Source organism: Luteibacter sp. ME-Dv--P-043b (genome assembly GCF_030209605.1).
GTDB lineage: Bacteria > Pseudomonadota > Gammaproteobacteria > Xanthomonadales > Rhodanobacteraceae > Luteibacter.
Genome location: NZ_JARVRT010000007.1, coordinates 115,344 through 173,014 on the forward strand (window position 1 = coordinate 115,344; position 57,671 = coordinate 173,014).

50 protein-coding genes (2 of these 50 cut by a window edge) are annotated in these 57,671 nt (G+C 64.2%); 20 read left to right on the forward strand and 30 right to left on the reverse strand.

Annotated features, from left to right (window positions below; translation table 11 throughout):
- Positions 1-11: the 5' end (the start) of a hypothetical protein gene (locus QRN34_RS04515; protein ID WP_285402363.1), read on the reverse strand. Its footprint begins 376 nt before the window's first position; 11 of the gene's 387 nt are visible here — the first part of the coding sequence; the start codon lies at positions 9-11; its stop codon lies off the left edge, out of view.
- The gene (locus QRN34_RS04520) at positions 8-4,687 is read right to left on the reverse strand and encodes an RHS repeat-associated core domain-containing protein (RefSeq protein ID WP_285402365.1); all 4,680 of its coding nucleotides are present in this window, start codon (positions 4,685-4,687) and stop codon (positions 8-10) included. Before QRN34_RS04520 ends, QRN34_RS04515 begins: the two co-directional genes overlap by 4 nt.
- A 522-nt stretch (positions 4,688-5,209) precedes the next feature.
- Here QRN34_RS04520 and QRN34_RS04525 point away from each other — a divergent pair.
- Together QRN34_RS04525 and QRN34_RS04530 are read left to right on the forward strand one after the other, a co-directional pair.
- On the forward strand, positions 5,210-6,085 hold the full coding sequence (locus QRN34_RS04525) for a DUF4189 domain-containing protein (RefSeq protein WP_285402367.1): 876 nt from the start codon (positions 5,210-5,212) through the stop codon (positions 6,083-6,085).
- A gap of 41 nt (positions 6,086-6,126) precedes the next feature.
- Complete coding sequence (locus QRN34_RS04530) at positions 6,127-7,431, forward strand: peptidoglycan-binding protein (RefSeq protein WP_285402368.1); 1,305 nt, start codon at positions 6,127-6,129, stop codon at positions 7,429-7,431.
- Positions 7,432-8,569: 1,138 nt separating this feature from the next.
- Here the strand turns inward: QRN34_RS04530 and QRN34_RS04535 are convergent.
- The 4 genes from QRN34_RS04535 to QRN34_RS04550 form a co-directional block, all read right to left on the reverse strand.
- Positions 8,570-8,905 carry a hypothetical protein gene (locus tag QRN34_RS04535; RefSeq protein ID WP_285402370.1) on the reverse strand — a complete coding sequence of 112 codons (336 nt, stop codon included), beginning with the start codon at positions 8,903-8,905 and terminating at the stop codon, positions 8,570-8,572.
- A gap of 354 nt (positions 8,906-9,259) precedes the next feature.
- Entirely contained in the window at positions 9,260-9,733 is a 474-nt protein-coding gene (locus tag QRN34_RS04540; RefSeq protein WP_285402372.1) for a hypothetical protein, read from the reverse strand.
- On the reverse strand, positions 9,727-11,943 hold the full coding sequence (locus QRN34_RS04545) for an RHS repeat-associated core domain-containing protein (RefSeq protein WP_285402374.1): 2,217 nt from the start codon (positions 11,941-11,943) through the stop codon (positions 9,727-9,729). Before QRN34_RS04545 ends, QRN34_RS04540 begins: the two co-directional genes overlap by 7 nt.
- A gap of 863 nt (positions 11,944-12,806) precedes the next feature.
- Complete coding sequence (locus tag QRN34_RS04550) at positions 12,807-13,154, reverse strand: metalloregulator ArsR/SmtB family transcription factor (protein ID WP_285402571.1); 348 nt, start codon at positions 13,152-13,154, stop codon at positions 12,807-12,809.
- Positions 13,155-13,253: 99 nt separating this feature from the next.
- Here QRN34_RS04550 and arsH point away from each other — a divergent pair, with 99 nt between their 5' ends.
- The 5 genes from arsH (at position 13,254) to QRN34_RS04575 (ending at position 17,039) form a co-directional block, all read left to right on the forward strand.
- A complete protein-coding gene (gene arsH / locus QRN34_RS04555; RefSeq protein WP_285402376.1) occupies positions 13,254-13,988 on the forward strand; it encodes an arsenical resistance protein ArsH in 735 nt (244 codons plus the stop codon).
- 2 nt (positions 13,989-13,990) lie between these two features.
- The gene (gene arsC / locus QRN34_RS04560; protein ID WP_285402377.1) at positions 13,991-14,392 is read left to right on the forward strand and encodes an arsenate reductase (glutaredoxin); all 402 of its coding nucleotides are present in this window, start codon (positions 13,991-13,993) and stop codon (positions 14,390-14,392) included.
- Positions 14,393-14,757: 365 nt separating this feature from the next.
- Positions 14,758-15,513, forward strand: coding sequence for an NAD(P)-dependent oxidoreductase (locus QRN34_RS04565; RefSeq protein WP_285402379.1), 756 nt, complete (start codon positions 14,758-14,760; stop codon positions 15,511-15,513).
- A 155-nt stretch (positions 15,514-15,668) separates the two neighbouring features.
- Positions 15,669-16,355 carry a hypothetical protein gene (locus QRN34_RS04570; protein ID WP_285402381.1) on the forward strand — a complete coding sequence of 229 codons (687 nt, stop codon included), beginning with the start codon at positions 15,669-15,671 and terminating at the stop codon, positions 16,353-16,355.
- 96 nt (positions 16,356-16,451) lie between these two features.
- Positions 16,452-17,039 (forward strand): hypothetical protein, encoded by a 588-nt coding sequence (locus QRN34_RS04575; protein WP_285402383.1) that lies wholly within the window; start codon positions 16,452-16,454, stop codon positions 17,037-17,039.
- A 104-nt stretch (positions 17,040-17,143) separates the two neighbouring features.
- On the opposite strand, the gene QRN34_RS04580 is transcribed toward QRN34_RS04575, so the two are convergent.
- Positions 17,144-17,842 carry a DUF2306 domain-containing protein gene (locus tag QRN34_RS04580; protein WP_285402385.1) on the reverse strand — a complete coding sequence of 233 codons (699 nt, stop codon included), beginning with the start codon at positions 17,840-17,842 and terminating at the stop codon, positions 17,144-17,146.
- A gap of 122 nt (positions 17,843-17,964) precedes the next feature.
- Between QRN34_RS04580 and QRN34_RS04585 the strand changes: the two genes are divergently transcribed.
- The 4 genes from QRN34_RS04585 to QRN34_RS04600 all read left to right on the forward strand — a co-directional run bounded on the left by QRN34_RS04585 (position 17,965) and on the right by QRN34_RS04600 (position 21,042).
- Complete coding sequence (locus QRN34_RS04585) at positions 17,965-18,885, forward strand: AraC family transcriptional regulator (RefSeq protein ID WP_285402408.1); 921 nt, start codon at positions 17,965-17,967, stop codon at positions 18,883-18,885.
- A 143-nt stretch (positions 18,886-19,028) separates the two neighbouring features.
- A complete protein-coding gene (locus tag QRN34_RS04590) occupies positions 19,029-19,352 on the forward strand; it encodes a hypothetical protein (RefSeq protein ID WP_285402410.1) in 324 nt (107 codons plus the stop codon).
- The gene (locus tag QRN34_RS04595) at positions 19,328-19,702 is read left to right on the forward strand and encodes a hypothetical protein (RefSeq protein ID WP_345782890.1); all 375 of its coding nucleotides are present in this window, start codon (positions 19,328-19,330) and stop codon (positions 19,700-19,702) included. The genes QRN34_RS04590 and QRN34_RS04595 overlap by 25 nt, the downstream gene beginning before the upstream one ends.
- Positions 19,703-20,151: 449 nt before the next feature.
- A complete protein-coding gene (locus QRN34_RS04600) occupies positions 20,152-21,042 on the forward strand; it encodes an MASE1 domain-containing protein (RefSeq protein ID WP_285402414.1) in 891 nt (296 codons plus the stop codon).
- Positions 21,043-21,075: 33 nt separating this feature from the next.
- Here the strand turns inward: QRN34_RS04600 and QRN34_RS04605 are convergent, their stop codons facing one another.
- A complete protein-coding gene (locus tag QRN34_RS04605; protein WP_285402416.1) occupies positions 21,076-21,519 on the reverse strand; it encodes a hypothetical protein in 444 nt (147 codons plus the stop codon).
- Positions 21,520-21,617: 98 nt separating this feature from the next.
- Here QRN34_RS04605 and QRN34_RS04610 point away from each other — a divergent pair, with 98 nt between their 5' ends.
- Together QRN34_RS04610 and QRN34_RS04615 are read left to right on the forward strand one after the other, a co-directional pair.
- Positions 21,618-21,878, forward strand: a complete 261-nt coding sequence (locus QRN34_RS04610; protein ID WP_285402418.1) for a hypothetical protein — start codon at positions 21,618-21,620, stop codon at positions 21,876-21,878.
- A 399-nt stretch (positions 21,879-22,277) separates the two neighbouring features.
- The gene (locus QRN34_RS04615) at positions 22,278-23,948 is read left to right on the forward strand and encodes a beta-lactamase family protein (RefSeq protein WP_285402419.1); all 1,671 of its coding nucleotides are present in this window, start codon (positions 22,278-22,280) and stop codon (positions 23,946-23,948) included.
- A gap of 426 nt (positions 23,949-24,374) precedes the next feature.
- Here QRN34_RS04615 and QRN34_RS04620 read toward each other — a convergent pair whose 3' ends face one another.
- Positions 24,375-24,581, reverse strand: coding sequence for a hypothetical protein (locus tag QRN34_RS04620; protein ID WP_285402421.1), 207 nt, complete (start codon positions 24,579-24,581; stop codon positions 24,375-24,377).
- Between the two features lie 57 nt (positions 24,582-24,638).
- On the opposite strand from QRN34_RS04620, the gene QRN34_RS04625 reads away from it, so the two are divergent.
- The 4 genes from QRN34_RS04625 to QRN34_RS04640 all read left to right on the forward strand — a co-directional run bounded on the left by QRN34_RS04625 (position 24,639) and on the right by QRN34_RS04640 (position 26,213).
- Positions 24,639-24,863, forward strand: coding sequence for a hypothetical protein (locus QRN34_RS04625; protein WP_285402423.1), 225 nt, complete (start codon positions 24,639-24,641; stop codon positions 24,861-24,863).
- Between the two features lie 107 nt (positions 24,864-24,970).
- Positions 24,971-25,315: a hypothetical protein gene (locus QRN34_RS04630; RefSeq protein ID WP_285402425.1), complete on the forward strand. Its 345-nt coding sequence runs from the start codon at positions 24,971-24,973 to the stop codon at positions 25,313-25,315.
- 104 nt (positions 25,316-25,419) lie between these two features.
- Positions 25,420-25,800 carry a hypothetical protein gene (locus QRN34_RS04635; protein ID WP_285402427.1) on the forward strand — a complete coding sequence of 127 codons (381 nt, stop codon included), beginning with the start codon at positions 25,420-25,422 and terminating at the stop codon, positions 25,798-25,800.
- Between the two features lie 125 nt (positions 25,801-25,925).
- Complete coding sequence (locus QRN34_RS04640; protein WP_285402429.1) at positions 25,926-26,213, forward strand: hypothetical protein; 288 nt, start codon at positions 25,926-25,928, stop codon at positions 26,211-26,213.
- Positions 26,214-26,255: 42 nt separating this feature from the next.
- Here QRN34_RS04640 and QRN34_RS04645 read toward each other — a convergent pair whose 3' ends face one another.
- From QRN34_RS04645 to QRN34_RS04660, 4 genes are all read right to left on the reverse strand, one after another.
- A complete protein-coding gene (locus tag QRN34_RS04645) occupies positions 26,256-27,053 on the reverse strand; it encodes a hypothetical protein (RefSeq protein WP_285402431.1) in 798 nt (265 codons plus the stop codon).
- Between the two features lie 76 nt (positions 27,054-27,129).
- Complete coding sequence (locus QRN34_RS04650; protein WP_285402433.1) at positions 27,130-28,797, reverse strand: methyl-accepting chemotaxis protein; 1,668 nt, start codon at positions 28,795-28,797, stop codon at positions 27,130-27,132.
- Positions 28,798-28,932: 135 nt separating this feature from the next.
- A complete protein-coding gene (locus QRN34_RS04655) occupies positions 28,933-29,955 on the reverse strand; it encodes an alginate lyase family protein (protein WP_285402435.1) in 1,023 nt (340 codons plus the stop codon).
- Between the two features lie 169 nt (positions 29,956-30,124).
- Positions 30,125-31,825 carry a methyl-accepting chemotaxis protein gene (locus tag QRN34_RS04660; protein WP_285402437.1) on the reverse strand — a complete coding sequence of 567 codons (1,701 nt, stop codon included), beginning with the start codon at positions 31,823-31,825 and terminating at the stop codon, positions 30,125-30,127.
- 366 nt (positions 31,826-32,191) lie between these two features.
- On the opposite strand from QRN34_RS04660, the gene QRN34_RS04665 reads away from it, so the two are divergent.
- A complete protein-coding gene (locus tag QRN34_RS04665) occupies positions 32,192-33,394 on the forward strand; it encodes an MFS transporter (RefSeq protein ID WP_285402439.1) in 1,203 nt (400 codons plus the stop codon).
- Between the two features lie 2 nt (positions 33,395-33,396).
- On the opposite strand, the gene QRN34_RS04670 is transcribed toward QRN34_RS04665, so the two are convergent.
- The 11 genes from QRN34_RS04670 to QRN34_RS04720 all read right to left on the reverse strand — a co-directional run bounded on the left by QRN34_RS04670 (position 33,397) and on the right by QRN34_RS04720 (position 47,438).
- Complete coding sequence (locus QRN34_RS04670; protein ID WP_285402441.1) at positions 33,397-34,998, reverse strand: carboxylesterase family protein; 1,602 nt, start codon at positions 34,996-34,998, stop codon at positions 33,397-33,399.
- A gap of 34 nt (positions 34,999-35,032) precedes the next feature.
- Positions 35,033-36,088: a cytochrome P450 gene (locus tag QRN34_RS04675; protein ID WP_285402443.1), complete on the reverse strand. Its 1,056-nt coding sequence runs from the start codon at positions 36,086-36,088 to the stop codon at positions 35,033-35,035.
- A 114-nt stretch (positions 36,089-36,202) separates the two neighbouring features.
- Positions 36,203-36,331, reverse strand: coding sequence for a tryptorubin family RiPP precursor (locus QRN34_RS04680; protein WP_285402445.1), 129 nt, complete (start codon positions 36,329-36,331; stop codon positions 36,203-36,205).
- A gap of 146 nt (positions 36,332-36,477) precedes the next feature.
- Positions 36,478-36,912 (reverse strand): pyridoxamine 5'-phosphate oxidase family protein, encoded by a 435-nt coding sequence (locus QRN34_RS04685; protein ID WP_036142283.1) that lies wholly within the window; start codon positions 36,910-36,912, stop codon positions 36,478-36,480.
- A gap of 68 nt (positions 36,913-36,980) precedes the next feature.
- Complete coding sequence (locus tag QRN34_RS04690; RefSeq protein ID WP_285402447.1) at positions 36,981-37,859, reverse strand: hypothetical protein; 879 nt, start codon at positions 37,857-37,859, stop codon at positions 36,981-36,983.
- Entirely contained in the window at positions 37,856-39,244 is a 1,389-nt protein-coding gene (locus tag QRN34_RS04695; protein ID WP_285402448.1) for a M48 family metallopeptidase, read from the reverse strand. The genes QRN34_RS04690 and QRN34_RS04695 overlap by 4 nt, the downstream gene beginning before the upstream one ends.
- A 2-nt stretch (positions 39,245-39,246) precedes the next feature.
- The gene (locus tag QRN34_RS04700; protein WP_285402450.1) at positions 39,247-40,098 is read right to left on the reverse strand and encodes a hypothetical protein; all 852 of its coding nucleotides are present in this window, start codon (positions 40,096-40,098) and stop codon (positions 39,247-39,249) included.
- Positions 40,099-40,213: 115 nt separating this feature from the next.
- Positions 40,214-41,785, reverse strand: coding sequence for a methyl-accepting chemotaxis protein (locus QRN34_RS04705; RefSeq protein ID WP_285402452.1), 1,572 nt, complete (start codon positions 41,783-41,785; stop codon positions 40,214-40,216).
- A gap of 128 nt (positions 41,786-41,913) precedes the next feature.
- A complete protein-coding gene (locus tag QRN34_RS04710) occupies positions 41,914-43,962 on the reverse strand; it encodes an ATP-binding protein (protein WP_285402454.1) in 2,049 nt (682 codons plus the stop codon).
- A complete protein-coding gene (locus QRN34_RS04715) occupies positions 43,949-45,445 on the reverse strand; it encodes an ATPase domain-containing protein (protein ID WP_285402456.1) in 1,497 nt (498 codons plus the stop codon). Before QRN34_RS04715 ends, QRN34_RS04710 begins: the two co-directional genes overlap by 14 nt.
- A gap of 163 nt (positions 45,446-45,608) precedes the next feature.
- Positions 45,609-47,438, reverse strand: a complete 1,830-nt coding sequence (locus tag QRN34_RS04720) for a sensor domain-containing phosphodiesterase (RefSeq protein ID WP_285402458.1) — start codon at positions 47,436-47,438, stop codon at positions 45,609-45,611.
- A gap of 313 nt (positions 47,439-47,751) precedes the next feature.
- Between QRN34_RS04720 and QRN34_RS04725 the strand changes: the two genes are divergently transcribed.
- Complete coding sequence (locus QRN34_RS04725; RefSeq protein ID WP_285402460.1) at positions 47,752-48,126, forward strand: response regulator; 375 nt, start codon at positions 47,752-47,754, stop codon at positions 48,124-48,126.
- 473 nt (positions 48,127-48,599) lie between these two features.
- Here QRN34_RS04725 and QRN34_RS04730 read toward each other — a convergent pair whose 3' ends face one another.
- Positions 48,600-50,681 carry a catalase gene (locus tag QRN34_RS04730; protein ID WP_285402462.1) on the reverse strand — a complete coding sequence of 694 codons (2,082 nt, stop codon included), beginning with the start codon at positions 50,679-50,681 and terminating at the stop codon, positions 48,600-48,602.
- A gap of 109 nt (positions 50,682-50,790) precedes the next feature.
- On the opposite strand from QRN34_RS04730, the gene QRN34_RS04735 reads away from it, so the two are divergent.
- Positions 50,791-51,051: a DUF3253 domain-containing protein gene (locus tag QRN34_RS04735; RefSeq protein ID WP_285402464.1), complete on the forward strand. Its 261-nt coding sequence runs from the start codon at positions 50,791-50,793 to the stop codon at positions 51,049-51,051.
- Positions 51,052-51,098: 47 nt separating this feature from the next.
- Here QRN34_RS04735 and QRN34_RS04740 read toward each other — a convergent pair whose 3' ends face one another.
- The 5 genes from QRN34_RS04740 to QRN34_RS04760 form a co-directional block, all read right to left on the reverse strand.
- Complete coding sequence (locus QRN34_RS04740; protein WP_285402465.1) at positions 51,099-52,994, reverse strand: hypothetical protein; 1,896 nt, start codon at positions 52,992-52,994, stop codon at positions 51,099-51,101.
- A gap of 419 nt (positions 52,995-53,413) precedes the next feature.
- The gene (locus QRN34_RS04745) at positions 53,414-55,360 is read right to left on the reverse strand and encodes a CocE/NonD family hydrolase (protein ID WP_285402467.1); all 1,947 of its coding nucleotides are present in this window, start codon (positions 55,358-55,360) and stop codon (positions 53,414-53,416) included.
- Between the two features lie 27 nt (positions 55,361-55,387).
- Positions 55,388-56,170, reverse strand: a complete 783-nt coding sequence (locus tag QRN34_RS04750) for a hypothetical protein (RefSeq protein ID WP_285402469.1) — start codon at positions 56,168-56,170, stop codon at positions 55,388-55,390.
- The gene (locus tag QRN34_RS04755) at positions 56,167-56,892 is read right to left on the reverse strand and encodes a DUF3299 domain-containing protein (protein WP_285402471.1); all 726 of its coding nucleotides are present in this window, start codon (positions 56,890-56,892) and stop codon (positions 56,167-56,169) included. Before QRN34_RS04755 ends, QRN34_RS04750 begins: the two co-directional genes overlap by 4 nt.
- On the reverse strand, positions 56,889-57,671 hold the 3' portion of the coding sequence (locus QRN34_RS04760) for an ABC transporter permease (protein ID WP_285402473.1). 474 nt of this gene lie beyond the right edge of the window; 783 of the gene's 1,257 nt are visible here — the last part of the coding sequence; the start codon falls outside the window, past its right edge; its stop codon occupies positions 56,889-56,891. Before QRN34_RS04760 ends, QRN34_RS04755 begins: the two co-directional genes overlap by 4 nt.

A 57,671-nucleotide genomic window follows, 5' to 3' on the forward strand; every position in this document is an offset into this window, starting at 1 on the left:
GTAAACGTCATGGCGAGTTCTCAGGAATTGCGTAAATGAAGCCTTCAAGAATGATAGTCGCATCGTAGAAGCCTATTCCTACGGTAGCAACGCCAATTACCGCTGCGCCGGCCCTTACCGCTGGAGCGTTTGCACCGGGCACGCCAAAGCCACGGGGTACGCTGGTCAGCGGATTTTTCGATCCGAGGAGTGCAGGCCGCCCTCCTGTCGCCGGTGCCAGAGATTTAGGCCAAAGGCCTCCGACCAGACCGGCCGCGTACGGCCCCACATCAATAACATGGTCGGCGGTCCAGTCAATGTATCGGTCGCGATAACGGCCCCAGTACCCATCGTCGCACGAGCCGCCCGCCAAGGGCGATCCTGGATTCCAAAAGGCAGGGTTGTACATGACAACAGAGTCATCCATGCCCAGCGGATCGGTGTGGGTAAGCGGTCGCCCATTGGTGTAGAGGTAAGTCGAATTACCGCCTTCCAGCCCAATCGGGTCACTCTGCATGTACCGGCCAGTTGCCGCATCAAAGCTGCGGTTGATGTTGTATTTCAGTCCCGCCTCGCCATCCGCGTACTGGCCTGGCAGGCGCAGGTTGAGCACGTAGCCGGTGGTCGACGTTGCACGGTTCTCACCGAACGGATTGAGCGCATACGGCCAGGTCCAGACCACAGCACCAGCTGCCGACGTCACCGCACGCGGTGAGCCGAGCCCGTCGGCGGTGATAAAACCCAGCGTGGAGCCATCGGCGACCGCAAGCGGCAGGCCATCCACCGCGATGTAGTCGCGCCGGGTCGACCCCGAAGCCTCGGACACCAGTTGACTGCCGTTGTCATAGACAAACCGCGTCGTGGTGGTGCCCACCGTCTTGGCGACCCGCTCGTCGAGGGCGTTGTAGGCATAGGTGCCTGCGGTCGCGCCGGCCACTTGGACGCTCGTCATCCGCCCCCGGCCGTTATAGACATAGCTGGTCGTTGTGCCGGCGGACACATTCCCCGTGGTGCTTCCGTTGGCGTCGTAAGTGCGCGACGCCGTCCCCATGCTGGTGAGCCAATGGGTCCCGGTCTTGTACTTGTACGCACCGGTGTAAGACCCCGGCGCCGTCTTGCTCAAACGGTCACCCGTCTGGTTGTAGGTGTACGCCTCGATGACTTTCCCCGACCCGTCCTTGACCGTGGTCAGACGGTTGAGCGCGTCGTACACATAGCTTGCGGTTCCGCCACCGGATTCCGAGACCCCGGTCACATTGCCGACGGCGTCCAGCACGAAATGCAGTTCGAGAGCCGGGGCGACAAGGTCTGTCACCCGATAGTTGGCGTCATAAGTCCGGACCACCGACTGGTTGTTGCCAAGAACGTACTGCTGCACCGGACCGAAGGGCAGCCACTTGATGCTGGAAGCGACGGTCAGTGCGGACCCGCCGGGCGTCGGGGTATAGGTCACGCCGGTGACCTGCCCCAGACTGTCCCGCTCATAGGCCACGACGGCGCCACCAGGGCGTGTCTCGCTCAGGATGCGGTCAGCCTTGGAGTAGACGTAGTGGATGGTGTCGGTCACCGTCCCCTGCGTCTGGCGCTTGTCGGTCACGTTGCCCCGTCCGTCATAGCAATACGACGTTGTCACCCCCGTTTCGACCACGCGCGTCACGCGTCCGATGGGGGCCGAGGCAGTGCACCCCGTAATCGAGTTGGCCTCGTCGTAGTGATAGGCGACGTTGAGCGTAGTGTCCGTATAGGAGGCCGACGTCACACGCCCGAGCGCGTCATGGGTGTAGGTGGTCACCACGCCCTTCGCGTCCGTCTTCGTCACGCGGTTGCCCGCCGCATCGACTGTGAAGGCCGTCGCGCCCGTGTCGGGACTGTTGGTCCCGAGGAGATCACCGAGGCCATTGTGGTCGTAGAGGGTGTTGAGACCCGCCGGGTCGCTGATGCCTGCAACGTTGTCGAGCGCATCGAACGCGGTGGCCAGCTCGGTGTTGGCTGTTGCCGTGGAGGTCCCATTGAAGTCACCAACGGAACTGACCAGGCGATTGAGGCCATCGTAGCTGTTCCGGGTAGCCGTGCCCCGCGCGTCCTTGGCGCCAAGGAAGTTGCCATCGGCGTCGTAGCTGCCGGTCGCTGTCGCATCGAAGACCACGTGACCCAGGCCGTCCGTCACCGAGACCAGCTGGCCCAGCGCGTTGTAGGCCCGCGATATGGACCGGCGAAGCGTGTTCGACGAATCGAAGGTTTCTTCCTTGATGGCATTGCCCGCCGCGTCGAGTGTGTATTGGATGAAACTGCGGTCCGTCCGCGAGACGTTCGTGAGGCGGTTGGCGAGGTCGTACTGGAGGTTCAGCGTGACGCCATCGGGGTCGGTGACCTGCTGGAGCAGCCGGCGATAGCCGTAGGTCAGGGTGGTCGTTGCATCCCCCGATGACGAGGTGCCATCCGCACTGGCCCGTACGATTCTCGACGCCAGCTGTCCACCCGCGTTGTAGGCAAGGTCCGTGATGACCCCATTGGCGTCCTTGATGCGCGTCGGCCGTCCACCGCCGTTGTAGGTCACATACGTCGTGACGTGGCCTGCCTCGTCCGTGATGGTCGAGATATCCCCCATCTTGTGACACGGACCGCCGTAGACGGTGCAGCCGCTCTCGTCGGTGGTCATGTAATAGGCGAAGCGGCGCACATCGGTGACGTCCGTGCGTGGTCCGTCGATGGTCAATGCAAGGCCGACCAGCGGGCAGGTGGTCGTATTCACCGCATCACACCACGTGTGCAGTATCTGGCGAATGCCTTTCGGGGCGTGGGCCTGACTGCCACAGGTGTAGTTCGCGGTCACGGACGGGTCAATCACGCACTCGGCGGTGACCTGACCCCGGGCGTTGTAGGCCCAGGCATTCTTGACCGCCACATTGCCCTTGGCATTGGAGACGGCACGCGTCAGCGGCAGGCGCAACGTCGTGTCCCAGGTCGTGCTCGTGTTGCGCTGGGCATCCGTGCCGACGGCCTCACTGGTGTCGACCAGCAGCCCATTGGCGTCATAGGTCATCTGGGTCGTGTTGCCCCGGAAATCGGTCATCGACGCTGGGAATCCAAGGCTGTCGTAGGTGCGCGACTTCCAGCGCTGGCCGCAGTCCGGGCCGCACGGCGTATCAAGGCTTGTAACGCGGCCGACGCCGGCCACCGTCGATACCCCAAGGGTCACCGTGTTGCCCAGCGGATAGGTGATGGTCGGTGCAGCGCCGTCGTTATAAGTGACCTTTGTCGTGCCGACGTTGCCTGTAAACGACGAGCTTGTCGCACGCCCCTGACTGTCGTAGGTCACGCTCTCGTAATTGCCGATGGCGTCATAGATGCTGGTCACAAGGCCAGCCGGCGCGCCATCCCCAACGCTGCCGTCTTCGTTGTAGCTGTAGTACTTGACGTTCTGGCTGCCATAGGCGGCGTACAGACGCGCGGATGAATCGTTGTAATCAAAGCTCGCGGTGGTTCCATCCGGGAACTTCAAGGAGCTCAGGCGGTAGTCGGAATCGTAGCCGAAGGTAATGGCCCGTCCCTTCGAATCGGTGACGGAGGTCAGCAACACCCCGGAGACGGTGGGGGTCGAAGAAGTGGTGTAGGCAAGGGTGATGCCCTGCCCGTCCTGGCCGGCCACCGATAACAGGATGCCGCGCGTATCGTAGGTTTCCGTCTGGCGAACGCCACCGACGAAGAAGGTGTAACCCGTCACGGCGCCACTGGCGTCCTTGACCACGGTAAAGCGGTCGCCCGGCGTCGTGCCGGTCCACGTGTCACCGCTTGGCTGGAAGGTCTCTTGCTTGCCGTCCGGGCGCAGCGCGGTCACCGATGTGGCCGGCGACCCGTTGATGATGAGCGAGCGGTCGAACGAATGGCGCCAATGGAACCCCATGTGGGCGGGTGCCATGGTCTGGCTGCTGTTGTAAAACCGGCGGAACGTCAGGTAGTCACCGCCGTCATAGTCGTCTTCCTGCAGGAAGAAGTTGCCCGTCGACGCGTCAATCGGGTCACCCACGTGTGCGGCGCCAAGCTTTTCGGCACAAGACGAGCCGTCCGCATTGCCAGACGCGCCACCACCACTGCCCGTCCCGTTCTTTGTGCTTCCCATGCCACCGTCACAGGGCGCGCCGCTGCCAAGGCCTGCAGCGCCCTGACCGCCATAGCGGCTGATGGTCATGCTGCCGCCCTGGCAGGTTGGTGACGTCCACGGGCCGGCGAAGGTCGACCCGTCTGCCGAGAGCGTCATGGTCAGGGTGATGTGGCAGGGCGAACTGCTCGGGTCGCCCTGCTCGAGAATGGCTTGGTCGGCAATCGTCATCGTGCTGCCGGACACAGTCCCGGACACTGACGTCTTGAACCATTTCTGGCCACTTCCGCCGGGAACGGTCAGGCGCGTGCCGGTGACGTTCCCGCTGGCGTCCTGCGTGAGCGTGACCTCTTCGGTCCAGGCATCTGCCACCGAATCGTAGGGCGACTGCAGGTTACCGTGCCAGACGCCGGTGACGTCGGTTGCAGGTGCCGCTGCTGGCTGCGCAACGCGCGCCGTGGCAGACGCAGCAACGACACTCTTGATCTGTCCAGGTCGCCCCATCTGGGCTGCTGCGTTCTGCCAGGGCGCCATGGCGATGCCAACGGCAACAAGCACGGCAAACGCTTTCGCGAAAAGCCCATTCCCAAACTCATGCCGAGTGAGCATGGCCGCATCCCTACGCTTGAAAGGTGCGCGAAGGGTACCGGCTTTGAGATAGCAAATGTTCGTCGGCGAAGTTGTAGGGGTTTTCCTACAAACCTCGAAAACGACAATGCGTAAGCCCTACCGCTTGTCCGTGCGTCAAGTACGTTTTTTAGTTTGTGCAACCATTTACCGTCGAACTGCGACCCCGCCTGTGGATTTGTTCGCCGCACCGTGCCGGGTCGTCAGCCGCTGCGCGTCGTGAATTCTGTGAAGCTGGTCACAAAAGTGGCATGCGTCTGGAAACCGAGTATGTGTAATGGAACGTGTTGGGAAATCAACGCCCTGGCGTCAGGCAGTTTGGTTGAGCACCAGGCGGTCCGGACGATAACCGGAGCCTCCTCGCTGCGCCAGACAACCTCGTAACTTTTTGCGACCTGGAACTCTTTCTGGCAGTGGCGCAATGAGCACACCCTGGCTACCTTCACGCAGTTCCATCGCGCTTTGCAGGGTTTATCCTCCCCTCTTTCCCACCTGGAGTTGGCAATGGCAAGGATTTCCCGATTGGCAGCGTTGGCACTGATGGTCACGACCGCACCGGCGTTTGCCACTTCACCATCGAAAGCCCCTCCGTCGGCCCCGGTCGAGGTCACTGCAGCAGCACCCGCTGGCACCACGTTGCTGTCATTTGCCAGCAGCGGTGACCAGCCAAACGCCGATGCAGTGGCCGTCTTCGAGACCACACCGGACAAAGACGATGTCCGACACCGGACACTGGTGATGTTCGGCAAGAAAGGCGGCAAGTTCGTCCCGGACTTTTCCAGTGACAAAATTATCGCCTGCTCAAAATGCAGCCAGTTCCACGATGACCCGTTCTACCCCGCGCACGTCAAGGTGTCCCCCGGGCACGTCCTCATCGAGCAGTTCGATGCTGGTGAGAAGTCGTCCCAGACCCTTCTGGACCTTGTACGCAAAAGCGACGGTTGGCACGTGGCGAGCGCAACACGGGAGACCTTCGTGGCCGGCGAGGGAGAGGGCCGGAACGAGAAGTTGGTGCTGCCCCCTTCAGGCCTGGCCAAGGACCTGGATGCAAAGTGGAGTGTGCCGGTGTTCCTCAACACCATCCTTATCAACCACAGCAAGGGAAACAAGTTCTCCTTCGAGCATGGAAACGCCTCGACTGACGCCATGTGGAAGAGCGAGTCCGGTGACTGCAATCCCAAAGACTGCACCGTCCTGGTTCAAGCACAGGACGGCTGCATTGCCCTGGTGCGGGATGCATCCTCGCGCCCGTTCGGTGCAGCTACGCCCGACCCGAAAGACGAGGACGCTGCAACGGCCAAGGCGATGAGCGCTTGCAATGCCGCTGGCGGAAAGGCGTGCGAGAAGGTACGGACGGATTGTTCGACCGGTATTCGTTGAACAACCCTTGATGGCCGACCGGCCTATGAAGCGGAGAGAATATGGACGTTATTTCGGACAAGAAAGTAAACCGCCTGGTCGTCAGCCATGGCGCCACCCGGATTTACGAGCTCGAAGACAAGACCTGGTTATCAGCCGAGCAAGGAACGGTGTCCTGGCGCAATAACAACCCCGGAAACCTGAAGCTCGAATTTGCTGGCAGTGAGGAAAACTCACACGCCCACCGTACCAAGGAGGAAGCGCTCGAGACAGCCAAACATGCCTACAAGGGTGTCGTGGACCTCGACCAGCACGGGAACGTCGTCTTCGAGAACTACGATGCCGGTCGTGCGGCGCAGATGGCGCATATCCTGAAAGCCCACTCCGGACACACCGTTGAGGAAATGATTCGGGGCTACTCGACACAGGATTACAGCGGACCGGTTCACTACGACGCACAGGCAAAGGACATCCACAAGGTCGCCGCCTCTGAAGGCCAGGACCTGCATGGCAAGAAGATTAAGGACATGACCGAGAAGGAACTCGGGGCACTTGTCGATGGCATCTCCCATTTCGAAGGCTGGAAAGCCGGCTCCGTCACACCAACGCCCGTGATGACAGACGAACAGGTGGCCGCACTCAAGACCTCGCTTCCATCGGCCCACCACGAATCACCCACACACGCGCCTGGTCATGCCGCAGCATCCCATACCCTCAGACAGGGCGGGCACGGCGCTGCCGTTGGCGCGCTCCAGACCGACCTTGCAGCCCTTGGCTTTACCGCAAACGACGGCAGCACGATTCACCCGGACAAGCACTTCGGTGCAAAGACCAAGGAAGCCGTCGAGGCCTTCCAGACGGCGCACCATCTAAACCCGGATGGCGTGGTCGGTTCGACGACCATGGCGGCCATTGCCGAGGCCAAGGCGCACGCCCAGGCAGCACCTCCCGTCCCGAGCCTTCTCGATGCCCGCCATCCCGCCAACGGGATGTATGAGCAGGCGCATGCCTGCGTCGCCGGCATTGACGAGAGCCAGGGTCGCGCGCCCGGTCCGCACACGCAGAACTTCGCCGGCCACCTCACAACCTCCGCCTTGGCGTCGGGCATGCAGCGCATCGACCATGTCGTCTTGAATGACGATGCAAGCAGGGCATGGGCTGTCCAGGGACAACTCAACTCACCCTTCAAACAGCTGGCCGAGGTCAATGTGATGCAGGCCATCCAGACCCCGCTTTCGCAGAGCAGTCAGGAGGCGGCCTCGCATGTGCAAAACAATGCGCAACAGCAGGCGCAGGCCCAGCAAAAGCAGCATAGCCAGCAGCAGGACCAGGCGCAGCAGGCGGCCGGCCCGTCGATGGTCAGGTGACAGCGTGGGTGGGGCCGGTGTTGCTGGCTCCGCCCTCCTTGGCAACCCTCGGCGAGTTCAACGGCGATGCCGCTGCACGCACCCATACTGACCAGGTCCAGCGGTCATCGCGTCACTTGAGACTGCACTGGGCGTGGGCCGTCAGGCGACGCTGGTTTCTTCCTTAGTCTTGGCTTTTTCCTTACCGGGCTCGGGCGGAGGAAAGTGATACCAGGCCTCGTGGGGTGAGGAACGCTTGCAAGACAGACACTTCGTCTTCGACCAAAAGTGACCACATCCCGGGCAGCACCCAGCCGTCCAGAACGTGTTCCAGACGGTGAGGCATCCCGACCCTGGCTCACCCGGCGCGCACAGCCAACGACTTTCGGCCTTTGGCTCCCACTCGCAAAGTGGGCAATGGATGTGTGCTGCCTTGGTCATCCCCTACTCTCCTTCTATCAAATGGGGACCATGTCAGTGATGGGGCGCATTTGAGACGCTCCGAGCGTAGATCGACCTGCGGTAGCCTGGCCCCTTACCCGCCCTGCACGCTCGCGGGCGGACGAGGATGCCCTGAATTGGTGAGCCCCCCCCCCGACATGGAATCGTCGACGGTCGGGATGCTCTTTTTCGTCATGCCTGGGACTTCGAGAAAGTCCGCCCGTCATCATCGGCGGCAGCCGACTCACGACTGAGTTAATCATCACGGTAGGTCCCGCTGGGCGTGTCCTACCGCGAACGGGGGGACGACTCGATATTGACGCCGCCGGCTTTCACCACCTGCAAGGTGACGTCACTTGCTGGGCTGTACTCCAGGTGCAGCGTGGTGCTGTTCACCCATGTGACCGTGACCGGTCCTCCAACCAACTCACTCACGTCACTATGAGAGAGGCCAAGGATATCGCCCCCCGCATCACCGCCTCGCTGGCTGAGCTTGACCTCGGTGTAAAGGGCCGCATTGCCAGGGCCGCTTTGCTGGGTTGTCGCCGCATTTACCTGATAATGGCCGTCAGGCGACTTAACGTGTGCTTGCCATATCACCGCTCGGTCGCTCTCGCAACCGCACAGTGCCAAGAGATTCGCCGCCAGAAGCGTGGCGACCGAGACACGGCAGCTCCTGAAGGCACCCCGCCAGAACAGTCTGACAGTCCACGACGAGTCACTGGCCTGCGTTTGTCGCTGCACCTTGCGGATGCCCGGGGGCACCGTTCGGGCAGGGATTTCCGGAAAGCTTGCTGTAGGTGGCATTGCGCTGCGTACGAGTGGACGTGAAGGTCAGATTGCCCTCACTGTCTGGCTTGAGGATGAATCCAATCGGGCCTTTACCGGGCAAAATGAGGCGGGTAAAGATTTCACCGTCGAATACGTGCGCCTTGCCCCGGATGTCCACGCGACAATCGGTGCCCTGCATGATGTACGTGCCGTCCGCTTCAATGCCGAACGTATCGGGCGGCAACGGGTCCTCGTTTTTTGAGACCTTCCAGTAGCCGACCATCCAGGGCAAGACTCCTGATGCTGGAGCGCTTGTCCTCATAGAGGCGACGCTTTGCAACGAAACAAGAAGGGAGATGAATCCTACAAGAGCAATGCGTTGTGGAAACCCTTTCAAACGTCACTCCGGTTCTGAGCCTTAGGCACTAACTCCTTAATATAACTATTCGCGCAAATCGCAGATTAGCCACTATCGCCGAACTTTTACGGCAAGTGCTGACCAGCCCCTCCAAAAGAGCGCAATCGACACCCGGCGTGCATCTGTAGACAAGCGAAGTAGAGCAGAGCGCGACGACGCGAAGCCATAACACCGCTCATAAACACGGTTGACGCTTCTGGCCATTTATCTGCTTTTCTATTACCTCTCGCACCAAGCAACGTGATTGGGGTTCTTGGCCCAAATCACACCCATGTAAAACGAGTCATCGCTGGTACTGTCTCGCCCATCAATCACAGTAGCAATGCCATCCTTGCAGAGCTTCACGTAAACCACCTTTCCGTCTCTCTGCTTGTTGTCGCGTATCAACCATCGTTCGGCTACAAATCCGTCTGTCAGTTTTTTAAACGCTGCTTCTCTCGACTGAACCGCTAGGCGGCCATCTACGCCGGCCGCTTCCCCGCGATGGTAGTACGAGCGACCACCCAACGGGGTACCATCAACAATCGTTTGCGCGGAATCGTAAATCGACTCGAGCTGCGACCTCGCCGGTTCTCCCGGCAAAGGTTTTTCTCCAGCCCGCTCCATCTTCACGCCGATGATACCCACAGCCGTGGCTGCCAATAGCCACCAAAGCCCGATCATAAGCGAGCGCTGACGCAGCTTCTTTACCATCCGTCACCCACCTTTCCGCTTGGAGAGCTTTCGGTATGTCCAACTGAGCCGCCACCGAATCCTAACCCTCCCTCGATTGCGGTACCGCTGTCGTTGTGAACCACCCCGCCACCAACAACGTCATAGAACGAGGCACCATTTGAACCACCGTTGACGAACTTGTCGACCTCCGAGGGACTGGCGCCGCAGCGAGAGTACACCTTACCGACTGCCACAGACACTCCCCATGCACCTTTCGCAATCGACTTCGGATTAGATAGCGAACCGCCACCATGACTGTAAACCGTGCCACTCGAAGTCAAGGTATATCCGAACTGAGCAATGCCTGGAGTCGAGACGTTGACGGTAACGTAATCGGGAGCATATGCACGGCCTATCTGCATGCATGCCTTGGCAGAAAGACCTGCACACAAATCTGTATCAGCGCGCAGCCCGAGCCGGTCGGAGACAGTAAGGGGCGCACCTTTGCCATAAGCATACGTGCTGACTCCCGCGACTAATCCAACCGGATCACTTTGAAGGTAGCGCCCCGTCGCAGCATCGAAGCTTCGGTGAATGTTGTAAGCCTCGCTCGTCTCAACGTCAGCGTATTGGCCTGGAAAACGCAGATTGAGCGTATATCCTGACGCCGATACTGGCGACCTCTCAGTAAACGGATTAAGTGAGTAGGGCAAGTTCCAGACAAGCACTCCAGCGGTTGATGTCACTGCACGCGGAGAGCCAAGGGCGTCGGCTGTGATAAACGCAATCGACGATGTGGTGCCTCTGTCAACCACGGCCACGGGAACACCTCCAATGTCCACGTAGTCACGATCCGCGCCTCCAGACGCTTCATAAACAAGCTGGCTGGTCTCATCGTAAATGAAACGCGTCGTGGTGCCACCAGTCGTTTTTGCAACACGCTCTTCGTTGGCGTTGTATACATAACTGCCAACGGTCGCGCCACCCAGCTGGACCACCGTCATCCGGTTGCGCCCGTTGTACCCATATCCCCACACCTGTCCGGCTGCCGCATTGCCAGTCGTGTTGCCGTTGGCGTCATAGGTCCGGGACGCCGCGCCGATGGATGTCAGCCAGTGGGTGCCCGCCTGGTAGCCATAGCTACCGGTGGCTGTTCCCGGTGCGGCCTTGCTGAGGCGGTCACCGGTCAGGTTGTAGTTGTAGGTCTCTACCGGGGTCCCCGTCGCGTCCTGGACAGCGGTCAGACGGTAAAGGGGGTCGTAGAGATACTTGGCCGTGCTGCCACCCGACTCGCTCACACCCGTGATGTTCCCCATCTCGTCGAGGCTGAAATGCAGTTCCAGCGCGGGGGAAACGATGTCGGTGACGCGGTAGTTGCTGTCGTAGGTGCGGGCAACAGTTTGCCCATTTCCGAGGGTATAGCTCTGGATGGGCCCGAACGGCAGCCACGTTACACTGCTTGCAACGACCTGCTCAGCGCCGCCCGAGGGCGTCACCCAGACCCCGCTGACCTGCCCGAGTGTGTCGTAACCGTAGCGGACCACCGCTCCGCCCGGGCGCGTCTCAGTGAGAAGACGGTTCGCGGCCGTGTAGGTGTAGCCGAGGGTGTCGGTGACCGCCCCCTGTGCCTGCTTCTTCTGGATGACGTTGCCGCGCTTGTCGTAGCAATAGGTGGTGGTCACCCCCTGCTCCACAATCCGGGTCAGGTGGCCGATGGGCGCAGACGCGGCACAAGCCGTGACCGTGTTCGCCTCGTCGTAGTGGTAAGCCACATTGAGCGTCGCGTCACTGTAAGACGCCGACAGCGGCCGGTTCAGCGCGTCGTAGGTGTACGTCGTGACCACGCCCTTGGCGTCTGTCCGGGTCAGTCGGTTGCCGGCGGCGTCCACTGTGAACGTGGTGGTGCCGGTATCGGGGCTATGGATGCCAGTCAGGTCACCGAGGCCGTTGTGGTCGTAGAGGGTATTGAGACTCGACGGGTCACTGACGGCCTCGAGATTGTCGCTTGCATCAAACGACGACACCGTCTGCGCATTGGCGGACGTATCCGTCCCGTTGTAGTTGTCGATGGTGCTGACCAGGCGGTTGAGCGCATCGTAGCTCTGCTTGCGCTGGACGCCCTTGGCGTCTGCGCTGTGAACCGGGTAACCTTCGGCGTCGTAACCATCGGTCGTGTCGAAGGCAAGGACGGTGCGATTCAGCGCATCGACCACCGTGAGCAACTGGCTCAGGCTGTTGAAGGTACACAACTTCGTCTTGATGCCCCCTCAATGTCATGCACGCTGTGAGCGTCGGCAAGTCATCAATGCCACGCATAGCCGTTGTCTCGAGGCATTCGTCGAAGACGAGGACATCGCGGTAGCTGGCCATCTCTGTGAGCCACGCACCCAACGTCGCGTAGTCGTAACCGGAAGGCGCTCCAATGCTTTCTTTGACCACCCAACCATCCGGTGTCGTTTGCATGAGCACAGCACCGCTACAAGAGGCGGAGGTGAACGTCGATGAGAGAATTGATTTCAGACTCTCTGAATTTGATGCCGCCTTCACATCTTCCACAGTCACCTCTAATAGCTGTTCAGCGGAGCCTGGCAGTTCCGCTATGTCATCGGCTTATTTGTAAAATCTTTAAGCTAATGCTCGGATTAGAGAGGGTTATTACATACCTCTGTGTACACTCTTTGAGACGACTGGCGCAGTAAGCGATCTGGCTGGCGGTAGGATGACGCTGACATGGACCTGCGCGCCGTATCAACGGCACGTGTTGAGTCGTCGAGAGATCGCAAGCATGCGGCGGTGCGACCTCATCGAAGATGCGTTCAACCTGACGCCGGGTTGGACCGTCAAAGGCGGGGTGACGTACGAACGCATCAACCTTCACCGCACCGTCACCGATCTCAACACGCGCTTGTGCATCGGCCGAATACGATTGGGCAACCGTGGCAGTGGCGGCGCGCGTGCGCAACCTAAACCATGCCTTCTATGGCGAGTATTCGGGGTATGCGGCCACGCAGATCTACATCGGGGCGCCCCGAAGTATGGAGCCGAGCTTGCGCTGGCGCCTTTGAGCATCGTCTTGCTGCGCGCAGGCAACACTAGACTGGCAGGGAAGCTCTCAACGCGATCTTGGCGCAGCGCGTTTGCCGCGTGACGGTGCGGGAGTTGCGCATACGCTACCCGACGCCGCACAGCAGTTCTCCGTGAGAAATCCCACCAGGTCGTTCACCGTGCCCAGCACCGGGGAGTAATAGATGAAACGCCCCGCCTGCCGACTCGACACCAGGCCGGCGTGGGCCAGTTCCTTCAGGTGGAACGACAGGGTGGCGCTGGGCACGCCAAGAGCCTCGCCGATCGCGCCCACGGCCAAGCCGTCGGGTGCATGCTCGATCAGCAGGCGGAAGATGGCCAGGCGGCTCTCCTGGGCCAGAGCGGCCAGCGCGTCAATGGCGTTGGGTGTGGTCATCGCGGATGGGGGCATGCCGAGCTGGGAGTTCAACGCCGCACGCTGGCGGCCTTATTTCGATATTGCTAGAGTTATCGAATTCAAGCAACTCGGATCGCCATGACCGCCGACCTGCCCCATGTGACCCATAACCTGCCCGCTCCGTGCCAAGGGGCCCTGGCCGGCTCGGACGACGACGGCCACCCGCCGCGCATCTTGCTGCTCTACGGATCGCTCCGGCCACAGTCCTTTAGTCGGAAGCTAGCCCTCGAGGCCGAGCGCGTCCTCCAGCATCTGGGCGCCGAGACCCGCGTGTTCGACCCTGCGGAACTGCCTATGCTGGACAGCGTCCCTGCGGACCATCCGAAGGTTCAAGAGATCCGGGCGCTGTCACTGTGGTCGGAGGGCCAGGTGTGGGTCAGCCCCGAACGCCACGGGACGATCACGGGGGTCTTCAAGAATCAGATCGACTGGCTGCCGTTGGAGGAAGGTGGCGTCCGCCCCACGCAGGGCCGAACCTTGGCGGTGCTTCAGGTCTCCGGAGGCTCCCAGTCGTTCAATGTGGTCAACGCGCTCCGGGTGCTGGGCCGCTGGATGCGCATGGTGACCATCCCGAATCAGTCGTCAGTGCCAAAGGCCTGGCAAGAGTTCGACGCCGCCGGGCGGATGAAACCCTCGCCCTTCTACGACCGCGTGGTGGATGTCATGGAGGAACTGGTGAAGTTCACTTACCTCGTGCGCGGTCGATCCGATTACTTGGTGGATCGCTACAGCGAGCGCAAAGGCGCGGCGGAAGCCCGCGCTCTGGTGGCTGCGTCGGAAGCGGTCGAATCCCCTGGCGCTGCCAAGGCATGACCATGAACGCCACGATTTATCACAACCCTGAATGCGGTACGTCACGAAATACCTTGGCGCTGCTGCGGCACGCTGGGATAGAGCCCACAGTCATTGAATACGTAATCACCCCGCCCGCCCTCAGCACCTTGATTGGCCTGATCGCCGACGCGGGCCTGACGGTACGCCAGGCGGTGCGTGAGAAGGGCACGCCATTCGCTGAACTTGGCTTGGGCGACTCGGCGGTGACCGACAACCAGTTACTCGAGGCCATGCTGGCGCACCCTATTCTGATCAATCGCCCCTTTGTGGTGACGGATCGGGGCACCCGGTTGTGCCGGCCATCGGAGGTGGTACTGGAAATCCTCTCCTCGCTTCCGGAGGACTTTATCAAGGAAGATGGAGAAGTCGTCCAAGCGAAGTAAGCTTGTTGGTGTCTGGAGCCATCGCGCTGATCCCCAGTGCGGCCGCACCGTTGCAGACTTATCTCCATGCACGCAGAGAAGCTCCTACGCATGGAACGACAGCGACGGATCCGGCGAAATATCTAACCATCAGTCAGATGGGCCATTGCGTGACTTCCGTCATCATCGATGTCCGGCGACAGCCTCGAGTGGGGCCGGTTGCTCGCCCTTTAAGAGTCGATGCGTCGGGACATGTGACGCAGGTCCTTCTGCATCGGAAGGCTGCGGCATCTCGTCCCCGAATGAGTCGATAAGCTCGCCACCTGTCGCTCAAACCACGTGCAATCTGTGGTGAAATCTGCTTCTTCAAAAAGAATCGTCTCCCTATGACCTCCTCCAAACGAACCACGGTGCTCATCGCAGGCGCGACCGGAGCGATTGGACGGCAGCTTGTGCCTCGCCTCGTCTCCCTGGATTACCGCGTGGCGGGCCTGACCCGTGACACGAACAAGGTCAATGCCCTGCTCAAGATGGGCGCCATCCCGCTCGTGGTCGATGTGTTTGACTCCGATCGCCTGACCGAGGCGATGATGGCGGTGCGTCCTGATGCGGTCATTCACCAGCTCACCGACCTGCCTCGCAACCTTGATGCGGCGCATATGCAAGAAGGCATTGCGCGCAATGCGCGTATCCGGACGGAAGGCACCCGCAACCTGATGCTTGCCGCAAAAGCCGCTGGCGTGCGGCGAATCGTGGCGCAAAGCATTGCTTGGGCTTATGCGCCCGGTCCTGAACGTTTCGCCGAGACGGACCCGCTCGATGTCCAAGCAGAGGGCCTGCGCGCGTTGAGCGTAGGAGGTATTGTCGCCCTCGAGCAGGCCGTCCAAGAGATGGGTGGCGTGGTGCTTCGATATGGACAACTGTGGGGCGAAGGCACGGGCGTCGACGTGCCAGACGGCAAAGACCGCCCGTTGCACATCGATGGCGCCGTCACCGCCGCCATCGCCGCGCTATCGTCGGGAACGGCGGGTGCTTATAACATCGCCGACAACGACGAGCGGCTCGACCTGACCAAGGCCCATCGGGATTTCGGCTGGAAGCCAAGCGCGCCGCTGCGGACCATCATCCCCAGCGGCGGCTAGAAAGCCGCCAACGGCGGCTGCATAGCGATCAGGTTGGCCGGCTCCGCTCGTACCGCCGATGCGTCTCCCATACGGCCGACTCGCCACCGATTCACCGATTCACCGATTCACCGACCATGGCCTAAAATGGCGCCCTCACCTCTGGAAGCACTCTGATGCACAAGACCTTGCTGTTGGCGTTGTTGGCGTTGTTGACGTTTCCCGCATCGGCGTATGCCGCTTCGGACGAGGACACGGCAATGTGCCGCAACGGCAGCTTCCCTATGAGCACCACAGGGTTCTCGCTTGCCAAGGTCACGGTACCGCGCCTTTTCTTCCTCAATGACGACGACGGCTGCCCAGCCAAGGGCGAGGCTGTATGCCGGCAACGCGGCTATGTGCTCAAGGACGACGTGGTCCTGCTGGCACAGCGCCAAGGCGCCTATGTCTGCGCGTTCTACCCCAACAAGGTAGGCGGCAGCGCTGGCTGGGTCGCGGCGTCCAGCGTACAACCGCTGCCGACCACTGCGGATCCGAAACCGCAGGCATGGAATGGCCAATGGCACGACGGCGACAACCAACTGCAGTTGATCGCCAATGGCGACGGCAGCGTGACCGTCAACGGCAACGCCTACTGGCCCAGCGCCGATCCGGACCCGCAGCAGACTCCCGGCGGCCCGCACCTCGGGGCTGTCACCGCACGCGGCTATCCGGAAGGCCAAAAGATACAGGTCAAGGAAGACACCTGCCAGGTTAGCCTGCACCTGCTCGGCGAACTGCTGGTGGTATCGGACAACCAGGAGTGCGGCGGCGCCAACGTCACGTTCAACGGCGTGTACCGTCGCGCGGCGACCAAGCGTTGAGGCTCAACATCCGTGCGCCTCGCAGTATGTCGTCGACTGCACTCGGTCTCAGCCACCTCTGCACTCGGATGGTGAATACCTAACAAGGCGCCCCTTATGACACCACCCAGGCTCGAGCGCGTCGTTCCGAATGAAACCTGGCAATTGGTCATCGCGTTTGCTGGCGCCGAACACAGACTGTTCGACGTCGGTATGGCGCGCGAAAGCATGAACTGGCCGGCACTAGCCTATCCCAACAGACTCAAGAACCTGTCCTATACGGCGCATGCCGTCAGCTGGGCCGGGATCGGTGAGTTGTCTGCCAGCTACCTTTACCGCAACTCAACGCCTCTTGCGCAGGAAGGCCTGGATCGCCAGGTGCTTCGTTTGAGTTACAAGAACCAGGCACCCACGCCGACCCATCCGACGCATCACGTCTACTGCGTCTTCCTCTTTCCGTTCAGTGACACGCTATTCGATGTCGGCGAGTCAATTGGCGGCGGACACGGTGAGAGGGGTGGATCGAGGCGCATGAGAACCGATGAGCTCCTGATGTTGTCCGACTGGAGGCAGCACTTCCGCCTTGCGGGTTGTGATTGGGCAGTTCCGATTGTCGAGGCCCATGGCGACCAGCCGGCTGAGCTGTCCGATCTCCTGGTGCGGGAAATTTGCCGACGCGAAGGTGAGCTGCCAACCCCTGGCTGATACCTTCTATGGCCGCCATGGCCAGAGCCATAAACGTCATCGAAGACAGCGATCGTCGCAGTGGCCTGGGTGACGCACGGCAAATGTGCCCGCGAAGCGCGCGCCTAGGCGGGTCGATGGAACTCGAGATCACCTTCGTGCCCGACGGCCGGCGGATGACTTTTGATCAGCCACTCGGCCACGGCAAGGTTGGGTAGCCAGCACAGCCACGCGATCGTCCGATATGCCATGACAAAGTCCAGGCCCAGAACAGCCGAGAGAGGCAGGTAGAGGCGTAGCGTAACCGCAGACAGGGCCAAGGCGAACGAACGAATCATCCATTGCCGATGCCCGGCCAACTGTCCTGTCAGCACCTTGCGCAAAGCGATCGCGGTTGTAGCCATCCAGGCGCTGCCTAGCGCGCCGAACCCCGCGCCGGCGACAGGCCCGGTGGATATCCCGGCAGCCAGGAACAAGGCGGAGACACCTCCGACCATGCAACCGGCGACGTAAACGCGTCCCGTCGCGCGGTGCCATCCTGGATGACGCAGGCGAAGACGGCGCATGAACTGGAACGGCCCGCAGAGCAGCGCCGTGGCGGCACCGGTCGCGTGCACGATCAGCCATGGATGCACATGCCGGTTGGCTGCGACCCCGGGTGGTACCGGGCCTCGATCGAACAGATAGCGATAGGATGCCAGAGCGACGGCGCCGCTCACTACGGCCAGGATCCCCCATGCGTACTTCGATCGCGTGGATGTCGCCAACGCGCTTGCCTGCGATCTATCCGCCAACATCATGAAGCTGTCTCCCGGGATGAACATGCGGCCCTCGGCCGTGCGCCAAGCCGTGGCGTGTCTGCCACGTCTTCCAGACGGAACAGTACCTTTGCTACGCGGCCAAACCCATGCTAGATGGTCGAAACATCTATCGCGATCGTCCAAACATGACCGACCCGCTTTCCGACATCCTCACGCTCGTTCAAATCAACTCGTACGGATTTCGCGGGTTGGACGCAGGGCGCGACTGGGGGCTTGATTTCCCGCCGGCAGAGGGCATTCGATGCTTCGCCATTGATGAGGGCACCTGCCAACTGGCCCTGCACGACGCCAGCCCCCCTCTTACCCTGGGCCCAGGCGATGTGGTTCTGGTGAAAGGGGGGTCCGCCATGCAGCTCTACGCAGGCGCTCCCATGATCTGGCAAGACGCCATCCCGGTCCTGACGAAGGTGCCACCTGGCCACGTCGCCGAACTGAATGGAGGCGGCTTCTGTCGAGGCATCGGCGGCTTCTTTTCTATACGCGGCCCACACGCCGCGGCCGTGCTTTCGGCGGTGCCAGCGGTGGTTCATATCGGCTCTCATGACCACAAAGCGGCGCTTCAGGCCAGCGTACGGCGTCTCGTCATCGAGCTGCGCGAACCTCGACCAGGAAGCGATCTTCTCGCTGGGCACCTGGCGCAGGCGCTCTTGATCGAAGCCTTGCGCGCGCACCTCGAGGCGGGGCACACGCAGAACGGGTGGCTGGCAGCACTCGGCGTGCCGCCGCTCGCCCGCGCCCTCACGGCGATGCACGGGAATATCTGCCACCGGTGGACGGTCGGAGAGCTGGCTTCCTCAGCGCGTATGTCGCGCTCCAGCTTTGCCGCCCATTTCGAACGAGTGACCGGCGAGACGCCCATGGACTATCTGACCCGGTGGCGCATGACACTGGCGTCGCATCGTCTGGTGACGTCCACCCTGTCCGTTGGGGCTATCGGCATGTCTGTGGGCTACGCGTCCGAAAGTGCATTCGCGGTTGCGTTCAAACGGACTTACGATGCTTCGCCCAGCCAATACCGCGCGCGATCGGCAGCCGCCAAGCCATGACCTTGTCGACGTTACGAGGCGTCCGCGGCTGTGACGACTGAAGCGATGCGATCCCGATAACCACACATGGCGCGATCGCGCGACGCGATCAAAGCGCTCGCTATATAGCCCTTATCGATCACTACAGATAGGGAGCTTGCTCGATGGCCCTCCTGCCCTTCCCGCGCATCGACGGCTTCGGCTCCGTGCACGGCGTTCCCACGCTTCCCCATGGTTTCGGCGATGTCTTCGAGAGCTACCGCATCCCCACCGGCGAGGTCGAACTCCACGCCGTCGTGGGTGGCGAGGGTCCGCCGCTGTTGCTTCTGGGCGGCTGGCCGCAGAACTGGTACCTATGGCGCGATGTGATGCTGCCGCTGGCCAGGAGTTTCACGCTGGTCGTCCCCGATCCCGCGGCCTCGGCATCTCCGACAAGCCCGATCGGGTCTACGACAAGGGAACGATCGGTCGCGACCTCTTCGGCTTGATGACAGCACTGGGGTGGGAACGGTTCGCCATGGTCGGGCATGACTGCGGCATGTGGGTCGGCTACGCCATGGCCGCGGACCAACCCGAACGAATCGCGCGCATCGCGTTGGGGGAGGCCATCATACCTGGCGTTGCCGTCTCGCCGCCGCTCATCCCCGACGAGCGCCCGCTCAACGATTTTCTGTGGCACAACAACTTCTGTCGCGTGCGCGCCGTGACGGAAGAGCTCGTGGTGGGGCGCGAGGACATCGTCTTCGACTTCGATCAAGGCGTTTTTGACGGGCGCCGATTGCCATTCGCCGATGCTGATCTGGACAGGCATCGCGGTGCCCTTTGTAGTTGTTATTAGTCACCCGGGCTGCCACGTCACGCAGCACGCCGTCCAGGCCATTGAAGACGATGAAGCGCTGCGAGCCATGATCAAGGACCAGTCCGTATGTGGCACCGGCTGATCGCAGTGTAAAACTCTCGGTATTTGTGGCCTGGAACATGGCCCACCCCATCGCGCCCTCGCCTTGGCCGGCTCACGTGATGCGTGGCCGGAGATGAGGAACTATCGCCTCGGGATCAACTTGGCGTCCCAAGGCAGCCGTGGCTTGACACCTGCAATATGCGATCATCCACACGCATAATCGGCAAACCTCTTCCATCGGCGAGCTGCCACGATCCAATTATTACCTGAACTCGTGGCATCCTTGATCGAATCAGTGAGGCGGACATGGACCACGGCAACAGACCTAGGGGATGGGTGTGAAGGGAAGCGCAGACGAACCACCCGATGAGCCTCGGACGTTTTGGTTGAAGGGCGGCCAACACCTCGCCATCGCCGCGGCCTATGCGGCCGTGTATGAGGTCGTCCGGCACGTCACGTTTCCGCACTGGTCACCCACCACCGGCTTGCGGCTGGCCTGCCTGTTCCTGCTCCCCCTTCGCTACTGGCCGGCGCTCGCACTGGGAGAGGCCTTGCCCACCATCGAGAACGCGTGGCTTGCTGCCGACGACCTCGGCATTCCGTGGGCCGTATCGGCTTCGGTGCCGATGATCGTGCCGTTCATGGCCGTCATGAAGCCGTTCCGCCTACGCTGGCGCCTTTACGACGACCGACGCCAGTTGCGGATGCCGCTGCTGTTGGGCGCGACTCTGGCGTGTGCACTGATCAGCGCCACCCTCTCCTGCACGACGTTGGCGACCACGATGCTCCGGACCCCGGATGCCTGGCCGCACCTGTCGCTCACGAACATGTTCTGGGCTTACACCCTGGGCCATTTTCTGGGTGGGCTCACGCTGACCCCGGTCATCCTGGCGCTGAACGAACGCGCACGGCAACTCCCCCGTGTCACCTGGGCGACGATCTGGCAGAGCCCCTTGCTGCGGGATGTGCTGCTGTGGGTTCCGGTGCTGGCGGCCCTCGTCATCCTGGCCATCACCACCGGCGACGACACGGTGCGGCAGGTCGCTCGGTTCGGGCTCATCTGGCCGGCCGTCGCCCTGGCGTGGCGCCACGGCTGGCACGGGACGGCCTTTGGCGGCTTCGCAGCCAGCGTAGCCCTGGCGATAACAGGCACGGCCTTCGTGGATCCGGTCATGCTGCGCGCCCAGGTCATCCTGGCACTGGTGCTGTCCGGCTTGTTGACCATCGGTGCCAAGGTGTCGCGGCCACTACCGACCGCGAACCTCGTCAAGCACTGAAGGCAAGGCGCCGCAACGAACGCCCTACGCGCTTCACTGTCCCTTATTGCTGCAGTTCTCCGGATGCGCCTGGCATTCGGACGGCGTCAGCATAAGCTGCATCGTGCCGTCCGGCTGCGGCGCCGCGTGAATCGTCATGCCATCGTCCTTGTAAACGGTTACGCCCGACGCAGCCGATGGTGGCGCTGCTGCGACGCTCCACCGGCTGGCGTCGGTGCCGATCGGCAACTCCAGCGTCTGACCGGCGATGTAGGCCACCGCACCTCGCACCGTGCCGTTGCCGTCATTGATCTGGACGTAGCGTACCCCTTGCTTATCGAACCGATACGCATGAAAACTAGGGCTGACGCTGACGTCGGGCGCATTCGGCCAAGCTTGGCCTAGCCCCGTAACAGGAGGCGGCGTTGTAGCGGCGGCAGCGCCCGCCATAAGGGTAGAAACGAAGGTCACCAGGGCATGTCGATGGAACAAGCGCATACGAACTCCTTTGCGGTGCGGTTGGGGAGAAGAAAACGCATCCGGGCGATGTGCTCGGTGCATGGGGACGGGAGGCCCACTTTCAGCAAGGAAGCCGCATGAAAGACGCCGATGCCTCCCCGTTGGCAGAAGTGCTCCACGAAGCGGACGCTCTCCGCCAGGCCGTGGTAGACCGTGACCTTGCAGAAGCTCGGCACCGGGCACGGATGATCGAAACGTTGGCCGCTATCTACGATCTGGATGCCGTTCGGAGCGCGGCCCATCGGTTGGAGGTGGATCTGGGTGGCCGGAGCTCGGAACAGCAACTCAAAAGCGCGTTGGAAACGTTGTCCCTGGCGCTGGATCAAGCGCTTGAGTGATGTGCGACTCTCGAGGCGGAGGCTTTGTATGCAACCCCTTGATCGAGGCACCGATCACCATGCTTGGGCGACAAACCGGTCGCGAGATTGCACCGATGGCTGAGGGCAGTGATCGCCAAGGAAATGATGGGTTTCATAGGGGTTTGCGTCGACGAAGGCGGGGAACTCAGTAAACCGCTGGTCCGTCTCACTTCTCGCGACTGGTGCCCGATATTTACAAGGCCGCATCGAGGCCAGACGGCCTGCCTATCTTTGTCCGCGTACAGACTACGGACGGACCGCGGACAGATCGCCGGCTTCTCGCATCAGCAAACGCCGCCTCTTAACCTGGCATGGAGCTTGCTGAAACGATGAGGCTCCCGGAGCACAGCGCACCGGGTATCGCCCAGGAATCAGCAGATGGAAATGACGTTTCAGTCTCGCCACACGCCATCGAGGCAACCTTTCAGAGGCAACCCGCTATTGAAGATGGACTACGGCAAGATGGCAGATACCACCGTGGTCAAGCACATCGCCGCGTCCCCTTTTATCAGGCGTTCGCCAGCACGTTCGCCAGACCCGAAAGAGATATTTTTCTCGAGGCGATCGTCCACGATGAAACGCTCGATTCTGTGTGCCTGCCTGTGCCTTGCACTCCCAGCGCATGCGCAATCTGTCGCGCCCGGGAACGGCTTGGAAACCTTTCTCAAGGACAAGATGCGCCAGGAGAACATCCCTGCCCTTCAAGTCGCTGTTGTCCGCCATGGCAAGATCGTCAAGACGGCCGCCTACGGAATCGCGAATGTCGAGAACAGCGTGCCCGCCTCGGATGAAAGCATCTTCTCGATCAACTCCTGCACCAAGGCGTTTACAGGTGTCGCGATCATGCAACTGGTGGAGGCCGGAAAACTCAAGCTGGACGATCCGATATCGTCATACCTTGACGACTTGCCGCCTGCCTGGAGCGCAATCACCGTCAGGCAGGTCCTCGCGCACGTTTCGGGATTGCCGAACATCATCGACGACAAGGAAGATCTGATCGGCGACGGTAGCGAGGCTTCTGCATGGGCTACCGTGAAGACGCTTCCCATGGAGTTCAAAACCGGCGAACGCTTCCGCTATAACCAGACCGGCTACGTCATCCTTGGCAAGATCATCGACAAGCTGAGTGGCGAACCCTTCGCCAAGTTCATCGAGGACGGGCAGTTCAAACCGGCCGGCATGGTCCATACCCGCTTTGGAGATTCGTCCGACGTTATTCCGCATTCGGCTGGCGGTTATTCCTACCTTCAAAACGTCAATGGCGTATGGAAGAAGAGCGACAGGCTCTCGGCGATCTACGTCTCGTTCGCCCCCTACTTCAGGACAGCCGCGGGGATCGTGTCGACATCGACCGATATTGCGAAGTGGTTGGTCGCACTTCAATCAGGCAAGCTGCTTAGGGACAAATCGAGCCTCGATGCGCTATGGACCTCCGTGGTTCTCAACGATGGCACCACCGGCGGAATGAGTGCGTTGCTAAACGGTTCAGGCCTGGGTTGGCCGGTGACGATGCGGGCTGAGCATCCCGCGGCAGGGCCCATTGGCGGCATGCGCTCGACCTTCTTCGTCTATCCCAAGGACGACCTCTCGGTGGTGATCCTGACCAATCTACAAGGCGCCGATCCCGAGAACTTCGCCGATGAAGTGGCCGCCTACTACATTCCAGACATGCATGCGTCCAATGGTTTCGGACTGTCGCCGACCCTCAAGACGTTGCGCGCCGCCTTGCTGGAACGGGGCTTCGAGCGTGCGCCACAAGTCGTCGCCGACCTCAAGGCAAAGGATCCTTCATTCCTGCCGAAAGAAGACGAGCTGAATGTTTGGGGATACAAGCTCCTGGAGCAAAAACAGCCCGAGCAATCAATCGCTATCCTTCGCCTGAATACCGTGCTTTTCGCTGATAGCTGGAACGCTTACGACAGTCTGGGCGAAATTCTTGAGGAAACTGGAGATCGAGCCGGGGCTATTAAAAACTATAGCCATTCGTTGCAGCTGAATCCCGGTAACCGCAATGCAGCCGAGCATCTTCGTAAACTGGGTGGCAACTGAAAGCCGCAAGGGTCTCCCGGCGGCGAGTGCATGGACGGTATTCGGCCAGGAGGGCGTAGCAACACGCACGCGCAGCTTCCTGACTCGTGCAGGCTGGTTCGCCATGCTGTACGGGTGAGACGTGCCGGCAGCAGCATTTCGCGTGCATCACACTGGACCGCCGCTCGAGCCGGACCGAAACGATGAATTATCGAACGTTGAGCAGCACCAGCAAGCCGATGCCCGCCGCGGTACTAATGCCTGACGTCACCAAGATCCACGTGCCATCGGGATCTCCCTCGCTACGCAGCCGCTTCATCATGGCCCACGCAGACGTGTCGGGAAGTTGCTCACGGACGTGCCGATAGTAGATCCGCCAACTGGCAAGACCCGATATAGCGAGGACCAGGGTCAATACCAAGTGGATCACATGGTAAGTAGCCGGATTCATAAAAGCGTGTTCGTCCGTGTCGCGAGGTGCCATGCATTAATGGTCATGCCGCTTTCACCGAACTTTCCAGCCCACTGGCGTTTTTGTGTCACCGCTGCCGCTGGGACAATTTGCCTCAATATATGGAAAATCTTTTTAAGTAGTATGGGTTTGTAGCGTGCCGCCTCTTTATTTGCATGGCGGCGCCCGAGGCGTTCTTCCAAGGGAGAATTCCTCACCTTAGATAGTGAAAAGCAACAGCCTGGAAACACACGAAAATCATGGACTGGGTTCCCATACTCTTCATTACGTTCAAGGTGCTGGTTTTTGGCACGGGCATGTTCCTGGCCATCAAGTGGCATTACGAACAAGGAAAGAAGGGAAAGCAGGCCGAGAGGCGCGCGGTGCTACGCAAGGTCGGCGCGGTAGCCGTCATCTTCGTGCTGTTGCTTGCGGGCCTGCTGCTCGCCACTTTCGCCGTTGCCAGGAAACTCGGTTTGACCTGACCTGACCTGACCTGACCTTCGGCGGCGAACGTCAACGTCTCGGCCGTGTCTTCGCGCGCCGAAGTACGATCGGCGATACCATGCACGCCTGCCTTGAGGAGACAGACGTGGAACGCATACTGGTGGTGGCCTACCGACCCAACGCTGGCAAGCGGGAAGAACTTCTGGCGTTCCTGGCGGCACAGCATCGAAGAGGCCGGGAGCTGGGCCTGCTGGACGACATTCGCCCGCTGTTGGGCGAGGGCACGCATGGCGAAATCGTTTACATCGTTACCCTGCGATCCGGGACGGACGTCGACCGACTGTGGGAAGACCCTGTGTTTCAGGATCTCGATGCGAGCATGTCCATGATTGCCCGCATGGTCCCCCTGCAGACCCTCGACGAAGCAGCCGCATCGTACATGGATATGGCATCCCTACCGGTTCATGGCGGCACCGATATACCCCGCTAGGCGGACGGTCGGTGCACCAGCGTGCCACCGCGCAGGGGTGTCCGAACCATTCCCATCCGCCTGACGATGGGTTACAACGTCGCCCTTCCCCGTTGCCGAGCATCATGAATACCGAGAGCCTTCCTCCCATCGCGGTAGTGATCGAACCGCGCGCCACACTGGCCGATACCGTCGCCGATGCCCTGCGGAAGCGCGGCTACGAGGTATATGTGGCATCGACGCACTCCGGGGGCGCCAAGGCCGTGATCGCCGATGCCCAGGTGGACTTCCTCATCGCCGCCGTGCCGGCACCGGGTGAGGATCGCAGCGGCGCCTACCTTGCCGATGCGAGGGCTCGAAACACGGCACTGAAAACGGTGGTCATGCTCTCGGATCCGCTGGAGGACGCTACGGACGCGCCCCTGGGCGCCATCAAGCTCGTCAAGCCATTCACCGTGAACATACTGGAAGAAGCCATCGAGCAGGCCATCAACATCGTCCTGTGAGTCCACCCTGGAGGGGATGCAGTCCACAGGAAACGATGCGCAAATTCCGGCCATACGCCGAAATTTGACGACTGCTTCGCAATCGCCATGTCAACTATGGGCTGTCGAAACGTAGGAAACGAGACATGGAGCGGATGGTGGGCGACTGGATACTCGAAACGACCGAAATGGCCGAAGGCGCCATTGCCATGAACCGTGCCCTGCTGGATGCCGATCTCCAGGAAGCACGCTTCCGGGCCAAGCTGCTCCAGTTTCAGGCGGTCGCCAGCGGGGACGAGACACTACAGAACGCCACGGGCCTGGTCGTCAGGTTGCTCGGCCCGCCGGGTTCCGCGCCGGGCTGGGGTTGCGGCGCCGCGATGCTGGCCGTGAGCACCCGCCTGGGCGACCGACTGGCAGAGCACGTGGCCTGATGCTATCCGGTGCCATCGCGCATCGCGGTCCCGGATGCGCCGTTATTCCCGGTGTTTGTCGAGCCATTCGACAATACGTGACACCACGTCCTGCTCGATACCGTAGTAACCATGCGGCGTCAGCGAACCGCACGCCTTGCCGGATTTAGCCGTCCCACCTGCCACATCCAGCACGCGAACGTCGGGGCTGGCGGACATGGCCGCAGCAATCTTCGGAGCAGCATCGGGGGGCGCCACGTCGCAACGATCGTCACGGTTGGCGACCACCAGCGCGGGAACCCGCACATCCTGCGGATCGGCGCTGAACACCGTTTCGCCACTGCCGCCCATCACGGACACGGACTCGGTCAGCACGACACCTGACACGCTGCCGCGCTTCGCATGGGCCGCCCCGTTCATGGCGGCGATCGAACCCTGGCTGGTGCCCAGGAGAAACACCGGCCCACCCAGGTTCTTCTGCGCGAAGGCGACAAGGTCGGCGACCAGACCAGCGTATCGGGGCGAACTGCGCATGCCGCGCAGGTTGGCACGATCCACGGTATCCGGAATGACCACCGAATAGCCACGGCTCGTCCACAGCGCGCGCGTGCGGACGACGAAGTTGTGGTCGTGACGCAGGTCGCCATCGCCCTCCAGACCCACGTCACCCGCGCCACCGGGGAACATGACGATCGTTCCCTTGGGGTGCTCGGCCTTAGAGGTCAACACGCGCTGTGTCTGACCGGTGGACAGCCGCAGGTTCGCCACCATGTCATCGGCCCGCACGGGGCCGGACAAGGCGGCGATGGCGAGGCACGCCGCGGCTAGCAGCGATGCCGTGGAAGTCTTGAAGTCGGTCATGTCTCGGTCCACCCGTGTACGGGCCATCCCCCATTCTGCGCCCGTGAGACTTTCCCGTGGCTTGCTGCCCCAGGGCTCAGAACTCGCGCCACATGGCATCCGCCGGCAGGGCGGCCACGGTTGCGCTCGCGCGTTGCGGCGACGGTGCGATGGCGACGGCAACGGGGATCCGCTTGCCCTCGCCTTCCGCCTGGCTGGCCCGCGTCGTCTCGTTGGCAAAGCGGAAGACGGCCACCTGTTTCATCAACGCGTCGGCCAGTTCACTGGCCTGCTGGCTGGCCGCACTCGCCTCTTCGACCAGGGCCGCGTTTTGTTGCGTGACCGAGTCGAGATCGGTGACGGCCTGGTTGACCTGGTCGATACCGGCTGCCTGCTCCGCGTTGGCGGCAGCAATTTCACCGATGAAGGTAGCGACCTTGACGGCACCCGACTCCATCTCGGCCAGTGCCTGCGCCGTGCGCGTCACCAGGGCGACGCCTTCACTGACCCGGTCGCTGCTCGTGGCGATCAGCGACTTGATGTCCTTGGCCGCCACGGCGCTTTGCTGGGCAAGGCGACGCACTTCGGCCGCCACGACCGAGAAGCCCCGGCCGTGGTCGCCGGCGCGTGCTGCCTCGACGGCGGCATTGAGCGCGAGCAGGTTGGTCTGGAACGCGATCTCGTCGATGACGGCGACGATCCCTTCGATCTTTCCGCTCGCGACGCTCGCACGATCCATCGCACTGCTCGTCTCGCCGGCCAGCACGCGCGTGGACACCGCTTTCTCCGTCAGCACCTGGGCAAGGTTGCGCGCCGCCGAAGCGCTGGTGGCGTTCTGCCGCACCGAGGCCGTCATCTCCTCCATGGACGCAGCCGTTTCCTCGAGCGACGACGCCTGCTCCTGGGTCCGCGACGAAAGCTCGTCGTTACCGGCGGCAATGTCCCTGGCGGCGTGACTGACCTGCTGGGCGTTGTCCCTGACCGTCCGGACGATGCCGGCCAGGGTCGTGTCCATGGTAGCCAGCGACCGCAGCGTGTCGCTGACCTCGTCCCTGCCCTGCACGTCCAGCTCGTGGCCCAGCTCACCCTCGCTGATGCGGCTGGCCAGCTCACGGGCTCGGACCAGGGGACCCATGACGGACCGCGCAAGCAACACGCCGGCAACGATCAGGACGATGAGCGAGGCGATGACCACGACGGTCACCGCCGTCATGACCGCGTGTTCCCTGCGAGCGGCCGTCGCATACGCTTCGGCCGCAGCGTCGATGTTGATCTTGACGATGGCATCGATCGCCTTGGACTCCTCTCCGAACGCCGGCCCCATCGTTCCCAGCATGAAGTCGACGGCGGCCGTGTGTTGTCCGGCGGCCATGAGCGGTTCGAGCTTGTCCTTGAGGACACGGGCCCGGGATCGTGCCGCGATGAATGCCCTGGCAGCGACGTCCTCGGCGGGCGAGCTCACCATGGCCGGGTAGTAGTGTGACCAGGCCGCATCCATCTTTCGCACCGCTTCCGCGTTGGCCGCCTGTTCTTCCGTCACCGCCTCGACCGTGCCTTTGAGCAGCGCACGGTTCAGCCCGGTGCGCGTTTCATTGAACAGGTTCCGGACGGTTGCCACATCGACAATGGGCAGAAGCGAGGTCTGGTAGATCGCGTTGAGCTGGAGGTCGGTCTCGCGCAGTGCATAGAGACCGCCGGCACCCAGCCCGAAAGCGACGAGGACGGCAACGCTGACGAGCAGGACGATACGCTGGCGAATGGTCATGAAGAGGGTCGGCTCCTAAAGGTTTCCCCCTTAACGGCGACGCCGCATACCGCTGAAGACAATTCGTTTAAATTGGCAATATCGATTTATTTGAAGTTCAATCTAACGTAAGCCCGGTGAAAGGTATCGTTCATCCTACCGTCGGCAGGGAAGCGCATAGGCCCACAACCATCGCGGCGGCTCTGGCGCAAGTTTTTGCGCCACATCCGCGTAGCGTGTGTCCAGCAAGCTGGCCGACCAGTACAGCGCACGAGCGTTGCCTGTATCCCACGACCCGGAGAAACCCGGAAGCCCCGCCTTGGCGCGCGCGGCATCGAACTTCACCGACGAATGCACGAACTCTTCGTGGCTGCGCTTCCCTTCCGCATACGGCAGCAGCCAGTCGAGTCCGGCCGCGAGCGTCTGTCCGTCATGGCCGGGCAAGCGCAACCAATCCTCACCGCGCGAGCGCGCGGCCACCGCTGCCAGGGTCAAGGGCTCCAGGTCATAGGTGACGTAATGCAGCGCATCGCGCTCGGCGAAATCGATGACTTCCCCACCCGGCTTCATGTTGATCGACAGCTGCCGGACGAAGGCCGCACGCGCACGCGCGAAAAGCGCATCGTCGTTCACCGCCACAGCCGCCAGCACAGCCAGCTTCACGCGATGGCTCTGCCAGTTGTTGCTCCAGATACCATGCGGATCGCCCACGTGCGTATCCATCTGGTCCAGGTAGCCGCTGCCGAGGCGACGAATGAAATCGCGGGTTTGGCGGGCGACATCGGCGGGAAGATCGGGTGCGGTCAATCGGTACGCGGCGATGAGATGACCCAGGCCGGTCTCGTCGATCGGATCGAACGATGGCCGGTACACGCGTGTCCATGCGTCGAGATACGTCGCCAGTCGATCCAGCGAGGCACGATCCCGCGTGTTACGCCACGCCAGGGCAAGATCGAGCATGTAGCCGAAGTCGCGCACGGCGGCGGCGGAGGCGTCGTGGATGCCGGTGTGCGGCAGCGTGCCCTCGGTATGGATCACCGGCATGGCCTGCGGCCTGTCCGCCGGCGCGGCGGCAACCGCGTGCGCCAGGGATGCCGCGGAAGGCGGTGGCGCGGCAAGGCACAGGGCGGGGCTGGACGTGGCAGCGGTAGCGGTAGCGAGCAACAAGGCAGCGATCATGGCCGGAAACCTTACATGTCATTGATACGGGACACGGAAGCTGCAAGGAGTACCGGCCGGCCCCTTTCATCCCCCTTACGTCAGCACCATGCGCGGCACGCAAAAAGCCGCAGGCGCGTCGAGTAGACGCGCCTGCGGCTTCATGCAAGAACGGAAGGGATCCGTTGCCTCAGAACTCGCGCCACTGCCCGGCAGCAAGCGCGGGCTGGGCGACCGCCACCAGCGCGGCTTCCCGGACGGTGCTTGCCACGGGTGCCTTGACCGGCCGGGCCGTCGTCACCGCCGCGGGGGCGGAGCTCTGGACCGTAGCGGCATCCGCCAGCTTGAAGAAGGACACCTGGCGCGTCAGTTCCTGCGCCAGTTCCAGCGCCTGGCGGCTGGCGGCACTGGCTTCCTCGACCAGGGCGGCGTTCTGCTGGGTCACGTCGTCGAGGGACGCCACGGCGACATTGACCTGCTCCACGCCGGCGGACTGCTCCTGCGAGGCGGAGGAGATCTCGTTGACGATGTCGGCGACTTTGGTCGCGCTGCTGCCGATCTCGACCAGCGCCTTGCCGGTACGGTTCACCAGGTCCGAGCCCGTGCTCACGCGCTCCACCGTCGTGCCGATCAACACCTTGATGTCCTTGGCGGCCGACGCGCTGCGCTGGGCAAGGTTGCGCACTTCCGCGGCCACGACCGCGAAGCCGCGGCCCTGTTCGCCCGCACGCGCCGCTTCCACGGCCGCGTTCAGGGCCAGGAGGTTGGTCTGGAAGGCGATTTCGTCGATCAGCACCGCGATCTCGCCGATGTTCCGGCTGGCCTCGGTGATCTGCTTCATCGCTTCCACGGCTTCCTCGGCCACCGCGCCGCCACTCTTGGCTTCGTTGCGCAGGCCCTGGGAAATCTGCCGGGCGAGCGCGGCGCCCTCCGCGTTCTGCTTCACCGTGGAGGACATCTCCTCCATCGACGCGGCCGTTTCCTCGAGCGAGGACGCCTGCTCCTGGGTGCGGTTGGACAGGTCGTCGTTGCCGGCCGAGATGTCACGCGCCGCGTGTTCGACCTGCAGGGCATTTTCGCGCACGGAGCCGACGATGCGCGCGAGGTTTTCGTCCATGGTGTGCAGCGCGTTGAGCATGCGGCCCAGGTCGTCGCTGCGGCTGACCGCGAAGGATTCGCCCAGGTGCCCTTCCGCGATGCGCGTCGTGACGGAAGAGGCGCTTTCCAGCGGTGTCAGGATGCTGCGCACCAGCACGGTGGCGACACCGATGATGGCCAGGATGGCGAGCAGGCCGCCGCCCAGCAGGATGACGTTGGTGCGCGCACGCGTCGCCGTGGCTTCCGCCGAACGCTGGTCAAGGAGGGCCGTCTCGGCACCTACGAACTTGCCCAGCAGGTCGCGCATCTCGTCCATGTGCGCCTTGCCCTTGCCCTGACGCTCATAGGCGAGCGCTTCCGGGCTGGACCCGCCCGACGCGGCCTGCTGCTTCTGCAGCGCGATCACCGGGTCGATGGCGCCAGCGATCCACGCGCGATAGCCCGTGTCGAGGTCGGTAAGACGGCGCTGCTGCTCCGCATTGTCGACGGTGAGGCTGCGGAGCTGGCCGAACGCGTCCGCGTAGGCCGCCTGGCCGTTTCGCAGCGGCTCCAGCGACGCATCCTTGCCGGTGACGAGGTAACCCCGTTCGCCGGTCTCGATGTTGACCAGGGCGTTGAGCAGGGAGCCCTCCACGCGCAGCACCTGGTTCGTGTGCAGGTCCATGCGCGTGCTCTGGGCCATGGCCTGGAGCGCGCCGTAGACGATACCGACGAGCACGATCACCACGAGGGCGATCGATGCGAAGCCGCCGAAGATCAGCTTGTTTCGTGATGCGAGTTTGAAGAGTTGCATGGTGCCCCCTGGGCAGACTGAGCGCAGGCCACGGATCTGGCCGAAATGCCGACAAACGCGGATAGCGTGAGCGAATCCTGGCCCGTTCCCTGGGACGCCACCGGCCGTATGAACGTTATCGGCAGAATTCACCGCACCTTGACGATAAATACGCATAACCGGCAAATTCGCCATTTCCGGTTGCCGAAGAAGTCCGTTCGGCCGCGCGCTTTGCGCCCGGATCGCACCGACTTGCCACGGGTGGGTTGCCATTGCCTGATGTCGTGGTCGGGCCGTCCAGGGGCCAGCACCTGGGCGCACCGGCTGCCCTGGCCGTGGTCGGGCCGTCTTCTTGTCGACGATTTGGCCACCTGGGTACCATGCGGGATGCCCGCCTCCACCGACCTCGCCCCGACGACACGCGCATCGGGCACACCGGCCGACACACGCCCGCGCAGCCTCGTGGCGGCCTGTCTCGCGCACGCGCTGCACGACGGCTACACCGATGGCCTCTACGCGTTTCTCCCCGTCTGGCAGGCCCAGTTCGGCCTGTCGTACGCCGCCCTGGCTCTCCTCCGTTCGCTTTACTACGCCATCATGGGTGGCCTGCAGATGCCGGCCGACCGCCTTCTGCGGACGGCCTCCCCACGCACGGCGCTGGTGCTGGCCACGGTACTTGCCGCCATCGGGATGGCGGTGATGGCGTCGCCGACGGGCTTCGCCGGGCTTTGTCTCGGGCTGGTCATCGCCGGCATCGGCTCCAGCATCCAGCACCCACGGGCGTCCACGCTGATCACCGACGCCTATGGCGCGGGATCGCGCAAGCCGCTGGGGATCTACAATTTCTCCGGCGACCTGGGCAAGGCCATCCTGCCGGCCATCGTCGCGCTGCTGATTCCCCTGCTGGCGTGGCGCCCCGTGCTCGTCCTCATGGCGATCCTCGGCGCGGGCGTCTCGATGGCGTTGTTCGCGTTGGCTCCTTCCACGCGAGCGGGCGGGGACAGCACATCCGCCGCGCGGCACGGCGAACGTCGCAACGGCTTCGGCGTGCTGATGGCGATCGGCGTCCTGGATACCGCGACCCGCATGGGCTACCTGCTCTTCCTGCCGTTCCTCGTCCACGGGAAAGGCGGCGATTCCCCGATGGTCGGCCTGTGTCTCGCGCTGGTTTTCATCGGTGGTGCGCTCGGCAAGGCCACGTGCGGCTGGCTGGGCGACCGCGTGGGCGTGGTCGGCACGGTCGTGCTGACGGAAGCGGCGACTGCGGCTTTCATCGTGGCGACGCTGGTCACGCCCCTGTGGGCCACCCTCGTGCTGCTGCCGTTGCTCGGCATCGTACTGAACGGCACCTCTTCCGTGCTCTATGGCACGGTGCCGGAGCTATCCGACGGCGATACCGGTCGGGCCTTCGCCCTCTTCTACACCGGCGTCATCGGCTCGGGCGGTATCGCGCCCATCCTTTACGGCCTCATCGCCGACCACAGCAGCCGCGTCGTCGGCATGATCGCCGCGGCAGGCACCGCCCTGGCCATCCTGCCGCTGGTACGGCGGTTGCGCCCCCACCTCGTGACGCCGATCGGCCGCGCCTGACGCTACAGGCCGATCGTGTCCCAGAACGCGCAACCCACCCGCGGCACGCCCTCGTCCACCGGGGTTCGCGACGGCCCGTAGAGCACATTGGCCGGCGCGCCCTCCGGCGTGCCATCCAGGCGGCCGGTGCGCGCGAAGGTGGCCCAGTCCTTCTGCATGCGGTCGGACAGTGCCTGCTGCGCCGGGCTGAAGCGGGCGGGGTCCGCCAGTGCCCAGCGGGTCTGGAACAGGTACACGATCTCGGACGCGTGGTACGCGCCCAGGTCGGCCTTGCGCGACAGCGCGAACGGCGCCTGCGGGTCCGTGAACGCGTAACGCCAGGTCGGCGTGGCGCGGGCCAGCATGGTCGACAGCGACAGCGTCGGGCAGGCGAAGACGCCATCGGTCACGGCCGCCGCATACGCGTCACGCAACGAGGGATACCGCGCGGCCGGGTAGGCCCTGGCCACCGCGTCGGCGTGAGCGCCGAACGTGCTGGCCATGCGTGCGTCGTAATCGCGGCGGTCATTGAGCTGGCCCAGCTTGCCGAGCAGGAAACCGAAGAGCCGCCCCTCGTCGGCGTTGTTGCCGATGAGCACCGGCACGTGGGCGAAGTGGCCCCGGGCGAACGCCTCGCGCGGTGCTTCCGGAAGCACGCTGTCGCCGGCTATGAAGTTCCATGCATGCGGTCCCAGCACGCCGCGCGAGGGTGCCAGCGCCGCGTTCACGCCGCGCGGCGACAGGCGCCGCAGGCAGGCCACCGCATCCGCTCCCGTGCAGCCGAGCTCAGCCGCGTAGCGCAGGCCGCCCGCGTCGGCGTCGGCCACCGGCACGGTCGACTCGTTCAGCGTGCAGGGGCCGCTCTGTACGATCGCGCGCTGGAACAGGCCCCGTGCGCCCGGTGCCACCAGCTGCGCGCAGACGCTCCACGCCCCGGCGGATTCGCCGAACAGAGTGACGTTGCCGGGATCGCCGCCGAACCGGGTAATGTTGTCGCGCACCCAGCGCAAGGCGGCCTGCTGGTCGAGCAACCCCAGGTTGGCCGCACCGCCGGCCTCGGCATGCAGCGCCGGATGGGCCAGGAAGCCCAGGGCCGCCAGCCGGTAGTTCACTGCCACGGTGACGACGTCCTGCCGGCGTGCCAGCACGCTGGGGTCGTATTGGCGGTTGGCACCGAGCACGAGCGCACCGCCATAGATCCACACCATCACCGGCTTGCGATCGCCGGGCTTCGCGGTCGACGGCGTATAGATATTGAGGTTGAGGCAATCCTCGTCGCCGATCACCAGCCAGTGGCTCGCCTTGCCGGTCTGTGCGCCGGGGCTGAGGTTCTGCACGCACTGATGGCCAAGCGTCGCGGCATCGCGCGGCGTTTGCCAAGGCACCGCCGGCAACGGCTCACGCCAACGCAGGGCGCCGACGGGCGCACGCGCATAGGGGATGCCGAGATAAGCCTGCCCCTCCGCCGAGGTCACGCCAATCACGGGCCCGCTCGCCGTCATCACCGTCGCTGCGGCATGCCGGTCCGCACGGGTGATATGCGTTGCCGCACCCGGTGGCGCACGGCAGCCGGCAACGGCGAACATCACCAACAGCGGAAGAAGCCATGAACCGGAGCGTGGCATCGCGGTACGTTCCTGGAAAACGAAGGGCGCGAAGCTATACGCGACGACCCGGCGACGCGATGTGAACGATCTTCACCCCATCCACGCCGAGCAAGCCGGCGAGCGGCACCTTCGCCGTGGTCTGCCGCGGGCTCACGCCCAGCCCGTTGCTGCGCAGCATGTCGAGCAACCGCTCCGCCAGCGGCATCACCATGTGCCGTCCCCAGCAGCGCTCCGAGGCATGCCCGAACGGCAGGTAGCCCGGATGGTTATCGGGGTCGAGGTCGTTCCACCGCTCGGGACGGAAGACGTCCGGATCGTCCCAGAGGGCGGGATCGCGATGGCTCACCAGCGGCAACACCAGCACGTCGTCCTTCTCGCCGATGCGGGCATCCAGTGCTGCGTACTCCGGTGAAGCGTTGCGCAGGATGTTCCACGATGGCGGGAGCAATCGCATGGACTCGTGGATGATATTCACGTTCGAATCGCCATCGTCGAAGGGCGCGCCGAGCCACATCGCATTGGCGACCAGCGTTGAGATGGTGAAGCAGACGGGCGCGACGGTGCGCCGGTAAAGTCCCATGGCATAGCGCCGGTCGTCATACGTAGACGCTTGCGCGGTCAGCGAAGCGATCGCGGAGGCCTCGGGGCCCAGCTTGAGTGACGACAGCGCGCCCGTGACGATGACCGCCCACGTCAGCTTCGGCGTGAGCTCTAGCACGCGGTCCATGAGGAAGCGCAAGCGAAGCGGATCGTGACCCAGCAGCATGTCCCGCAGGTAGACATGACCGACGCCCGGCCACTCGCCGGTGAAGTCCACGCCGGTCGGTACGGGCTCCTTTAGGGCCAGGCGGACGTCGCGACCCACGGCCTGCATCAGCTTGGCCGCGTCGGTACGGGGGATGGAGCGGCCGTGCAACGGCTTGAAGGTGGGTCGCTCGAACTCGGTGGCATAGCGCGCGGCGAGCACGCGGTCCATGATCTCGGGGCCGGCGACGCCGACGGTGGTCGCGTCCAGCCGGAACACATCGCTGCCGCCATGCTCCCGCAACAAGGCTTGCAGCCTCGGTGCGAAGACGGTCGTCCTGGCATGCTTGCCGATAGCGGGCATACGTCTCCCTACATGTCGCAAGTAGGGACCGCACCGATTGTCGTTAGAAACCCCGGCGCCTGATACGGTCCCGATCGTCGGCTGCGTTCCGCTAGCGGAACGTGGGTGGGACGGTCAGTACCAGATGTACCAGGCGTACGACTTCAGGCTTTTGTTCGGCGTGAGGATGTTCTTGAGCGCGAAGAGAGCTTTCATGGGTATCACCTCCGGTCGTTCGGGACCCGTGTGGGCCATCGAAGGCATGCGGGATCGACCGACCCCGCAACACCGTCCCGTTTCCATACTAGCCGGGCCATCCGCAGTGTGCGGCCGGCCCGGCGTGTGGACGTCCGAAATGTGACCCGGTTTGCAGAAGCGTCAGCCGTGCCGCAAATCGGGCTCGTGTGTTCTTACGGAAGGATCTCGCCTTCGTCTTCGCCGTTCCACCACGTGATGCGAATGGCATGCACCTTCAACAGCACGATGCCCGGCGTGTCCACGCCCTGCTCGAACCAGCGTTCCAGCTTGTCCTGCCAGTGCTGCTGGAGCACCGACTTCTCACGGATCACCTGTGCCCTGCCCTCGACCGCGACGAACAGCGGCGGCTTGCCGAGCAGCGACTTGGATCCGGTGAACGACAGCGCGACATGGTCATTGGCTTCGATCTCGCGAACCACATGGGTGTCTTCATAGGCGAAGAACCAGCTGTCACCGTCGTACTCCACGTCACCGTTGTTGCTCATGGGACGGCCGGCGATCTCGCCGGATGAGGTGAAGGTCTGCAGCATCGCAAAGTCGATGTCGGCCATCTTCTTGGCAAGCTCGGGAAGCGTCATCGTCGTCATGGTGGGTCTCCTGGTGAGGCTGGCAGACTGCGTCACCCCACCGGAGGGGAACGTGAAGGATGTGCGGTTTACGGCTCGACCAGGGCGGTCGATCCGTAGGCCCGGTTCATGGCCTCCTGGAACGCGTTCATCTGCTCGTTCACTTCCTTGGAAAGCGATCCCTTCTGCATGATCTCGACGGATGCATGCGAGTAGGCCATGCTCAGCTTGAAGTTCTCCTTCTGCAGGGCTTCCTGCTCGGAGACGTCCTTGGCCTTCAGGTACTTCGCGTAGTTCTCGCGCAGCGGCAGGCTGAGCTGCTGCACTTCCGCGTTGTCGATCGGCGGCAACGTGGACGGCAGGATCGTCACCTTGCGCACCACCGGCGGGGCATCCTTCTGACGGTTTGCCTCGAAGTCCTTCTTGGCATCGGGGTTCTTCCCGAGGAAGGCGACGATGAAATCCTTGGCGCGGAACACCTTGTTGTGCACCGTGTTGTTCGAGCCATTCTCATGTTCCACGACGCTGTCCGGCAGTTCCTCGTCCACGCCGTAGGTCCAGTCCTTGTCGATGAACAGGTCGTTGGACTGCCTCATCGTGCCTTCGAACGTCACGCCTTCCAGGACCACCTGGTCCAGCTTACCCATGTAGCCCGGCGAGGTCGAACCCACCTTCTCGAAGCTCTGGCGATAGATCACGTAATCGCTGAGCGTGGGATTGATGATGCCGCCACGGCCGCGGTAATAGGAGATGAACTTGATGTCGCCCACGACATCACCCTTCATCGTGTGCTCGCCAGCGTCCAGCGAGAGTTCCTTGTCCTCGTGCGGCGCCACCTCGTAGGTCTTGCCGTCGATGGTGAGCGACAGCGGCTTGTCGGTCGGGTTGTCGATGGCATAGTCGGCACTGCGGCCGCTGCAGCCGGCAAGCAGGGCCACGAGGGCCAGGGGCAGGTAGCGTTTTTTCATGAGACGGACTCGCTCGTTACAGGGGAATGGGAAGGAGAAGAAGAAGAGGTTGCACGGTTCGCGTGCCGCAAGGCTTCGTGCAGTTCGTCGGTCAGCGCCCGGGTCAATGCCTGCCAGGGCAGGATGCCGTGACAGGCATCGGTGGCCGCCACGACGGGTGATCGCCCGGCCGACGCCTCTCGTAGGGCGGCGTCGAGGGACACGCCGAGCGCTTCGAGTCGCTCGGCAAGCACCGGGTGCGCGTCGAAGGGATGGGCCATGCGCTCGTCGCCCAGATCGGTCAGCGGCGAGCCCTGGATGCTGAGGCGCAGCTGCTCGACGATGTCCTCGCCGGCCTGGACGGAGCGGTCGATCGTGGCCAACAACGCATGCAATCGGGTTTCCAGCAGGATCGCGCGCGTGAGGCCGACGGCAAAGGCCGGCGCGCCCACCAGCGCCGCACCGGCCTTGTCGGCCTCGTGCTCCCTCACCCGGCTCCAGTGACGCTCCACGGCACGAAACCGATACAGCGCATACATGGCCACCATGCGTCCGGGCCTGAGAAAAACCTTGCCGATCCAGTTGTCGTGCTCGTACTCGGCCAGCGACATCACCCGCCGCTCGAACCCGTGGTAGATCGGCGCGAAGCGTTCGCTGTAGGCCAGGTCCTGGCCGCTGAAGTGCGCCATTTCGTGGGCGACGATGCCGCGCAGTTCGTCGGCCGCCAGCCACGGCAGGTGCGCCGCGCACAGATAGAGCGTGTGCCCGTGCAACTCGCCCGCATGCGTGGCGCGGATGGTTCCGGAGGTCACGAAAAAGCCATCCAGTAATCCGATGGCGATGTGATCCAGGCGGGGAGCGCCCAGCGTGGCGGCCACGTCGTCGGTCATGGCCCAGAGCGCGGGGGCATCTTCACGCGTGAGGCAACGTGCAAGAAGGTGCATGGGCTGCGGTGCGAAGGGCAGCGCCTCCGCACGGGCACTGGACACCGCGACCCAGATCATGAAGGCGGTGAACACCGTGAACATCGTCATGATGACGCCGAAGCGGATGTCGTGGCTGACGAATCCCCAGATCAGCATCGAACAGCTGCCCGCGGCAAATGCCGAGCCCACCGCCAGCAGTTGCCAGGTCAGCAACCGCGGAAGGCACGCGTGCCACTGGGCGAAGGCATGCACCAGGATGTCGCGGGACTGCATGCCCTTCGTCGCCAGGCGGTGGGTCATGACGATGCCCACCGCGCCCAGCACCGCACCGAGGAACGCCAGCGCCATGCACGCCAGCGACGCCATGCCGGCCGGCGGGAAACCCAGCAAAAGGCCATATTGGGCGAGCCCGGCAAGGCACAGCAGGAGGGGAACGCCCACCACGGCATGCCAGGGCGCGCGCAGCACCGGATGGGACATCGTCAGTGCGCCATGAGGCCCTGGTAAGCAGGGGTGCGTCGATCGATCCGTTCCGCCAGCACGGCCAGGAACAGGTCGGCGCTGAACAGGCACAGGTAATCGAACGCGTGGACCAGCTTGCCCTGCTCGTCGAGGAGCCTGACCTTGCCGTCGGAACCGACGCCCTCGATGCGATGGATACGCTCGAGGGGAATGGTCGTGCCTTGCACTTCGATACGGGTGGCGTCGAGATCCACCGCATGGGCATCGACCTTCAGCATCCCGCCGATCAGGCGCTTGGTCAGCCGGGTGCTGCGATCGATCGCGTGGAACCGCACGGCCTTGCCCGCATCGATGGCGGCGAGCGCCACCGGCAGACGCGCGACGACCTGGCCTTCGACGATCGCGGCGCGCAAGGCGAACGAGTTGCGGCGATTGTCCAGCACGTCGACCCAGGGATCCTGCAACGAGCGCCGGAAAGCCAGGGCGTTGATGATGCCGCCCGCATAGCCGCCCGTGCGGAACAGGTAGACGTCGGCCATGTCGACGAACGGCACGGACTCGACCTGCGCCGTGCCGCGCCGGTGGACGGCCACGCCGTGCTCGTGCAGGGCCAGTTCCGTCTTCAGCGCCGTCAGCTTCCAGCCCAGCAGCATCAGCACCCCGACGACCACCATGCCGACGGACACGCCGATCAGCAAGGGCAACTTCGTCGGATCGACACGGGCCCCGCTCATCAGCGCCAGCGGGATGACTGCGCTGCAAAGCAGGAAGACGATGGCGGAAAGCAGCGGCACGATGGCCGTCCGCGAGCGGCCATGGCGGCTGACCAGGGGTCCGAGGTCTCGCGTGGCCTGTTCGGTGTGTGGCGTCATCTGGCGTCCTTTCCTCGGTACGACGATTTATCGAGGCCGGCACGCTAGCACGGATCGTAAGTTTTTATCCCCCGCCTGTTGCCAAAAACTCATGTAACGCGCGTTACATGGTGCATCACGCCGCTTCGCTTTCCAGCACGAAATAGGCGACTTCGCGGCGAAGGATATCCGCACTCTCGCGCATGGCATGACTGGCGGACGTGGCGTGCTCGACCAGCACGGCGTTCTCCCGCGTGGTCTGTTCGATACCGCGTATCGCGCCGTCGATACGGGCGATGCCCTCGCTCTGGCCGCGCGTCACGTCCATGACGGAAGCGACCAGGTGGCTGAGCAGGGCCACGCGCTCCGCGATGCCGTGCAGCACCTCGCCCGCGCGATCCACGGAGGCCACGCCCGCCTGCACGGCCTCGTCGCTCGCGGCGATCAGGCCACGGATATCGCCCGCGGCCGATGCACACCGCTGCGCGAGCGCGCGCACTTCCGCGGCCACCACGCCGAAACCGCGCCCGTGCTCGCCGGCCCGAGCGGCCTCCACGGCGGCGTTGAGCGCCAGCATGTTGGTCTGGAACGCGATCTGGTCGACCAGATCCAGCATCTCGCCCATGCGTTCGCCGGCGCGCTGGATCTCGCGCATGTTGCCCACCGCGGCCCGTGCTACGCGATGCCCCTCGTCGGTCATGCTGCGCGCGTCGACCACGGCGTGGTTGGCCGCCGTGGCATGCTCGATGCCCTGGGTCACGGCTTGCGCCATGTCGGACATGGACGCCGTGGTCAGGTCGACATGGGCCGACTGCACACGCGTCTGCGCGTTGAGTGCCTCGTTGCCGTCGGCAATACCGGAAGCGGCCTGCGCGACATGGCCAGCACGGTCGCGCACCTGGGTCACCACGTTGCCGAGCTGCGCATCCATGGCCGCGAGCGAGGTCAGCAGGGCACCGATCTCGTCGTTGCGGCCGATGTCGATGGGGGTGCCCAGGGTGCCGCCGGCGATCGACGCGGCGACCTCGGCGGCCTGGCCGAGCCGGCGACCCAGCGCGCGGATGATCGCGATATCCATCACGCTCGCGATCAGCAGCGCGAGGCCCAGCAACATCGCCGAGAACACGCCGCCGCGTGCTATATCCGCATGCTGCGCGGCCGCTGCCGTCTTGCCGTTGTCCAGGGCCAGGGCGAAGAGGTTCGAGAAGTCGCTTTTCAGGGGGCCGACGGCCGACTGCACATCGTTGGACAGCTGCAGCTGGGCCAGGTCGAACTGCTCCGCCTTCAGCAGCGCCACCACGTCGTCGATCGCCTTGTCGGCGGCCTTGCGATGCTCCGCCGCCAGGGTCACCAGCTTCGCCTGGCTCTTGCCCAGCCCGCTCGCGGTCAGCGAGGCCCACTGCCGGTCGATGTCGTGGCGATTGCTGCCGATGGCGGTCATCGCATCGTCGACGGCCGAGGGCAGCCGCATCAGCGTGGCATGCACCACGGCGTCCAGCAGGTCGTTGTAGTCGTTCTGGATATGCCCGACGTCGGCCACGGGCGCCAGCGTATCGCCGACGACGGACTGCAGGCGCGCGTCGGCCGTGCGCAGCTGCACGCCACCGACGATCCAGAGCGCAAGCAGGAGGAGGATGGTGCCGGCCAGGCGCAGCAACAGACGCGCGCGCAGGGTGAGCGTCGGCAAGCGAAAAGCGGGGGAGGACATGATGCGCTCGACGAATGGGGGGGGGTGCCTGCCTATCGGCACCGAACCGCTCCGCTTTAGCGATTAATCAAAAATTATACTTATATTTCAATAGCATAAAAGATTCATGACAGACCGCTAGACGGGGCTTACTCGCCCCCTGCCAGGATGCGTCCCACGGTCTGGCTGAAGACGTCGACGTTGAACGGCTTGGCGATCATCGTCATGCCGGCCTCGAGGAACTCCGAGCGCACGGCCGCGCCTTCGGCGTAGCCGGTCATGAACAGGATCGGTAGCGCGGGCCGCGTCTGCCGCACGATTTCCGCCAGCTGGCGGCCGTTGAGCCCGGGCAGGCCGACATCGGTGACCAGCAGGTCCACCGGCTCCAGCGAGGCGAGGATGCCGAGCGCGCCATCCGCCGTCTCGGCCGCGTCCACGTGGTAACCCAGTTCCGTCAGCAGTTCCGAGGTGAGCACGCGGACCTGGGCATCGTCCTCGACCAGCACGATGCGCTGGCCGTGACCGCCGACCACGACACCATCGGCCTCCGCCAGGGGTGCGCCCTCACCCTCCGCCGCCAGGGGCAGGTAGAGCTCGACGGTCGTTCCCTGCCCCGGCGTGGAGTCGATGCGGATGTGACCCTCGGACTGCTGGATGAACCCGTAGATCATCGACATGCCCAGCCCCGTGCCCTGGCCCAGCGGCTTGGTGGTGTAGAACGGCTCGAACACGCGCGACAGCACGTCGCCGGCCATGCCGACGCCCGTATCGCCGACCGACAGGCGAACATACGGACCGTCCGGCACGGTCGCGCCGGACGGCTCCTGCGCAAGAGACGCCAGGGCCGTGGTGATGCGAAGCTCGCCGCCGTCGGGCATGGCATCCCGTGCGTTGATCGCGAGGTTGAGCAGCGCGCTTTCCAGCTGGTTGGTATCGACCAGGGCCGGCGGCAGGCCCTCGTGCAGGTCGGTACGCAGGCGGACGCGCTCGCCCAGCGTCCGCGTCAGCAGGTCTTCCACCGAGCGAACCATGGCGTTGACCTCCACAGCCCGCGGGTCGAGGGACTGGCGCCGCGAGAACGCGAGCAGCCGCTGGGTCAGCCCCGCGGCACGCTGGGCCGAGGTGGTGGCCACGCTCATGAACCGGTCGAGGTTGTCGAAGCGCCCCTCGTCGATGCGCATGCGCATGAGGTCCATCGCGGCGAGGATGCCGGTGAGCATGTTGTTGAAGTCGTGGGCGATGCCCCCGGTCAACTGCCCCACCGCCTCCATCTTCTGCGCCTGGCGCAGTGCCGCCTCGCTGCTTTCGCGGGCGACCATCTGTTGTTCCAGTTCGGCGGTGCGTTCGGCCACGCGTGCCTCTAGCACGGCCGCCTGCTGCTGGGTCGCTTCCAGCGCCACCTTGCGCACGGTCACGTCGGTGGCGAAGACATGGAACCCGTCCACCGTGCCGTCCACCGCGAAACGCGGCAGGTAACGGATCTCCGCGTCGCGACGCCGGCCATCCCGGTGGGGCCAGCTCAATTCCATGCGAACGGGTCGGCCGGACAGGGCCACGCCCATGGCCTCGCGTCGCTCGTGCCAGGCGCGCGGTCCCATCACCTCGTCGACCGTGCGCCCGATGATGCGGGCGATGGGCATGCCGAACCAGTCTTCGTAGGCAAGATTGGCAAAGCGATACACCAGCGCCGTGTCGATGAAGGCGATCAGCACCGGCAACGCATCGGCGATCAGTCGCAGCTCGGCTTCGCTGGCGGCGAGGGCCGCCTGGCTCACTTCCAGGCGAAGCACCTGGTCGCGGATGACGAACTGCTTCTGCCGCGAGCGCTGGCCGGCGGTGACGGCACTGGCCAGCACGGACGCACTGAGCGGCCGTTCCAGCTCGATGATGTTGAGCACTTCCTCCGGCAACGCGGCGCGCCCGCCCAGACCGGGCGAGCGAGGCGCACGCAGCAGCACGAACGGGATATCCGACCAGGGTTCCTGCCTGCTCAGCGCGTCGGCCAACAAGCCGCCCATCGACCCGATGGCCTCCTCGGTGAGGACGACGACGCCGGTACTGTCATCCAGGCGACTGGCGAGTGCCGCCATCGACCTGACGATCTCGGCGCGGTAACCCAGTTCCTGCACGATGGCGGCGAGGCTTTCCGCATCCCTGCCGTAAGGCGCCAGCAGCAGGACGTTCTTACTGTCCTGCACCGGACTCTTCCAGCAACGGCGCATTATTGCCGACGAACTCCGGGGTGCCGGTCAGCACGCCCCTGAATTCATCCAGCGGTGCGCTGAGCCGCAGGCCCGAGCGATCGATGCGCAGCTCGCGGATGGTGTCTTCGTGCGCGCCGCTGCGATTCTTGATCACCGACAGCGCCTTGCGTATCCGGCCCTGCGCTTCAAAGAAACGGAACAGGATCACCGTATCGGCCATGTAGCTGACGTTGAGGTTGCCGGTGGCCATCGTGCCGACCAGGCCATGCTGCGGATGGATCAGGAAGGTGGTGACGCCGCTCTGGTTGAGGAACGACAACAGCTCGTGCATCTGCAGCATCAGCTGCTTTTCCTGCGGCATGGACGACAGGTAGCCGTTGAGGCTGTCGATCACCAGGATGCGACAGTTGTCTTCTTCCACGGCCCGGCGCACCGTCCACGCGAACTCGCCGGGCGAGATCTCCGCCGGGTCCATCTGGCGCAGGTCCAGCAGGCCGCTGGCGATGTGGGGGCGCAGGTCGAAACCGAGCGCGTCGGCACGGGTCAGCAACGTGCCCGTGCGTTCGTCGAATTCGAAGACGCAGCAGTGCTCGCCGCGCCGGCACGCGGCGGAGACGTATTGCAGCGCCACGTTGGTCTTGCCGCTGCCGGCGGGGCCGGTCAGCAGCGTGCTGGTGCCGCGCAGTGGACCACCGCCGAGCAATTCGTCCAGGCCGACGACGTCGCTGGGCACCGGCTCGCCGACGAACGGCGCGTTGTGCTCGGAGGCGACCAGGCGCGGATAGATCTCCATGCCACCGGTGCAGATGGCCAGGTCGTGGTAGCCGGCGATGAAGTTGACCCCACGCAGCTTCTGCACCTGCATGCGACGGCGCGCGGCGCCGAAATCGAGGGTCAGCCGTTCCAGCGACACCACGCCGTGGCAAAGGCTGTGCAGGTGCGCATCCCGTTCACCGCCCTCCCCCGTCAGGTCGTCGACCAGGAACACGGTGATGTTCCGTGGTGCGAAGAACTGCTTGAGGGCCAGCACCTGCCGCCGGTAACGCAGCGGGTCCTGGGCCAGCAGGCGCAGTTCGGACAGCGAATCGAAGACGATGCGGGTGGGCTTGACCCGTTCCACCTCGGCCTGGATCAACCGCACGGTGCCGTCGAGCTCCATTTCCCACGGATGCAGGATGGACTGCTGGCGACCGTCCCCCAGCACCGCCTCGGCGGAAGCAAGCTCGAACAGGTGCAGGGCATCCAGCGACCAGCCATGCGACTCCGCCACTTCGTGCAGTTCGTCTGCCGTTTCGGATAGCGTGACGTAAAGGCAGCTTTCGCCCCCGGCCGCGCCCTCCAGCAGGTACTTCAGCGACAGGGTGGTCTTGCCGGAACCGGGCTGTCCTTCGAGAAGGTAGAGCCGGTTGGCGGGCAGGCCACCCCTGAGGATGGTATCCAGGCCAGTCGTACCCGTTGGAATGCGTGTCAGCGCCATGCACAAGAGCCGTATGAGAGTAAGGGCCCGAAAGCGCCCTCAATCAGGCACTCGAGGGTTGCGGCAACCGCGTGCCAGGCGCCGGGTGGGTCGCCGGGAAAGGACCGACACGGAGGCAGGACCGGCACCTGGCGTAGCGCACACGGTAACCGAATTCGAGCCCTTACCGTGTCAACGCGACATGTGCGTAAGCGGCATCGGCGAAGGCCGCCGGCGAAAGCGGCATGGCGTAGAAGTAGCCCTGGGCCCGCGCGCAGCCGAGTGCGAGCAGGCCGGTGTGCTCCTCGTTCGTCTCAACACCTTCCGCCACGACGTCCAGGTCAAGCTGGCCGCACAGCCGCACGATGCCTCGCAGCATGGCCAGCTGCCGGTGGTTGTGCAGGAAGCCGTGGATCAGCGACTGGTCGAGCTTCAGCGTATCGAACGGAAGGGTGTACAGGTACGAGAAATTGCTGTAGCCGACACCGAAATCGTCGATGGCGATGCGGACGCCGGCGGTTCGCAGCAGGGCCAGCTGGTCGCATACGGCCTCGCTTCCCTCGAGCCATTCGCCCTCGGTGATCTCCACTTCCAGACGGGAAGGTTCCACGCCGTGCCGCATGCAGCAAGCGAGGATGCGCCCGGGCAGGCCGCCATCGACGAAGTCGGCCGCCGTGACATTGACCGACAACGTCAGGTCCAGCCCCGATGCCAGCCACACGGCAAGTTGGCGGCAGGCCTGCTCGATCACCCAGTCGGTCAGGGCGCGCATGGTGGAGGTCCGGGCCATGATCGGGATGAATTCGCCGGGCAGCACGTCGCCCAGCAGCGGGTGGCGCCAGCGCACCAGTGCCTCACCGCCCGAAAACTTCCCGCTCTGCATGTCGACACGAGGCTGGTAGACGAGGTGGAACTCGCCCCGCTGCAGCCCGGTGGAGGCGTCCGCGGCCAGGCGATACTGTCGGCGCATGCGCGCGTCTTTCGCCATGTCGTAGGTGCACCAGGTCGAACGGCCGTCGATGGCATCCTGGGTGGCGGCCAGGGCGCGGCGCAGGGCATCCGGGGTACCGGCTTCGTCGAACGTCACCAGTCCGCCGTGACAGCTGGGCTGCAACGGCACGCCTTCCGCAAGCACGGGACGCCCCACTTCGGACGACACGCTCTCCAGAAGGTCGGCCACGCCCACGGCATCGAGCGGGGGCACCAGGAACGCGAAGCGTGCCACGGCGACGTGATAGAGCTCCGCATGGGGTCGGACGATGTCGCCCAGACGGAGCGCCACCTGACGGATGACGGCCTCGACGGGGCCCAGGCCCACGGCTTGCGCCAACTGGTGCGCGATCGGAAGGTCCATGACGTCCACCATCGCCAGCTGGCGATGGCCGGCAAAACCTCGCGCGGCGATGGCTGCCATGTCCACGTAGAACTGCTGGCGATTCAGCAGGCCGGTGACGGGATCGCGCCGCCCGACCATCTGGCGCAGCGCGATCTGGTCGAGCACCAGGGCGGCGAACGAGGCAAGGCGCTGGCGTGCCGCCTCGTCGAAGCGACGCGGCACCACATCCAGTGCGCACAAGGTGCCCACCGCATGGCCCGACGAGGTGACCAGGGGCACGCCCGCGTAGAAACGGAAGCCCGGATGGCGGCAGACCAGGCGGTTGTGCATGAACCGCGTATCCCTGCTCAGGTCTTCGACGACGAACACCTCGCGCTGTTCGATCGCCACCGAGCAGATGGAAGCCTCCCGCTCGGTGCCACCCACATCGATGCCGACCGACGAGACGAATCGTTGCGCCTCTCGGCCGACGAAGGACACGAGTACCGTCGGCATCGCGAAGGCTTCCGCGACCAGGGCCGTGATGCGATCGAGTTCCGGGGTGCTTGGGGCATCCCAGATATTGAGGCTACGCAACGCCTCCAAGCGGGCGATTTCGTGTGCATCGCCATCGAGCAAGGTCAACCCGCAGGTGCCGTACGCGGGCATGTTCGCGAAGACGTCCGTTGGGGATGACATGCTCAGTTCCTTCTTTCCATCGTCATCGAGCATGGCTCATAACTCCATGACAGTGCCCGGGTCACGGGACTCGCTGCCATGGTGTGCTCCAGGGAGGGGTTGTTCGGCTATCGGCCGATTCGGGCCAAACTGAAGCACTCGGACGCACGTTGGCCGCCCCTGTTCAGGAACGACCATCCTGCCGGGCAAGCGGCGCAACCGATCATCGCAAGTTCCTGCGATCTCGCGCGCATGGCAAAAATCGACATTTGTCACACACCGTTTCCACACCGGTTCGCGGAAGGTCGAACCTTCCCGCGGTGGACCTGAAATCATGCGAAACGACCTGTCGGACCGTACGACCTGCCTGCTTGTCGAAGACGACGACTCCGTAGCGGCCGCTTACAAGATGGTGCTCGAGGATGCCGGCATGCTGGTCTGCCAGGCGGTCGGATCGGAACCGGAAGCGCTCGACGCCATCCTGGCCGACCGTCCGGACGTGGCACTGCTCGACATCGACATCCACGGTGGCGATTCGCTCGGTGTCGCCACCACGTTGATCGCCAAGGACGTCGCCGTCGCCTTCGTTTCGGGCCATGCCCACGCCGATGTGCCCCGGCCGTTCTCGTCGCTGCCCTTCCTGCAGAAGCCGGTATCGCGCCGGGCGCTGCTGGACCTGGTGGAAACGCTTCGAAAGACTCGGACATAGGGAACGCTGCCGTCGCTTGCAGGGTGCGTGGGGGAGGAGGTGTTGGGTGGTCACCCTCTGCGCTCGAGCAGCGGCCGCAAGCGGCCGAACTCGCTCAGAGGATGACCACCCAACACCTCCCTGACGACTGAGGTTGCGGGCTGGGAAAGCAACACTCGCAACCTCGCGCGACGCGGGTATCCGGGCTTACCGCCCGAGGTGGCCAACACTTTGCTCTCCACTCAGATGGCCTCTGTCGTCGCAGAGGCGGCGGGTGGTTACGCTCTGAGCGAGTTCGGCCGCTTGCGGCCGCTGCTCGAGCGCAGAGTGTGGCCACCCGGCGCCTCGTCGCCGCACCATGCGAATAACGGCGGTTCCCGTAGCAACTTCGCGACAGGCCGCGGTCGTGCCTAAAGACACAAAAAAAGGCTCGCCAATAACGGCGAGCCTTTCCAGTCATCCCTGATTGCGCAGACTACGCGCCGACCGAACAGTCAGGCCAGCATGCGCACCTTCGCTTCACGATCGAAGAAGCGACCCTTCGCAGCCTCGACGAAGCCCGCTGCGTCGCTGGCAGCCACTACGCCTTCATCCGGCTGCAAGCCGGCGGCCTTGAACAGTGCACGCCCGCCATCGTCCAGCGCAATGGCCTTGAGATGTCCGAAGGCGTCGCGAACGAAGTCCACGGCAGCCGACTCCTTGACCAGCTGTGCTGCACCGTCGGCACTGAGCACGATGGCCACCGCATCGAAGTTGATCGAGGGCGTACCCGCCAGCTGACCGTCAGCGGCGAGTTTCTTGCCATCGGACAGCTTCGCCCCGCCGACCTTCGGTGCAACCAACTTGACCGTCGCGCCGGCCTTCTCGGCTGCCTTCGTCACGGCGGCCACGACCTTCGCGTCGGAGCCATCGTTGACCAGCACGCCTACCACGCGGCCTTCCAGCGTTTTCTTCATCTTGCCGATGATCTGCAGAGCCGGCGAAGCGGGCATCTCGACGACGCCGACCCGGGCCGGCGGTGCCGGCGGCAGGTTGTCCAGCGCAAGCCCTTCGGCAACTCGCTTCGCCAGCGATTCGTCGATGTGGCGAAGATGGCCCACCATCGCGTCACGAATGTGCAGCGTTTCGACCTTGGACAGTTCGAACACGAGGGCCGAAGCGATGTGCGCCTGCTCGTACGCCGTCTGGCTGATGTAGAACAGGCGGGCCTGACTGTAATGGTCGGCAAAGGTCTCGGCCCTGATCCGGCCGCGGACGCCCGATTCCTCGATGGCCGCCGAACGGAAACCGCGCGCCGGGTCTTCCTGCGGCGTGTCGCCCTGCAGCGAGCTGGGGCCATAGGCGACGCGGCCTTTGGGCACTTGGTGCTGCATGTGACCGTCGCGCTGGTGGTTGGCGAACGGGCACTTGGGTGCGTTGATCGGCAGCTGGTGGAAATTGGGCGAGCCCAGACGCGACAGCTGCGTATCCAGGTACGAGAACAGGCGACCCTGCAATAGCGGATCGTTGCTGAAATCGATGCCGGGGACCAGGTGCGACGGGCAGAAGGCCACCTGCTCGGTCTCGGCGAAGAAATTGTCCGGCCAGCGATCGAGCACCATCCGGCCGATGATCTTCAGCGGCACGGTTTCCTCGGGAATCAGCTTGGTCGCATCGAGGTGGTCGAACGGGAATGCGTCGGCCTCTTCCTCGGTAAACAGCTGCACGCCCAGTTCCCACTCGGGGAAGTTACCCGCCTGGATCGCCTCGAACAGGTCGCGCCGATGGAAGTCGGGATCGGCACCGGCCAGCTTCACGGCTTCATCCCACACCGTGGACTGCAAGCCCAGCTTCGGCCGCCAATGGAACTTCACGAAGGTGCTCTTGCCTTCGGCGTTGACCAGGCGGAACGAATGAATGCCGAAGCCCTCGATCATGCGCAGCGACCGCGGGATCGTCCGATCCGACATCGCCCACATGATCATGTGCAGCGACTCCGGAGTGAGCGAGATGAAGTCCCAGAACGTATCGTGGGCGCTGGCCGCCTGGGGGAAACCGCGGTCCGGCTCCATCTTCACCGCATGGATGAGATCGGGAAACTTGATCGCATCCTGGATGAAGAACACCGGGATGTTGTTACCCACCAGGTCCCAGTTGCCTTCCTTCGTGTACAGCTTCACGGCGAAACCGCGGACGTCACGCGGCGTATCGACCGAGCCGGCACCACCGGCCACGGTCGAGAACCGGGTAAACAGGGACGTTTTCTCCCCCACTTCGGTGAGCACGCGTGCGGTGGTGTACTCCGCCAGCGAGGCGGTGAGTTCGAAGAAACCGTGGGCGCCCGATCCACGGGCGTGCACGATGCGCTCGGGAATGCGCTCGTGATCGAAATGGGTGATCTTCTCGCGGAGGATGAAATCCTCCAGCAGCACCGGGCCGCGCTGCCCGACCTTCAACGAGTTCTGGTCGTCGCCGACCGTCAGACCCTGGTTGGTAGTCAACGGCGGATGCGAACCGCCGGCATGTTGATGGAGTTCGTCGCCGTTACCCCGTGCGTCTTGCGACGACGTGGGCGAAGGATTTTTCTTGCTGACCATGGCTGACCTCTGCTTGGTTGACTTCCCAAACATGCCCCGGTTCGTGTGGACACCGGGTGGTCGGATCGCAACGACATCTTCGTCACCGCTATGCATCTACTGTGATGCAATGGATATTGCTGCCTCGATCACGGATCTGCTGTCCCGCCGTTCGTCCGAGGCGTCGATCTGCCCCTCGGACGTGGCCCGCGCACTGGCCGACGACGAAACGACCTGGCGGGCCCTGATGCCCTCCGTGCGCGAGGTCGCCGCCGAGCTCGCCCGCCACGGCGTCATCATCGTTACCCAGGGAAAAAGCACGCTCGATCCTGCCGATATTGAGCATGGGCCGATACGTCTTCGCCGCGGCGAACGGTTTCCCCACAGCTAGCCATGGGCGCCCGGGCTCTCCCGGGCGCCCTCCCCTAGTGCGCGCGATCAGTCGCGCAGCACGCGTGCCGTGCGGTCGCGCAGGGCGATCACGTTGGACGCCTTGTAGAACGCGCGATCCACGGCGGCATGCGCGAACGCCGTGCCTTGCGGCATGTCCTGGATCGCGGTCTGCGCCACGCCCTCCCATTTGTTAGGCCGCAGCCATACCTTCATGCCCGTACCGCCGATGGCGAAACCGCAGCGCGTGGCGAGCACGTCGACGACGGTCGCCAGGGCTCTCTTGACCTCGGCCGTCGGCGTCTGCCTGTACGTTTTCCAGGCAGCCAACGCATCGCCCGCCGCCTTCTCCAAGGCAGCCAGCGCATCCGCCGACGGAACGGGAGCGGATGGCGCGGCCAGGAAGACATTGCCCGGTCGTGCCACCACCGTGCTGCATTCGTTGAGCAGGTCGGTTGCGATCTCGACGAAGAACGGATCGGGCACGACCACGTCCCGGCCGCCGTTGAGCCGCATGCCGTAGAGGTGGCGACTGAACCTGCTGGCCCCTGCGGTGCCGTCGGCGAACACCACATCACCGGAAAACGACCAGCGGGCGACCGACGGCATGCCGTTGTCGCCATCGCCGTCCAGCGGCAGGCCGAGCAAGCCCCACAGCAACAGGCTGACGTAGCCCTCTCGCGTCAGCAGCTTGCGTTTCACGTCGCCCTGGAAAGCGAGATCCACCTCGGGCTCGATCTTCAGCGGGTCGGCATTGACCCGGGTCAGGAAGCCCTGCGCCAGCGTGGGATACAGCGACGACGACCGCGGGTCCCTGATCGCGCCTTTGAGCTTGCACTCCCGCATGGACTTCAGCACCCAGTAGTCCTCCATGTTGCAGCCGGTAACACCGACTTTGGCGAACGCCTGTTTCTGCGCCAGCGAGATGAACCACGGCGAGGTGCCGCTGACTTCCGGTTTGACCGCGCTGCCGACGGCGTAGTTGGTCACCAGGGTCGCGATCACCGATTTAAGGGTCTGCCCCACGGCGATACCGGCTTCCTCCTTGCGGGTGTACGCCCGATCCACCTCGACCGCGCTGACCTTCAGGTTTTCGCATTCCGCAATGAAGTAGTCGTTGAGGGACGCGCCTTCGACCAGTCCGGGCAAGCCGAAGCGATAGATCCCGCCCTGGCTGCACAAGGCAACAGAGGGAACCCGCATGCCGGTGGCGTAGTCGTAGCCGACGTAGAGACTGGCACACAACGGCGACAGCGAGCCGGGGTTGTTCGCGGCGGTGGCACCGCCCTGGGCGCCGAAGCAGCTGATCCTCACCGGCCAGTCATTTTTCGCACCCGGATCGGCGATACGCGCCAGCTGGCTGGAAAGGGTGCCGATCATCATGAAGATGAATTCGATGTACGGCGACATCAGGTTCGGCTGCAGGCCCATTTCCGGCGAGCGGACGACGACGATGGGCGGCTGGTTGTTCTTCTCCTCACCCACGTCGAAGCGCACGACGGACAGGCACGGCCCTCGCCCGGCGAGCGGAACCTTCAGCTTCGCCGGGCTGGTCATGGTCGCCAGCGCATGCACGTCGATCCGGCGCAACACGTCGATGTTGCTCGCCCTCAGCTGCGCATCTCCCACGTCGTCACGCTCCAGGAAGACGGACATGGCGCGCGCCAGCATGCTTTCCACGCGGGCGTCCTCACCCGTCGGGCCTTCACCCTGCAGCGCCTCCGCGTGCGCGTACGCGATATGGCGCACGCGGGCGGCGTAACGGCTCAGCGGCCATTCGAGGATTGGACCGGCGGGACTGACCTCACCACGTTCGACCAGGATCACCGGCCGCCGTGTCGTGGCGTCGGCCTTCTTCACCTCACGGTCGAGCAACCCGTTGAGTACCGTATTGACCTCTTCGTCCATGAAACCCAGGTAGACGTCTATCAGCTTGTCGGACATGTCTTTCGCCTCGCTTGTCCCGGCACATGCCGGCAAGCCATGGTCGACAACCGCAGAGGTAGTCGCCCATCGGCGAAACACTGATTTTTGGTTCGTTGCGTAAACCGCCGGCGACTTGAGGCGGGCTAACCCTGGAGACTCCGCGTTGTGCGACGCCGGGGGCGTTGCTCTCCCCGCAACGCACCTCAGTCGTCAGGGAGGTGTCGGGTGGTCATCCTCTGAGCGAGTTCGGCCGCTTGCGGCCGCTGCCCGAGCGCAGAGGGTGACCACTCGACGCCTCCTCCCCGTCACGCACCCCGCGCTCCTACACAAACCGCATAACTCGCATAATCCCCGGCCTGCCCCACCCTTCCACCGACATCGCATCGCGCGATCAACCGAAGGTGGGGATGACCGGGAAGTCCAGCCGTGAGCCCGTATCAGTTACTCACCACAGGTAGTTCGATGTACGTGCCGTCCGCACCGCCCAGCGACACGGTCTGCGTAGCCATGCGGTAATCCGTCGGCTGCGCGAACAGGATGTTCGGCACGAAGGTCTGCGGATTGCGGTCGTACAACGGGAACCAGCTGGACTGCACCTGCACCATGATGCGGTGGCCGGGCAGGAACGCGTGGTTGGCATTGGGCAGGCTGAAATCATAGGCCAGTGGCACATTCGGCGTGATCGCCTTGCCGACGGTGAACCCTTCGCGGTAACGGCCACGGAAGATATCCATGGCGATGCCCAGCTGATAGCCACCCATCTCCGGCTGCGCCGCTACCTGGTCGGGATACACGTCGATCAGCTTCACCACCCAGTCGCTGTCCGTGCCGGTGGTGCTGGCCACCAGGTGCACCTTCGGCTGGCCGCTGATGCGCACGGGCGCGGTCAGCACGGGTGTGGTGAAGGTCAGCACATCGGGGCGCGACGACGCGTTGCGCTGGTCGCTGGTCAGCCAGTGCTGCCAGCCCGTGCCGGACATCGTGCCGACGGGCCGCGGACGGTACGGCACCGGGTGCGCCGGATCGGAGACGTACTGGGCCGTGCCGGCGGGCTCACTCGCACTGCGGCCGAGCACCAGCGAGCCGTTCGCGCCGGGGCGCAGGCGGGTGGGTGTCGCGGCGCCCTTGCCGTCCATCGGCCACGACGGCCCGGTTTCCCAGCGGTTGTCGCCGGTGACATAGGCGTTGACCGGGGCGGTGATGGCCGGGCCGTCCTTCAGGTACTGCGCAAGGAACGGCCGCAGGATCTTCTGGCGGAAATACAGACCCGTGTCGGAACCGAAACGCACGGCACCCAGGCTCGAGCCGTCGCCGACCTCCTGCCCGTGGAACCACGGACCGGCGACGAGGAACAGCTTGTGCGCGTCGTCGTGCGGCTTCATCGCCTTGTACACGGCGAACGCACCGTAGATGTCTTCCTGGTCCCACAGGCTGGCGACCAGCATGGTCGGCACGCTGACCGGCTCGCGGGCCAGCGCCTTGTCCACCGCCTGCCCGGACCAGAACGTATCGTACGCAGGATGGGCCGCCAGCTTGTTCCAGAAGCCGAGCTGCTCCATGCCGTACTGCTTCGCGATCGCCCCGGCGGAGACGCCCTCCAGGAAGAACTGGTAATCGTCCGCGTAGTTGGACCACCACTTGTGTGCATTCTTGCGCGAGGCGGTCTGCTCGTAGATGTATTCGAGGTTCTGCTGTCGGAAGGCGCCGTGGTGGAACCAGTCGTCGCCCATCCAGCCGTCCACCATCGGGTTCATCGGCACCGCGGCCTTGAGCGCAGGATGCGGGTGCACCAGGGCCATCAACGGCTCGAACCCGTCGTAGGAGATACCCAGGATGGCGACACGCCCGTTGCTTTCCGGCACGTGTTTCACCAGCCAGTCGATGGTGTCGTAGGCATCGGTGGAGTCGTCCACCGGCGTGGGATTGAGCGGACCGCGCAGGGGGCGGTTCATCACGTAATCGCCTTCGGAACCGTACTTGCCGCGGATATCCTGCACGACGCGGATATAGCCGTCCTGCACGAGCACATCGCTGGCGTCGTCGTCGTGGCTGACGGCCACGCCCAGGTGGCCGCTCTCCACCGCGCTGGTCATCTCGGTGGCGTCGTAGGGCGTGCGCGTGAACAGGATGCCCGCATGCGTGGCGCCCCGCGGCACCAGGATCACGGTGTGCAGCTTCACGCCGTCGCGCATGGGAATCATCACGTCGCGCGAATCGTAGTCGAAGGCGTCATGCACCGGCTTGAACGAGGCCGGTGTTTCGCTCGGCAACGCCGCGTAAGTACCCTTGGCCGGCGGTGTATCGCCGGCGATGGCGGGAGCGGCAAGCGCGATCGACAGGGCCACGGCCAGCAGGGAATAACGGAGCGTCGGGAGGGCTTTCAAGAAGGCGGGTCCTGGTGGGTTAGAGAACTATTGGCACGTGGCGGGCATGCGGCCTACCGCGTCGCGTATCTGCATGGCGGCGGCATCCGCCTCGCCGGCCTTCGCGCACAGCGAACGCACGCGCTCGCGGCCCTGGGCGCGCAGGCCCGCGCATTGCCACGCGCGGGGCGCATCCAGCGGCAGGACGGCGTAGGCCACCTTGCCACATTCGTCGCGCGCGCGGTCGGCCAGGGAACGGTTCGTGAATTCCTGCGGTATCACGACCATGGTCGGGTCGAAATAGCTGTCCGGAAACGCGGCGGCATAGCGCTCCGTATCCAGTCGCTGGGTAAAGTCGCCGATAGTCAGGTCGAACGGCCCGCTGCACGGCGCACGACCGGACACGTCACGCACCGCCGCAAGCAGGTAGGTGCGCCCTGTCGGTTGCGTGCCGATCGCTTCCGTGACGCCCGCGAGCATCGGCAACCGCGCCTGGGCCGCCATGGCAGCCAGCTCGTGCGCATGCGCAGGCTGGCACCGTGAGCGCAACGAGGCGACGACGAGGAAGATCGTGTCGTTGGCGAACGCCGCGTTCGCCTGCAGCAGGGGTCCCAGCTGTTCCGTCCCCGTGCCGCGGGCGATGATCGCGGGCGGAGGCATCGGCGGATCGGGCGGTGCCGGGCTCGCGGACGACGGTTCGACCGTCGTGGCCGGTGGTGTCCGCTCGCCCGTCCCCCGCTCGTCCGCCTGCCAGGACAGCAGTAAGGCCAGCGCCGTGGCCATGACGCCCGCCACCAGCATCCACACGCGACCGCGGCGAAGCGCCGTCATTCGAACGCGCGTCGCAGGCGCTCGTCGTCATCGTTGCGGTACGGCTCGAGGGTGGCGTCCTCCATCGTGTACGCGGACGAGGCCATGGCGTTCTGCGTCACCTGCGTGCGCATGACCCCCTTGAGGGTGACCGGGTCGTACAGACTGGGCGTATCGATACCCTTGCTCAGGCGCACGTGCACCAGCATGTTCGGCGGCGGGGGCGGCACGTGGATGCACGCGCCGTAGAACGGCACGAAGAAGAACTCGATCATCTTGCCGTCGTCGTCCGACTCCAGCGGCACCACGTAGCCCGGCAGGCGGATTTTCTTGCCTTCCAGCGCCGCCACGGTATGCAGCGTGCCCACCTGCTTCATCCGCTGGTTGCCGACGTGCAGCACCGGTGGCGCGTCTTCCAGCGCCTTGAAATCCTCCGGCGGCACCATCTTGCTCCAGTCGAGGTCGGCAAAGCCGTTTTCGTCGACGGGACCGAGCAGGCCAGCGCCGGGCGGCGCGCTTGCCTTCGCCACGCCATGGGCGGCGGCGTAGGCATTGGCGGCGGCGACACCTTCGGCGCCCGCTTTCGCGCGTTCCCGACGCCCCTGGTCCGCGGCGGCCTGCGCCTGGGCCAGGGCCGAGGTGGCGGTACCGGCGGGTGCGGATGCGGCGTCGTCGGCACCGCGCGAGCAGGCCGCCGTCAGCAACAGCACGGTGACGGCCAGGCCGCACGCACGCGCGATCACAGGCGCACCTGCAGGCCATCGGCCAGCGAGCGGCGGTAGGCGATCCATCCGGGTATGCATCCGGAGAGGGAGCCGAGTACCAGCACGCCCAGCAGCAACCATCCCTCCTGCGGCGCGGGCGTGGCGTCGAGCACCAGGCCGGCGTTGGCCAGCACGTAGTCGTGCGCAAACCCCGTGGCGACGAACAGCAGCAGGCAGCCGGCCAGCATGCCGGCCAGGGTCAGCAACGTGCTCTCGGCCACCAGCAGTGCGAACACGGTGCGGGTGGAGGCGCCCACCGCACGCAGCACGGCCATCTCGCGGCGACGTTCGTTGAGCATGCCGAGCAAGGCCGTGAGCATGCCGCACATGCCGACCAGCACCACCATGGCGCTGACCAGGCGCAGCGCGTTTTCCGCCGTGCCCAGCAGGTGCCACAGTTCACCCAGCGCCACGCCGGGCAGCACGGCCAGCAAGGCTTCGTCGGGGTACTCGTTCAAGGCACGCTGCACGGCGAAGGCGGACAGCCGCGAGTGCAGCCCCACCAGGCAGGCGGTGATCGCACGCGGGGTCAGGTCCATGTGGCGTGCCTGCTCGGCGCTGGAGGCCATGCCGGGCAGGCGTACGCCGGAACGCCAGTCCACGTGGATCGCCTCGATGGCTTCCAGGCTGACCGCGATGGTCGCATCCACCGGCGTGCCGGTCGGTGCGAGCACGCCGGCGATACGGAACGGCTTATCGGAGTGCATGGCCGTGGCGGGTCCGCCCAGGCCGTGCGCCAGCACGATCGAGTCGCCGAC

Excerpts from the sequence above, each read along its gene's own strand:
- QRN34_RS04520 (WP_285402365.1), bottom strand. The coding sequence starts at position 4,687 with ATGCTCACTCGGCATGAGTTTGGGAATGGGCTTTTCGCGAAAGCGTTT.
- QRN34_RS04525 (WP_285402367.1), top strand. The coding sequence starts at position 5,210 with ATGGCAAGGATTTCCCGATTGGCAGCGTTGGCACTGATGGTCACGACC.
- QRN34_RS04530 (WP_285402368.1), top strand. The coding sequence starts at position 6,127 with ATGGACGTTATTTCGGACAAGAAAGTAAACCGCCTGGTCGTCAGCCAT.
- QRN34_RS04535 (WP_285402370.1), bottom strand. The coding sequence starts at position 8,905 with ATGGTCGGCTACTGGAAGGTCTCAAAAAACGAGGACCCGTTGCCGCCC.
- QRN34_RS04540 (WP_285402372.1), bottom strand. The coding sequence starts at position 9,733 with ATGGTAAAGAAGCTGCGTCAGCGCTCGCTTATGATCGGGCTTTGGTGG.
- QRN34_RS04550 (WP_285402571.1), bottom strand. The coding sequence starts at position 13,154 with ATGACCACACCCAACGCCATTGACGCGCTGGCCGCTCTGGCCCAGGAG.
- arsH (WP_285402376.1), top strand. The coding sequence starts at position 13,254 with ATGACCGCCGACCTGCCCCATGTGACCCATAACCTGCCCGCTCCGTGC.
- arsC (WP_285402377.1), top strand. The coding sequence starts at position 13,991 with ATGAACGCCACGATTTATCACAACCCTGAATGCGGTACGTCACGAAAT.
- QRN34_RS04565 (WP_285402379.1), top strand. The coding sequence starts at position 14,758 with ATGACCTCCTCCAAACGAACCACGGTGCTCATCGCAGGCGCGACCGGA.
- QRN34_RS04570 (WP_285402381.1), top strand. The coding sequence starts at position 15,669 with ATGCACAAGACCTTGCTGTTGGCGTTGTTGGCGTTGTTGACGTTTCCC.
- QRN34_RS04575 (WP_285402383.1), top strand. The coding sequence starts at position 16,452 with ATGACACCACCCAGGCTCGAGCGCGTCGTTCCGAATGAAACCTGGCAA.
- QRN34_RS04580 (WP_285402385.1), bottom strand. The coding sequence starts at position 17,842 with ATGTTCATCCCGGGAGACAGCTTCATGATGTTGGCGGATAGATCGCAG.
- QRN34_RS04585 (WP_285402408.1), top strand. The coding sequence starts at position 17,965 with ATGACCGACCCGCTTTCCGACATCCTCACGCTCGTTCAAATCAACTCG.
- QRN34_RS04590 (WP_285402410.1), top strand. The coding sequence starts at position 19,029 with ATGGCCCTCCTGCCCTTCCCGCGCATCGACGGCTTCGGCTCCGTGCAC.
- QRN34_RS04605 (WP_285402416.1), bottom strand. The coding sequence starts at position 21,519 with ATGCGCTTGTTCCATCGACATGCCCTGGTGACCTTCGTTTCTACCCTT.
- QRN34_RS04610 (WP_285402418.1), top strand. The coding sequence starts at position 21,618 with ATGAAAGACGCCGATGCCTCCCCGTTGGCAGAAGTGCTCCACGAAGCG.
- QRN34_RS04615 (WP_285402419.1), top strand. The coding sequence starts at position 22,278 with ATGGAAATGACGTTTCAGTCTCGCCACACGCCATCGAGGCAACCTTTC.
- QRN34_RS04625 (WP_285402423.1), top strand. The coding sequence starts at position 24,639 with ATGGACTGGGTTCCCATACTCTTCATTACGTTCAAGGTGCTGGTTTTT.
- QRN34_RS04635 (WP_285402427.1), top strand. The coding sequence starts at position 25,420 with ATGAATACCGAGAGCCTTCCTCCCATCGCGGTAGTGATCGAACCGCGC.
- QRN34_RS04640 (WP_285402429.1), top strand. The coding sequence starts at position 25,926 with ATGGAGCGGATGGTGGGCGACTGGATACTCGAAACGACCGAAATGGCC.
- QRN34_RS04645 (WP_285402431.1), bottom strand. The coding sequence starts at position 27,053 with ATGACCGACTTCAAGACTTCCACGGCATCGCTGCTAGCCGCGGCGTGC.
- QRN34_RS04650 (WP_285402433.1), bottom strand. The coding sequence starts at position 28,797 with ATGACCATTCGCCAGCGTATCGTCCTGCTCGTCAGCGTTGCCGTCCTC.
- QRN34_RS04655 (WP_285402435.1), bottom strand. The coding sequence starts at position 29,955 with ATGATCGCTGCCTTGTTGCTCGCTACCGCTACCGCTGCCACGTCCAGC.
- QRN34_RS04660 (WP_285402437.1), bottom strand. The coding sequence starts at position 31,825 with ATGCAACTCTTCAAACTCGCATCACGAAACAAGCTGATCTTCGGCGGC.
- QRN34_RS04665 (WP_285402439.1), top strand. The coding sequence starts at position 32,192 with ATGCCCGCCTCCACCGACCTCGCCCCGACGACACGCGCATCGGGCACA.
- QRN34_RS04670 (WP_285402441.1), bottom strand. The coding sequence starts at position 34,998 with ATGCCACGCTCCGGTTCATGGCTTCTTCCGCTGTTGGTGATGTTCGCC.
- QRN34_RS04675 (WP_285402443.1), bottom strand. The coding sequence starts at position 36,088 with ATGCCCGCTATCGGCAAGCATGCCAGGACGACCGTCTTCGCACCGAGG.
- QRN34_RS04680 (WP_285402445.1), bottom strand. The coding sequence starts at position 36,331 with ATGCCTTCGATGGCCCACACGGGTCCCGAACGACCGGAGGTGATACCC.
- QRN34_RS04685 (WP_036142283.1), bottom strand. The coding sequence starts at position 36,912 with ATGACGACGATGACGCTTCCCGAGCTTGCCAAGAAGATGGCCGACATC.
- QRN34_RS04690 (WP_285402447.1), bottom strand. The coding sequence starts at position 37,859 with ATGAAAAAACGCTACCTGCCCCTGGCCCTCGTGGCCCTGCTTGCCGGC.
- QRN34_RS04695 (WP_285402448.1), bottom strand. The coding sequence starts at position 39,244 with ATGTCCCATCCGGTGCTGCGCGCGCCCTGGCATGCCGTGGTGGGCGTT.
- QRN34_RS04700 (WP_285402450.1), bottom strand. The coding sequence starts at position 40,098 with ATGACGCCACACACCGAACAGGCCACGCGAGACCTCGGACCCCTGGTC.
- QRN34_RS04705 (WP_285402452.1), bottom strand. The coding sequence starts at position 41,785 with ATGTCCTCCCCCGCTTTTCGCTTGCCGACGCTCACCCTGCGCGCGCGT.
- QRN34_RS04715 (WP_285402456.1), bottom strand. The coding sequence starts at position 45,445 with ATGGCGCTGACACGCATTCCAACGGGTACGACTGGCCTGGATACCATC.
- QRN34_RS04720 (WP_285402458.1), bottom strand. The coding sequence starts at position 47,438 with ATGTCATCCCCAACGGACGTCTTCGCGAACATGCCCGCGTACGGCACC.
- QRN34_RS04725 (WP_285402460.1), top strand. The coding sequence starts at position 47,752 with ATGCGAAACGACCTGTCGGACCGTACGACCTGCCTGCTTGTCGAAGAC.
- QRN34_RS04730 (WP_285402462.1), bottom strand. The coding sequence starts at position 50,681 with ATGGTCAGCAAGAAAAATCCTTCGCCCACGTCGTCGCAAGACGCACGG.
- QRN34_RS04735 (WP_285402464.1), top strand. The coding sequence starts at position 50,791 with ATGGATATTGCTGCCTCGATCACGGATCTGCTGTCCCGCCGTTCGTCC.
- QRN34_RS04740 (WP_285402465.1), bottom strand. The coding sequence starts at position 52,994 with ATGTCCGACAAGCTGATAGACGTCTACCTGGGTTTCATGGACGAAGAG.
- QRN34_RS04750 (WP_285402469.1), bottom strand. The coding sequence starts at position 56,170 with ATGACGGCGCTTCGCCGCGGTCGCGTGTGGATGCTGGTGGCGGGCGTC.